This window comes from Blastococcus sp. TF02A-35 (assembly GCF_004571075.1).
GTDB lineage: Bacteria > Actinomycetota > Actinomycetes > Mycobacteriales > Geodermatophilaceae > Blastococcus.
Window position 1 is genome coordinate 1 of sequence record NZ_SPQP01000006.1, and the last position, 56,526, is coordinate 56,526.

A 56,526-nucleotide genomic window follows, 5' to 3' on the forward strand; every position below is an offset into this window, starting at 1 on the left:
TGCCGTCCTCGCCGCCGTGGGCGCGGCGGTCCTGGCGGCCGTCCCGGCTCTCGCCCGGTCCGCCGGGGGGCTGCTGCCGCCCGACCTTCCCGGGGTGCCGCCGTCCGCGGCCCTCGTCCTCCTGGCCGCAGCGGTGGTCCTCGTGCTCCTCGCCGACCGGGGTCTCGGCCGCATCGGCGCCGGGTCGCTGCGCTCGACCGGTGCGACGGCGTCCTACGCCTCGGCCTCCGCGGTGTCCATGGACTTCCGGGACCTCGGCCGGGCACTCGGTGGCCGGCCCCGGGCCCCGCGGCGCCCGCGCCGCTTCACCCGGGTCGTCGGCCCCTCGCAGGCCGTCGTCGCGGCCGACCTGCTGCTGCTCGCGCGCAGCCCCTGGCAGCTCGGCCAGCTCGTGGCGGCCGTCGCCCTCCCGGTCCTCGCGGTGCGCACGGAGGGGCTGGACCGGCTGCCGGTCGCCGGCGCCGTCGGCCTCCTGCTGGGGTGGCTGGCCGCGGCGGTGGCGGTCGGGCACCCGGCGCGGCAGGCGCAGGCCGCGCCCGCGCTCGACCGGCTCCTCCCGCTCTCCCCCGCGCGCGTGGTGGCCGCCCGGTGCGTCGTGCCGGCGCTCGCGCTGGCCGTCGTCTGCGGCTGCGGCGGCCTGCTCATCGGGCAGGGCAGCGGTGACGCCGCCGCCTGGGCGCTGCTGGCCCTCGGCACCGTCCCGGCCTGGACCGCGGCCTCGCTGCGCGGCGCCTACCGGCCCGAGCTGGACTGGGCCGGGCCGGTGGTCTCGACGCCCATGGGCATCATCCCGGCGGGCGCCGCCGCGACGACCGTGCAGGGCGTCGACGTGGGCCTGCTGGGCAGCCTGCCGCTCGTCGCCGCGCTGCTGCTCGGCGGGCACCCCGGACCGGGACTGCTCGCCGCGCAGTGGGGGTGGGCGGCCGCGCTGTGCGGGCTCGCGCTCACCGCGCTGGCGCGACGGCGGGCGAAGGCCTGGGACCGAGGTTCCGTTTGACACCGTGTCACCGCCCGGTGTCACATGGGTGGATGCCTGGCTACGACGTGCTCGCCATGGACGGCCTGAGCATCATCGGGACCGTCGGCTTCTTCGTGCCCGCGGCGATCCTCATCGCCGTCGTCGCCGGGGCGGTGGTCCGCGACCGGCGCCTCAGCGCGCGGGAGGCCGCCGAGGAGGCCACCCGTGAGGGCCTGGCGCGCGAGGCGCTGCCCGACGGAGACGCGCCTACTCCTCCTCGAGCTGACTGAGCGCGGTCTCGACCGCCGCCTCCACCTCGGTCGCCATCTCGGTGCGGAAGGCCGCGAGCATGGCCTGGGCCGCGACCGGCTGCAGCCGGGTGACCGTGGCCAGGATCTCGTCGAGCCGCTCCCGCGGGGCGCCGGCCTCGACGAACGCGCGCCACCCGGTGTCGACGAACATCTGCACGTAGGTGCGCGCGATCGCCCGCACGTGCTCGTTGACCTGCGCCTGGGCGGCGATGAGCGCCGCCGGCGGCACCCCCAGCCCGACCACCTGCAGCCCGGCCATCAGCAGCGCCGGGTCAAGCACCCGCAGCCGGCCGTCGTCCAGGCGCTGGACCAGCCCCAGCTCGACCAGCTGGTCGACCACCTCGGGCTGCTCCGGCACGCCCGCCCGGGCGGCGAGCTCGGCGCCCGTGGTGATCTCCGGCTCCGGTGGCAGCCACGGGGCCAGCAGCGCGCGGTGCAGCGCCAGGGTCGCGGAGCTGGCGGTCGGGGGCGCGCTGGCCAGCGTCCGCTCGATCATCGCCAGCGAGTAGCCCTCGGCCAGCATCTCGCGGACCAGCAGCAGGCGGGCGACGTGCTCCCGGCCGTAGTAGCCGGTGCGCCCGACCATGCGCGGCGGCGGGAGCAGCCCCCGGGCGGAGTAGGCGCGCACGTTGCGCACGGTGACGCCGACCCGGGCGGCGAGCTCGTCGACCGTCAGCTGCGGCTCGGACGTCTCTCGCGCCGGGTCGATCTGCGGTGCACTCACCCGCTCCTCCTTCCCGTCGTGACCACACGGTAAGCCGCTCGTTCTATGTATCAGTTGTCGATGTCACCGTGATGGGTGTTCCATAGCCCCATGCCTCGAGGGGATGCCATGCCACTGGCCGCAGAAACCCGACCCGCCGGCGGAGCCGCCATCGGCGAGGTCCTCCTCGCCACCGGGATCGGCCTCGGTCTCACCGCGGTCCTGCTCGCGCTGGTCTGGATGCACCGGACCCGCCGCTCGGCGGTGCTCACCCGGGTGGGTGACCGCCTCGGCTCCGCCACCGGCGTCCCGGCCTGGGTGGCGCTCCCGACCGTCCTCACGACGATCTCGCTGCTGGTGGCCCTGCTCGGGATGCTGTGGGACATCAGCCTGCACATCGGCGTGGGCCGCGACGAGGGGCCGCTGGCCAACCCGGCGCACTTCCTCATCCTCTTCGGGCTCTTCGGCGTCTTCGCCGGAGGCCTCCTGGCGTGCGCGATGCCGCTGGACGAGAAGCCCGGCCCGGCGGCGGTGCACTTCCTGCGCGGCTGGGACGTCCCCGTCGGCGGGGTCATCCTCACGGCGGCCGGCTTCTACGCCCTCCTCGGCTTCCCGCTCGACGACGTCTGGCACCGGCTGTTCGGCCAGGACGTCACGCTCTGGGGCCCGACCCACCTGATGCTCATCGGTGGCGCCGGCCTGTCGATCATCGGCCTGCTGCTCCTGGAGCAGGAGGGCCACGGCGGGCTCTCCACCGACGACGGTGACCGCAAGGTCGGCCAGACCGCGCGCTTCATCCGCCAGGCGTCGGCCATGGGCGGCCTGCTCCTGGGCCTGTCGGTGTTCCAGGGCGAGTACGACTTCGACGTCCCCCAGTTCCGGCTGGTGCTCGAGCCGCTGATGATCGCCGGCGCCGCCGGTCTCGCGCTGGTCGCCGCGCGGCTGTTCATGGGCCGCGGCGGGGCGCTGGCGGCCGTCGCCTTCTTCCTCGTGATCCGCGGCGGCATCTCGCTGATCGTCGGCGTCGGCTTCGGCGAGATCACGCCGTCGTTCCCGCTCTACCTGGGCTCGGCGATCATCGTGGAGCTGCTCGCCCTGTCGGTGTCGCTGGCCCGCCGCCCGCTGGTCTTCGGCGCCGTCGCCGGCGTCCTGGTCGGCACCGTCGGGCACGCGACCGAGGCCGGCTGGACCCAGTTCACCCAGACCCTCGGGTGGACCAGCGACATCCTGGTCGAGGGCACGCTGATGGCGGTCGTCGGCGGTGTCGTCGGCGGTCTGCTGGGCGCGCTGCTCGCCTCCGGCCTGCGCCGCCGCCTCCCCCGCCCCGCCGTCGCCCGCACCGTCGTCGTCGGCTCGCTGGTCGTGCTGGCGGCCGCCGTCGCCAACGGGCTGGTGGCCACGGTGCCCGACGACGTCGAGGCCACGTTCGGCATCGAGGACGTCGAGACCGACCCGCGGACGGCGAACGTCACCGTGGAGATCGACCCGGCCGACTTCGTCGACGACCCCGCGTGGGTGCAGATCACCGCGTGGCAGGGCAACGGCCTGGTCGTGACCCCGCTGGAGCGCACCGGCGAGGGCACGTACCGGACCACCGAGCCGGTCCCGCTGCACGGCACCTGGAAGACGCTGCTGCGCATCCACGACGGCCGCACCCTGACCGCGGTGCCGATCTACCTGCCGGCCGACGAGGCCATCGGCGAGGACGAGCTGCCGGCCGAGGACGGCATGACCCGCTCGGCCATCCCGGAGATCGAGATCCTGCAGCGCGAGCTGAAGGACGCCACGGGCAGCCTGTGGACGATCTCGAACCTGGTCGTGCTCGCCTGCACCCTCGCCCTCATCGCCGCCATCTCCTGGGGCGTCGGGCGCTACGCCCGCCGGGCCAGCGTGCGGGAGCCCTACGCCGACGCACCGGCCGACAGCCCTGCCGAGGGCACGACGCAGGGCAGCGTGGGCCGATGAGCCGGCGGTCCCTCGCCGTCCCGCTGCTCGCCCTCCCCCTGCTGCTCGCCGGCTGCGCCGGCACGGAGGCCCCCGAGGCCGCCGAGCCGAGCGCGGCCACGAGCAGCGCGCCGGAGAGCAGCGCGCCGGACAGCACCAGCGCGGCCCCCACCACCCCGGCCGAGGCCGCCGGGACGGCTCTGGAGGTCCAGGTCGCCGGTGGCCAGGTCACCGGCGACACCGGACGAGTGCCGGTCCCGCTCGGGGACCGGGTGACCGTCACGATCACCAGCGACGCCGCTGACGAGGCCCACCTGCACGGCTACGACGTGCTGGCCGACCTCGCCCCGGGCGCGCCGGCGGAGCTGGTCTTCGACGCCACGATCCCCGGGGTGTTCGAGCTGGAGCTGCACGACGCCGGGACGGTGCTGCTCACGCTGCAGGTCTCGTGACCCTGCTGGCACACGGGGTCGGGTCGCGCACCGATCTCCCGATCCCGCTCGGCCTGGCCCTGTACGGGGCCGGCGCCGCGATCCTGATCAGCTTCGCCGCGCTGCTCCTCTTCTGGCGCACGCCCAGGCTGGGCGGGCCGGACGGCGGGCGGCCGCTGCCGGGGGGCGTCCAGCGGTTCGTGGACAGCGCCGCCACCCGCCGCCTGCTGCAGGCGGTGGCGCTGGCCCTGCTGGTGCTGGTCGTGGCCGCGGCGGTCGCCGGGCCGGCGGAGACCCGGCGCAACCTCGCCCCGTGGGTTCTCTACGTGACCTTCTGGGTGGGGCTGGTGCCGGCCAGCCTCCTGCTGGGGCCGGTCTGGCGGGTGGTCAACCCCCTGCGCCTGCTGCACGCGGTCCTGCGCCCCGTCGTCCGCACCGCCCCGGGCGCCGACCGCCTCCCGGCCCTCGGGCTCTGGCCGGCCGCGGTGTCCCTGGTGGTCTTCCTGTGGTTCGAGCTGGTCTTCCCCGGCCGCGCGGAGCCCGGGACCGTCGCCGCCTTCCTGGTCGGCTACACGGTCGTGCACACCGCGCTGGCCCTGTGGTTCGGCGAGGGCTGGTTCGCCCGGGGCGACGGCTTCGAGGTCTACTCCGCGCTGGTCGCGCGGCTGTCCCCCTGGGCCCGGCGGGCCGACGGCCGGCTGGTGGCGCGCAACCCGCTGGCCAACGCCTCCGCGACGCCGGAGACGCCCGGGCTCGCCGCGGTGGTCGTCGTGCTCCTGGGGTCGACGGCGTTCGACGGCCTCTCCCGGACCGCGTGGTGGCAGAGCGGCCCCGGGGCGGCGAACGACTCGCTCTCCGGCACGGTCGGGCTGGCCGGGAGCATCGCCCTGGTCGCCGCCCTGTACCTCGTCGGCACCCGGCTCTCCGGCCGCCTCGCCGGCCAGCCGGTGGCCGTGCAGCCGGCCCGGTACGCGGCGAGCGTCATCCCCATCGCGCTGGGCTACACCGTCGCCCACTACTTCAGCCTGCTGCTCCTGGACGGCCAGACGACGTGGATCCTGGCCAGCAACCCCTTCGGCACGCCCGGGGTCGACCTCTTCGGCACCTACGGCAACGTCGTGGACCTGACCGCCGTCAGCCCCGACACCATCGCCTACGTGCAGGTGGGCGGGGTGGTCGCCGGCCACGTCGCGGGCGTGACCCTGGCGCACGAGCGCGCGCTGCTCTCGGAGCGGCACGCACGGGCCTCCGACCAGCTGCCCCTCGTGGTGGTCATGGTGCTCTTCACGGTGGGCGGTCTCGGCCTGCTGTTCGGTTTCTGACCTGCGGCGACGACCTCCCCGGACGGGTGATGCCGCTCGGCGGGGGCTACAGCCGCGCCGCCGGACGCCCGATGTCCTCGATGACCCACCGGCGTCCCGCCGGCCCTGCCCGTCGAGTCCAGAGGAGCGCTCCCGTGATCGCTGTCACCTGCCGCAACGGCGAGCACTTCTCCGTCGACCCGGACACCATCGAGCGCATCGAGAAGCGCGCCGACACCCTCGTCGTCCTCGTGGACGGCACCCACTTCGTGACCGAGACCGACTTCGACGAGCTGCTGCACACCATCAGCGCCCACCGCGCCGGGGCGCTGGTGACCCGGGCGCGGCTGGTCAACGGGTACGCCGCGATGCCGAACGCCAGCCGGCTGGCCCGGCGGCACGGCTCGGGCACCGCCGGCAGCTGAGGGCGCCGCGGCGCGCCCCGGGCAGCGCTGGGCCACGAACCGACCGGTCGGCCGGTAAGCTCCGCCGACCCCATCGGCGCTGCCTGGAGATGCCCGTTGATCGAGCCGCTGACGAAGGCCCCGCTCCCGCCCGCCCTGCTCGGCCCGGAGGAGGCCGTGGACCTCGCCGGCACGCTCACGACCTGGCGCACCGTCGACCGGCGCCTGGTGCACAAGACGGCGCTCACCGAGGTGCTGGTCACCGACCTGCGGCCGCTGGGCGAGGACCTGTTCGCCCTCGCCTCGCAGTGGCCGAGGCAGCACGCCCTCTTCCAGCCCTCGCCGGACGAGGCGCCGAACCCGCTGCTGTTCGTCGAGACCCTCCGGCAGGCCGGCATCTACCTCAGCCACGAGCGCCTCGGGGTCCCGCTGGACCACCAGTTCGTCTTCGAGTCGATCTCGGCCGAGTACCTGCGGCCCGGCCCGCGCCCCCGCACCGACCGCGAGACCGTCGTCGTGCTGGCCGTCCGCACCGACGTCCGGCGCCGGGCGGGCCGTGCCAGCGGTGCCCGCCTGGAGATCGAGGCCTGGGCCGGCCCGGAGCGCATCGCCACCGCCGTCGCGGCGTACCGCTGCCTCCCTCCGCAGGTCTACGGCCGGCTGAGGTGGTCGTCGCTCGCGACCACGCCTCCCCCGGCGCTCCCCGCCCCCCGGCGCTCCGCCGAGTCCGTCGCGCAGCCGCAGGCGACCTCCGCGCTGCTCGACGTCGACACCCGCCACCCGACGTTCTTCGACCACGGCGGTGACCACCTGCCCGGCATGCTGCTGATCGACGCAGCGCTGAGCGCGGCCCGGCCCGCCCACGTCGCCTCGGACCGGCCGTGGGGGTTCGACCTGCGCTTCGAGCGGTTCGCCGAGCTGGGCGTGCCCACCACGGTCACGACCCGCCCGACGCCTGCCGGTGTCGCGGTCGCGCTGACCCAGCCGGCCGGCGTGGTCGCCGCCGGGACGGTCTCCGGTGGCTACCCGGCGGCGGGAGAGCCGGCGTCGGCCGGTCCCGTGGCCGCCGTCGGGCGCAGCTGAGGCAGGACCAGCTTCCAGAAGTTCTCGAGCCGCGCGAGCAGGTCGCGCCGGTTGGTGAGCTCCCACGAGACCTGCTGCATGCCGAAGAAGCTGGCCACGATCGCCTGCGCGGTCCCCTCGGGGTCCACGGCCGGGTTGACCTGGCCGCGCCGCTGCCCCTCGGTGATCAGCGAGCAGAGGGCGCCCTGCCAGCCGACGTAGGGCTGCGGCAGCTTGGCCAGGGCGTCGGGCGGGAGCTCGGCGAGCAGCCGCTTCGCCGCCTGCGTGGTGAGGTCGGTGCTGAACTGCTCCGCCGCCTTGTAGGTGACGGCGACGAGCGCGTCGAGGGCGTCGTCGTGGGCGGCGATGACGGCACCGAGCATCGGCGGCCAGCTGGCGTACATCTGGCGCACGATGTCGAGGGCGATCTCCTCCTTGGAGGGGAAGTGCCAGTAGACCGCGCCCTTGGTCATCCCTGTGCCGGCGACGATGTCGGTCAGCGAGGCGCTGGCGTAGCCCCGCTCGCTGAAGAGCGCCGCGGCGGCGTCGACGATGAGGCGGCGGGTGGCGGCGCTGTCGCTCGCCCGCCCGCGGGGTCGACGCCGGGCGGTCGCAGCGCCGGGCTGCGACGTGTCCACCGGCTCGACCACCACCACATGCCTCCATCGGTACCGCATCCTCGCGATGGGCGAGCGTAGCGGTACGAGCTGTGAAAACCGGCCTCCTTCTCATCTCGCGGGGTGAGAAAGGCGACAGGCCCCGTCCCCTCGGCGCCGCGGGGACGGGGGCCGGTCGACCGGGGTGACCGGATCAGCGGCGGCGCGGCTTCTCCCCGAGCCCCAGCACCTCCATCGTCCGGGCCGCCATGCCGGCCTCGCCGAGGGCGTTGGGGTGCACGATCACCGGGTTGGTGCCCTGCAGCACCGGCTCGACCCAGCGGGTGCCGATCGGCTGGCAGGCGTCCCGGCCCTCGGAGACCTGCGACAGGTCCACGTAGACGGCGCCGGTCTCGGCCGCCGCCCGCCGCACGACGTCGTTCAGCGTGGCCTGCAGGTCGCGCAGGTAGGGCACGTCCCCCTCGGCCACCGGCATCTTGTCGAAGCAGCCCTTCTCCTTCGGGAGGATCCAGGGGTAGCCCAGGATCGCGACCTCGGCGTCCTCCGGGATCCGTGCGCGGACGTCCGTCAGGGCCTGGACGAGGGCGGGGTACGTGGTCGTCAGCACCGTGTTCTTGTACGAGTCCCCGTACTTGTCCTTGCACGGGCTGCCCTTGCCGAGGGTGGAGAGCCCGGCGACGCCGCAGGACAGGATCGAGTTGATGAAGACGCTGCTGTCGTTGCCGCCGATCGTCATGGTGACCAGCTGGGTGCCCTGGCCGAGCGCCTCGAGCTGCGGGGCGACGCCGGGGTACTGCGAGCCGGCGAAGTCGCCGGTGTCGGCGCCGCCGCAGGTGACGTCGGTCAGCGTGGCGCCGATCTGCGCCGCGATGACGTTCGGGTAGTTGCGGATCGAGCGCAGGCACTGCGGCGGGGCCGTCGGGTCGGGCGGGAGGACGCCGGAGGCCGCGCTGTAGGAGTCACCGAGGGCGACGTACTGCAGGGGCGCCGGCGGCGCCTTGGGCTTCGCCTGCGCCGCGGGGGCGACGAGCAGGCTCAGCAGGACCGCGGCGACGGCGAGAACACAAGCGGCGAGACGGCGCACGTCTCCTCCAGTCGAGTGGGGGGCACTGTGCGCGGAACAACGGCCGAGACGGTTGATGGTTACGCGCGTCACAGGTAGTTGCCGCCGGAAACGCAGCAGGCCGCCCTCCGGACGGAGGACGGCCTGCTCGATCGGGTGGAGCTGAGGGGACTCGAACCCCTGACCCCCACACTGCCAGGGCGGCTGAGTGGGGTCCAGGGCGGTACGCCAGAGTTCATTTGCGCAGGTCAGAAGGTTGCGTTGTCATCTGCGGACTCCTGCGGACGACCATGAATACCGTCGTCAGGCCACCATGGTGGCACCACACGGCAGCCGCCTGACCGACCGTTGAGCGCCGCCTGAGCAGCTGACGATCGGACGGCCTCCTCACCTCGGGGCTCGTGATGCGCTCACCTGGACGATGCACGGCTATTTGGTCATACTTCCGACCATGACGACTCTGTCGCTCGCGGACGCCAAGGCGCACCTGTCGGCCCTTGTGGCCCGGGTCAGCGGCCAGCACGAGCGGGTCTACGTGACGGTCCACGGCAAGCCGTCGGCCGTCCTGGTGGCGACGGAGGATCTCGAGTCGCTTGAGGAGACGATCGAGATCCTGGCCGATGCCGAGACGATGCGGCGATTGCACGCCTCGGATACCGAGCTGGCCCGTGGCGATGTGGAGACGCGCGAGGAGCTGGACGCGGCCATGCGTCGGCGCCTCGGCTCCGGTTCGTGACCGAGGAGCGGGCGGACTACGACCTAGCGATCACGCCGACCGCCCGCCGCCAGCTCGCCGAGAACCTGCCCGAGGCGGTCGCCGCGGCCGCATATAAGTTCATCACCGGCCCGCTGCTGGACAACCCCCATCGGGTCGGCAAGCGGCTTCGTCCCCCGCTCGAGGACCGGCACAGCGCGCGCCGCGGCACCTACCGGGTCATCTACCGCATTGACGAGGACATCCACACGGTGACCGTCGTCGATGTCGCCCATCGTCGAGATGCGTATCGCTCCGGCCATTGACCACCTGTCGCTACGTTACTGCCGAGGACAGAATCACCAACCGCCAGATTGCGAGTTCGCTGGTGTGCGGTTCGCGGTTGTCCGCCCCCGTACGGATGTGCAGGTCAACGAGGCAGGCCGGTCGGGGGCGAACGGTGCTGGATGACCGTGAACGCCATGCTGTGGCACACACGCTGGCACACAACACCACCAGTCGAGGCGATTGGCTGCCCTCCGCCCGGTCCGCGCCCTCGCCGTCTTTCCAGCCTGAGGCGGAAAAGCTCGTCAAGCCGATCGGCCAACCAGGCGAGCCGGGCCCGAATGGAGCGAGCCTGCAATCCCGCGCCGGCCGCGGTGAGGATCAGCGCGGTTCTTCGAGCGTCAAGCGTGGACGGAACACGCAGGAGACCGGTCGATTGGGCTCGGTCGACGAGCCGACTGGCCGTGGAGGGCGCCACGTCGGCCACGCGGGCGACGTCGCCGATGGTGACTTCCTGGCTGGCGGCGGCCCCCCGAGCGCATGCCTCGACCACGAGCAGGCTCGACATCTCGACCGGAGCGTCGTCCTCCGTGATGATTTTGTAACTGGGTGCGCTCCAGACCCACAGGTCCGGTGGACGGCCTTGCTCACCTAACAGTCAGACCACAGCGCCGTCCTCGCGACGCGGACTGGAGGTCCGCCGCCCGGCGGCGACCGGAGCCTCGGGCCGCGGCGGCCAGCGTCGGTCCAAAGCCACGGTGAGCGGGACGGCGACCGACACCGTGGAGATGGTGCCGGCGATGGTGCCGAGGATCAGAGCGAGGGCGAAGCCGGTCAACGAGTCGCCGCCGAGGGCGAGCAGGGCTGTGACGGTGGCCGCGAAGAGCGTGTGCGGGAGCGCGAGGTAGACGAGGACTGGCCCGTCGGCGCACCGCACGATCGGCCGCAGGTCCTCGGCGGAGGTGACGTCGGCGGCCACATACCGCAGCTGGCGGCACAACGCCGCCCGATGGGCGAAGTCGACCTCGGCGGCGTGCTCGGCGAGTGCAGCGGCAGCCTGCTGCCTGAAGGCGTCATCGTCCCCATCCTCACGGCCGACGCCGATGATGGTGAGGGCGTCGGGCAGTCGGCCCGCGCGCTGCAGATGCGCGAGGGCCGGCAGAAGGTAGCGCCTGCTCAGGTCACCGCCGGCACCGAGGAGCAACAGGGTCGAGGGCACCGGTCCTACCTCTCCGCGTCTTGGTCCGCTGCGCCGGGGCCGCTCAATTCTGGATGGCAGCAAACGCCAGGCAGGCCAGGGTCAACAGCAGGCCGGCGCCGAGGGTGATGCGAGCCATGTAGGCGTGGCGCATGGTCGTTCCTCCGTCGTAAGCGTTCAGACCCAGGCGAACCGTTCGGTGTGGATGCGGTCGGCGGGCACGCCGATCGTGGGAAGAGCGGCTTCCATCGCGTCGAGCATCGGGTTGGGGCCGCAGGCGAAAAACTGGAACCGCCGGTACCCGGAAGGCAGGTGGCGGCGCAGCACGTCGACGGTGACGTACCCGGTTTCCCCAGTCCAATCCGAAGGTGGCTGCTCGAGCACGTGCACGACCCGCAGGTTCATCCGGTCGGTCAGCTCGTCGAGTTCCGCACGGAACGGGATACTGTCCCAGTCCCTGTTGGCGGCGAAGAGCACCACGGGCCGGACGTCGCCGCGATCGGCCAGCGTCCGAACCATGCTCATCGCCGGGGCGAGACCGACGCCGCCGGCGATCAGGACGTACCCGGCACCCTCGTACTGGTCGATCGAGAACGCCCCATGCGGGCCATCGACGTAGACGGTGGTGCCCGGTGCCACCCCGCCCACGGTGGAGGTGAAGTCGCCGGCGGCCTTGATGGCGACGGCGATCGTGCCGCCGTCCTCGGCGCTGGAGGCCAGGGAGAAGGGGTGGGAGGTGACGGTGAACGGGGACCGGCCGACGGTGATCCAGGCGAACTGCCCCGGGGCGAACTGCAGTCCGTCGTGCCCCTCGGCGCGGAGGGCGAGGACGGTGGTGCCTCCGGGCTCGGGGACGACCCGGTCCACGGTCCAGGGCCGGCGGCGCAGCCGCAACGGCCGCAAGATCCGCACCCAGATCAGCAGCCCGACGAACGTCGCCGACATCAGGCCCCAGAGCACCTGCTTCCCAACGCTGTCGACGTAATAATTGACCAGCAACACATGAATCAGGGCGGCGAGGACCGCAACGACCGCCAGGACGGCGTGCGTCAGCTGCCAGGCCTCGTAGGACAGCCACAGCCGCCGGCGCCACACCGACGTCGCTACCAGGACGAGCAGGGCGAGCGCCGCCGCCACCCCGAACCGGACCCGCCACGGCGTGTCCGGAGAGAACAGGGCGGCGACCAGGCCCCAGTCCGCCGACAGCGCCACATGGACCATGACGAAGGTCAGTCCGATGTAGCCGATGTGCCGGTGGAACTGGACCACCGCGTCGGTGCCGAACGGCTCAGCCACCGCGCGGATGCGGGCGACGAGCGCGAACTCCACCCCCATCAGCGCCAGCCCGACAAAGCCGAGCGCGACGGAGAAGTCGGTCCAAAAGCCCTGTCCCGCCCGGTTGGTGCCCACCAGCGCGAACACCAGCGGAGCCAGGCAGATCCCGACGAACACCGCCAGCCAGACGATCCCGCGGGCGACCGGCCTCATGCCGCGCTCCCTGGCGTGCTACCGGCGAGCCCACCGGCCTTCCGGCGGGGTCCGTATCGGGAGCGGAAGAGCAGGTAGGCGACCGGCCCGGCGAGGATGGGCAGCCAGTAGGAGGCCAACCTATACATCAGCGTGGCCAGGACCGCCTGACCGGTGGCCACGCCGGCGAGCGTGAGGGTTCCGTACAGGCCGGCCTCGACGAAGCCGAGCCCGCCAGGGGTGATGGGGATCATCCCCAACAGCAGGGCGGAGGCGAAGACCAGCAGCACCAGCGAGGGGTGCGGACGGCTGCTGCTGGCGGCCAGGGCCGCCAGCAAGGACAGGTAGTCGAAGCCGAGCTTGCCGGCCACGGCCAGCAGCGCCTTCCACCAGCCGGCGCCGAGTACCGCGCGCACGGCGTTGCGCTCCTGCAGCAACCGCTGCGGCAGCCCCGTTGACGGCGGACGGCGGCGGACCAGCCGGTTGCGCAGGGACTGCACGGCTCCGGCCGCGGCGACCAGCGGCCGGTCGGCGACCAGCACGGCCGCGCTGAGAGCGGCGACCAGCACGAAGACGGCCCCACCGAGGATGGCTGACTGGAGCAGGGTGCGGGGTACGTAGACGCCGGTGAGCACCGCGGGCAGGGCCAGCACCGGCAGGAAGAGGACGCTGGCGGTCTGCAACACGGAGAAGGCGGTCAGCCCGGTGACCGCGGTGGCCGGTTCGATGCCGGCGCGGCCGAGCATGCGGAACTGCAGCGCCGCGCCGGCGGCCGCGCCGCCGGGCACGACCCGGCTGAACGCGTTACCCGACAGCTGGGCGGTCGCCACCGGGAACCAGGCGGTGGTGCGCAGCGCCATCCGCTGCAGCACGAGCAGGCAGCAGACGCTGGCGACCTGCCCGGTGACGACGGCGGCGAACCACCCTGGGGCGATGTCGGACAGCTTCGGCCAGGACGCGAAGACCTCGGTGACTTGCGGCGCGAACAGGTACAGCGCTACCCCCATCACCGTGAGCAGGAGCACCCGCCCGACGCGGATCCGCCCGACCGGCGTCCGGGTGATCCGCTCAGCTCGCGTAGCCCCCACCCCCCCAGTCGGCCGGCCCGCTCACGGGCGACCGCGCCGGCCAATGGGGCTGAAGCGGCCGGGGGCGGCCCCGCCGGCCCGGATCAGGTGCATGACGGCGTTGATCAGCGCCAGGTGAGAGAATGCCTGCGGGGTGTTGCCCAAATGCCGGCCGCTGTGCGCGTCCAGCTCCTCGGCGAGCAGCCCCAGGTCGTTGGCGTGGTGCAGCAGCAGCCGGCACAGGTCGTCGGCGCGGGCGGTCTCGCCGATCTCCACCAGCGCGGAGACCAGCCAGAACGAGCAGATGACGAAGGTGCCCTCCTCGCCGGACAGGCCGTCGTCGGTCTCCTCGACCCGGTAGCGCAGCACCATCTCGTCCTCGGTGAGCTCGTCGGCGATCGCCAGCACGGTGGCCCGCGCCCGCGGGTCCTCGGGCGGCAGGAAGCCCATCAGCGGAATTAGCAGCGCCGAGGCGTCCAGCGCGGTGCTGCCGTAGAACTGGGTGAACACGCCGCGTTCATCGACGCCGGAGGCGCAGACGTCGGCGTGGATCTCCTCGGCGGCCGCGCGCCAGCGCGCGGCCTGCTCAGTGGCGCCGCAGAGGTCAGCCAGCTTGGCGCCGCGGTCGGCGGCCACCCAGCAGAGCACCTTCGAGGAGGTGAAGTGCTGCAGCGCGCCGCGGACCTCCCAGATGCCGGAATCGGGATGCCGCCAGTGCACCAGCGCCTGCTCGACCTGCCGTTCCACCAGCGGCCACAGCCGGTCGGGCAGGGCGCCCACGGCGGTGGTGTGCAGGTAGATGGAGTCCAGCAGCATACCCCAAACGTCGTGCTGGGCCTGATCGTAGGCGCCGTTGCCGATCCGCACCGGACGGGAGCCGGCGTAGCCGGACAGGTGCTCGAGCTCGACCTCGGTCAGCGTCCGCTCGCCGCCGATGCCGTACATGATCTGCAGTCGGTCGGTCTCCCCGCCGGCGACCTCGGCGATGAAGTCGAAGAAGTCGCCCGCCTCCGCGGTGAACCCGAGCGTGTGCAGGCCCCACAGCGTGAAGGCGGCGTCGCGGATCCAGGTGTAGCGGTAGTCCCAGTTGCGCTGCCCGCCGAGCTCCTCGGGCAGGGAGGTGGTCGCTGCGGCGACCATCGCGCCGGTGGGCGCGTACACCAGCCCCTTAAGCGTCAGGGCGCTGCGCTGCATGTGCGCCCGCCAGGGATGGTCGGGAAAGGTGCCGCCGGCCAGCCAGTCTCGCCAGTACGTGCCCGTGTACTCAAGCCGCTCGTGTGCCTCGGCCACCGAGCCAGGTGGTGCGGCGCCGGCCCAGGACAGGGCAACGACGGCCTCCTCACCGGCGGTCAGGACGGTGCGCCAGCCCACGCGGGCGCCCTCCGCCAGTAGCGGCCGGTCACTGGTCAGACGCAGCGAGAGCCCTGAAACGGGGTCGCTCGCCGACGCCTGTCCTTGCGTGGCGGGATCCAGCTGCCAGGCCGGCGCATGGCGGCCGTAGTCGAAGGCGGGGGTGCAGTCCACGCTCAGCTCGACACTGCCATGTTCGCAGCGGGCGGTGCGCAGCAGGACGTGCGCGGCCCGCTGGCCTGAGGCCTCGCGGCGGTAGGGCGGCAGGTCGCCGCAGGCGTCGTCGTCCCAGGGGGCGACCAGCAGCGCGTCGGTCACCGTCAACCAGCCGGAGCTTGTCATGTACGTCGTCTCTAGCACGAGCGTGCCCGGCAGGTAGCGTCGGGTGACTGGTACCGAGGTCTCCGTGGGGGCCAGCGTGAAGGTGCCGGCGTCGCGGTCGAGGACTGCGGCGAACAGGCTCGGCGAGTCCATCCGCGGCGCGCACAGCCACTCCACCGCACCGCGGGAGGTCACCAGGGCGATGGTCTCCCCGTCGGCGAGAAGCGCGTAGTCCTCGATCGGCGGAAAGCCCTGGGTGCGGTCGACATGTGTGTCCCGGGGCGAAGAGTCCGGACGGCTCATGACGGGTCGGCCGGCGAGCTGGAGACCGCCGCCGGGTCGTAGGTCGCCACCGGCACCTGCAGCGTCACCGACCCGGCGCCGGTGAAGGTGAAGGTGATCTCCACGCTGGTCCCGCTGCGCAGCTCCTCTCTGAGCCCGGTCAGCTCCAGGTGCGGGCCGGCCACGTCCTGCAGGTCCGCCACCCCGCCGGCCGGCACCGGCACGTCGATCGACGACGTCGCGGCCTCCCCGCCCTGGCGGAGGACGACCTCGGCGGCCTCCTCGCTGCTGACAGCGGATAGCGTGTCGTCGGCGTCGCCGTCGTTGGCCACCGTCAGCAGCAGCTCCGCGCCGCCTTCGGGCGTGTGGGTGCTGCCCCGCTCACCCGGCGAGGCGATGTACACGTGCAGCAGCCGCAGGTCACCGACCTGCCCCTCGACGCTGTCGAGATCCGGACGGCCCACGCTCGGACTCAACGGCGAGCCGTGCTCGGCCTCGTCCTCGCCGCACCCTGCCCCCACCAGTCCGACGATCAGCAGCAGCAACAGCAGAGGAGCGGCGGTGGGAACCCAGCCCGTGCCGCGATCGACATGGAGCATTACGCCCCTCCCAACGCATCTCGCCTGACCGACGGACGAGCTCAAACGGTGCGGTCGGTTGCTCGACCCCGGAGCCTCTTACCCTGGTGACACCGTCGGAACCCTCGTTCGAACACCGTCCTCGTCGCCGGGTATGTCCACGTATTCGGCGGGTACCAGTCGCAGGGGCCGAGCAGACGGCGCTGCAGGACGGTCCCGGCAGAGCCGGTCGACGTGACTCGGATCCGCGCAGCGCGCCGGGCCCATGAGTTGTTCCACTGGGTGCCTGCGGGGTAGACGTCGTCGAGCGAAATGGGGGGAGACAGCGCGTGTCTCACTTTTGTGCTTAGCGTGTCGACGTCACGTCCGCGGACCCCACGGGGCACGTGCCCGCAGATGCAGCGATCAGTCCTTTACTCGGCTCGAACCCGCACGCCCTCGCCACGCATTGAATGAGTGAGAACGCCTCGACCAAGCGCGAAAGGCGTGTCAGGTCCCCTGCCTTCAGTTCCGGCCAACCCACGCCCGGAGGTACTGACAATGGCGGCACACGTGTTCGAGCAACTGAACAGACTCGTCGGTTCAGCGGTATCGGGATCGAGTCTCGCGGATCTGTCCAGATCGAAGCGGCAGGCCCTGCGGGACTCCTTCTTGATGCCCGACGCTCTCGACCTCGAGGCCGTGCACTCCAGCGAGGAATTGCAAGACATCAATGTCGTCGTCGTGGGCGGTGGGTTCGCCGGACTTTCCGCGGCCTGGTACCTGAACCGCTGTGGGGTGCTGGTCGCCGTACTCGAGGCCTCGGAGCGGCTCGGCGGTCGGGTGCGCACCGACCGGGACTTTGTTGCGAACAGGACTGTCGAGGCGGGCGCCGAGCTGATCGGGGCGAACCATCCCATGTGGAACGACCTGGCCGACACCTTCGGATTGCAGCTCATCGAGGTTAGCGAGTCCGACCCCCGAGTACGGATCGGAGACCACGACCTCACCCACGATGAAAAGAAGCAGGTGTACGACGAACTGTTGGACGTCATCGACGTGATCGGTCAGGACGCGAAGGACATCGACCCAGTACATCCGTGGCTCTCGCCAGGCGCCGCCGCCTTCGACGCGATGACCGTCGCCGAGCGGCTCGACGAGTTACTCGGGGCCGCCGGCTCGCTGACTCGCTCGGTCATTGACTTTCAACTAGGCAACGACAACTGCGCGCCACCCTCGCAGCAGAGCTACCTCGGGCTGCTCGCGCTCGTAAGCGCGGGCCGCGTCGATGATTGCGACGAGACGACGAGCTTGCGCGGCTACTGGGACTACACCGAAACTTTCCGCTGCAGCGGCGGCAACGATCAGCTGGCAGCCATGCTGGTCGGCGACATCGACGCGGACAACGTGACCCTGAACGATCCAGTCACCGACATCGCGGTCCGGGAGGACCGAGTCGACTTCACCACCGCATCGGGCACCGGGACGTGCGACTATCTCGTGCTTGCGGTGCCGCCGACGGCATGGCCGTCCATCACCTCCCACCTCGAGTGGGATCCCGCCGAACGCACTATGACCCACGGGCCGGCCGTGAAGTACCTCAACAGCTTCGTCACCGCGTTCTGGGACGACTCAGGACTCACACCCAATGCGCTCGTGGACGGCATCGGGTCAGTGTGGGAGGGCACTGATAGTCAGCCTGTTGCGCCTGACGCGGAGTTCGCGCTGTCGGTCTACTCCGGCGGCACATTTATCCGTGACCGAAGCAGCTACCCGACGCAGCTCGCCTCGATCTTTCCGGGCTACGCGCCGGTCGATGAACGATTCGTGGACTGGCCGAATACGCCGGGCGTGCTGACCGGGTACTCGGTGCCCGCTCCGGGCGAGGTCACCACGGTTGGGCAGGCCCTGGCTGAGCCGCACGGCCGCATGTACCTGGCGGGCGAGCAGACCTGGATGCCGTTCTTCGGGTACATGGAGGGCGCGCTGCAGTCCGGGGCCCGCGCCGCCCGGGAAATCATCCGGCTCGAATGTCCGGAGGCGATGCCGTGATCGGCGCTGAAGCGGACGGCGAAGACCCCGGCGATCACCTCCTTGCCGCCGCGCACGGCGATCGCCATGGCCAGCGCGGTCTACGCCAGCTGCGCGTCGTGGGCTCACCGGGGCGAACCCTGTTTGACCTCAGCTCCTTGGGCCTCCTGTGCGTTCAGCTTGCCGGTCTCGAACACCAGCCGGACCGCGCCGGACTTGAAGTCCTCGTCGAGCTTCTGGTACTGCCTCGTCATCGCTGCCCTCCTCACAGACGCGATGTCTTCACGCTATGGGGGGAAGCTCAGCGCTGTCTCCATCGATTTGAGGGAGGAGCGCTGAGGCTCGCTGTCGGTGCGGACGGAGCCGAAGGACTCATTGTCGGGTGAATGCTCTCCGTCGCGCCGGGTATGGCCCGTGGCGGTTGAGCAGTCAGCCTCAAGCATGTGGCGTCCTTGGCAAGACTTCCGCTGGAGAGTTCGGACGGCGCCCATGGAGGGCTCTGGCCTCGGAGCGGGGTCACGGGACGAGGAGAAGGCGCATGAGTCAGTTGCTCGTGTTTGGGGTGGACAGCCCGCAGACCGCTGAGAAGGTCTTCGAGCTCGCCGGGGAACTCGATCGGCAGCAGTTGCTGGAGCTGGCCGACGCCGCCTGGGTGGAGCGGACTCCCGACGGGAAGATCAAGCTGCACCAGTCGGTCAACCTGACCGCGGCTGGAGCCAGCTACGGAGCGGCCAGCGGCGCGCTGTGGGGGTCGCTGATCGGACTGCTGTTGCTCAACCCGCTCGCCGGCGCCCTGGTGGGGGCGGGGGTGGGTGCCGGGTCGGGAGCCCTGGGTGGGTCGCTGGCCGATGTCGGCATCCCCGATGACCTGATCCGTGAGATCGGGCAGACCCTGCAGCCCGGTGGGGCGGCAGTGTTCTTCCTGGCCCGCAACGCCACCGTCGACCGGGTCGTTGAGGCGATCCGGCCCTACAACCCGACGGTGATCCAGACCAACTTGAGCCGCGACTCCGAGCGTGAGCTGGTCGCGCTTCTACAGCAGAACCACCCCGTCGGTGCCTCGGCGGCAACCGGGTTGTGACCCCATGTCGTCCCCGCGTACCACTCGAGACGGGGCGCCGTCTGCGGGTGTGTGCCGCCACGTGGTGGCCCGACCGCGGTCAGCAGTTGCGGCAGGCGTAGTCGCGGCTGCACTGCTCACCGGCGGCTGTACCGGCTCCGACTCCTCGGCTGACCAGCAGGCGTCCAGCGCCACGACGACCGCTCAGCAGCCTGCCGAGGCGGCCGCCGGAGGCCTGGAACAGGTGCCGCAGGTCCTCGCGCGGGCGCAGCCCAGCGTGGTGACCGTGCTGGTTGCCGGCGGAAACGGCAGCGGGGTCGTCTACACCGCCGACGGGCTCATCCTCACCAACGAACACGTCGTGCGCGGCGCCTCGGACGTGGAGGTGGCCTTCGCCGACGGGCGGCGCGTCCCGGGCACCGTCACCGCCACCGACCCGGTCACCGACCTCGCCCTGGTGCAGCCCGACCGGCGCGACCTGCCACCGGCGGAGTTCCGCACCGACCTGCCCCAGGTGGGCACCCTCGCGGTCGTCGTGGGCAGCCCGCTGGGCTTTGCGAACACCGTCACCGCCGGCATCATCTCCGGCCTGCACCGGGAGATCCCTGGCAGCGCAGTGCAGTCCCAGGCGCTGGTCGACCTCATCCAGACCGACGCCCCCATCAGCCCGGGCAACTCCGGTGGCGCCCTGCTCAACGCTGCCGGTGAGGTGATCGGCATCAACGTCGCCTACATCCCACCCCAGGCCGGCGCGGTCGCCCTCGGCTTCGCCATCCCGGCGGCAACCGCCGTCGACATCGCCGACCAGCTGCAACGTTCCGGTCGCGCCCAGCACGCCTATGCCGGGCTCGTGCCCGTGCCGATCACCCCGGAGATCGCCGCGCAGCTGGGGCTCGGCGACCTGGAGGGGGTCATCGTCGCCGCTGTCGCCGCCAGCGGCCCGGCCGAGCAGGCGGGCTTGGCCCCCGGCGACGTCGTCACCGCAGTGGACGGGGAGCCGACGCCCACGCCTGAGGACTTCCTCGCCGCGCTGCGCCCGCACAGCCCCAGCGACGTCCTGACCCTGACGGTCACCCGCCCCGGTCAGAGAGAACGCGAGGTCGAACTCACGCTCGTGGACCGACCCGTCACCAGCAACCCCTGAGGGCACTGCCGCCCTCGGCACAGTCGCCGCCCGACGCAGTCTCGTTGGCCGGCGCGGGAGCCTCCGCCCACAGGTCGGGAGCGGAGCCGATCAAGGAGACAGCGTGACCGACATCAGTAGCCTGACCTGGACGCTGACCATCGTGCTCGTCCTCGCCCTGCTGGCCGTGGACCTCGTCCTGGCCGCGGTCCGTCCGCACCGGGTCGGCTTCCGCGAGGCCACCGCCTGGTCGATCTTCTACATCGCCGTCGCGATCGCCTTCGGGATCTGGTTCACCACGCAGTACGGCGGCGGACCGGGCACCGAGTACTTCGCCGGCTACATCGTCGAGAAGAGCCTGTCGGTCGACAACCTGTTCGTCTTCGTGATCATCATGACGACGTTCGCCGTCCCCGAGGAGCACCAGCACAAGGTGCTCACCTTCGGCATTGTGCTGGCGCTGGTCATGCGGGCCATCTTCATCGCGCTCGGCGCCACGCTGATCTCGCTGTTCTCCTTCATGTTCCTGCTGTTCGGCCTGCTGTTGATCTGGACCGCCGTCCAGCTGTTCCGGCACCGTGACGCGGACCCCGACATCGAGAGCAACGCGATGGTCAAGGCCGCCCGCCGCTTGCTGCCGGTGACCCCCGACTACGTCGGCGGCAAGCTGACCACCCGCGTCGACGGCCGGCGCATGGTCACCCCGCTGTTCATCGTGCTGATCGCGATCGGCAGCGTGGACCTGCTGTTCGCTCTCGACTCCATCCCCGCGGTGTTCGGGGTGACCGATGAGCCCTACATCGTCTTCACCGCCAACGCCTTCGCCCTGCTCGGCCTGCGCGCGCTGTTCTTCCTCGTCAAGGGACTGCTCGACCGGCTGGTCTACCTGTCCGCTGGGCTGGCGTTCATCCTGGCGTTCATCGGCGTGAAGCTGATCCTGCACTGGGCCCACGTCGACATCGACCCCAGCGTGCCCGAGATCCCCACCCCGCTCAGCCTCGGCGTGATCGTCGTGGTCCTGGCCGTCGTCACGGTGGCCAGCCTGCTCAAGACCCGCCGCGACCCCACCGCCAAGGCCCACCCCGGATCACTGCGCGCAACCGGAACCAAGGACCGGCACGCCCGTCCCGGGTCCACCGGCGAGGGAATCGGTGCCCACGGCTCCTGACGCACCAGCCCCCTGCGCGACCCTCCATGGGCGGTCCTGGTGGAGACCGGCGCCGATGCGCAGCCCTTGATCCATGCTGACGGGGACTCGTGAACGGTCTCGAGATCAGGTCTTACCTCGTCGGGCTGTACAGCGGCAGGTCGCCGATCAGAATCTCGGTGGACCGCAAGTCCGCAGGTGCGAGACGGATCAGCGAGCGGGACAAAATCCGGTTGATCGACGCGGAGAAAAGGCTCCCCACGAAGTAGCCCACCTCGTACGTGGTCTTCGGCTGTGACATCTCGGTCCTCCGTGACCATCGGGTGCTCCTACGGCCTTGACTGGCGTGTCCGGCTCTGCAAGGTGTGCGATGGGGAAGACACCGCCCCGTCGTCGACCGGCAGGAGCACGACGCCATGAGCACTCCGGGCACCGATCCGCAGTCCGGTTCCGGCCGCATCGTCGTGGGAGTGGACGGCTCGTCGCACTCGGAGGAGGCGTTGCGCTGGGCGCTCGGCCAAGCGCGGCTCACCGGCCAGCCGGTCGAGGCGGTCATCTCCTGGAGGATCCCGGCGGTCGGGGTCGATGGGGCCGGTGCCCTCATGGCCATCGACTGGGAAGGCGATGCGACCAGCATGCTGGAGAACACGGTCGCGAGGGCGGTGGACTCGTCGGATGCCGACCGGGTGTCCCAGCGCGCGGTCATGGGTCATCCGGGGCAGGTCCTGGTCGACGCGGCGGCAGATGCGGCTCTGCTCGTCGTCGGCAGTCGTGGCCGTGGCGGGTTCACGGGGATGCTGCTGGGCTCGGTCAGCCAGCACGTCATCGCCCGCGCCGCCTGCCCGGTCGTCGTCGTCCGCGGCCCCGTCGACCCACCGGAGTGACCGGACCGCGCGGGCGGACGGCCGGGTCGACGGCGACCTGGCCGTGCCGGTCTGCGGCCCGTTGGCCGATCGACGCCGACGTCAGACTGCTAAGGGCGTCCGCCAGTAGGGATGATCACCACGTTCGGCGTGGCTGGTCGTCGGGGGCAGGCACGAGGGCCACGCTCGCGAAGGTGCTGACGCTCCGTGAGCTGTGGACCGCTCGTGCCTGCCGTCCCATCGTGCATCCTTGACCCGCTGCGCGAGCAGTTCCTCGCGCTGCTGCCCACGCGTGTCGATGAGCACCCGCTGGGCTGTCACCGGCCGCGCATCGCCGACGCCGTGGTGTTCGACCACCTGGTCGCCGCGCTGGTGTTCGGCGCCGGCTACGACCGGATCGCCGACGCCGACTGCTCGGCCACCACCATGCGCCGCCGCCGGGACGAATGGATCAGGCTGGGCATCTTCGACCGGCTACGGCTGGCCTGCCTGGACGCCTACGACACGATGATCGGCCTGGACCTGGCCGACCTGGCCGTGGACGGCTGCACCACCAAGGCGCCCTGCGGTGGACAGTGCGCCGGTCGCAGCCCGGTAGACCGCGGCAAGGGCGGCATGAAGCGGTCCCAGCTGTGCGACGGCGCCGGCGTGCCGATGGCCACGGTGTCCGCGCCGGCCAACACCCGCGACGACGCTCTGCTCGGGGAGACCCTGGACGCGCTCAAGGACTTCCAACCCCTGCCAGCGGACGTGACCGTGCACCTGGACGCCGGCTATGACTACCGGCCCTGCCGGGAAGCCCTTGACGAGCGAGGCCTCGCCGGGCAGATCGCCGCGCGCGGTACACCCGCGCCGATCCAGGTCGGCCGGCGGTGGGTTGTCGAGCGGACCAACTCCTGGCTCAACGACTTCGGCCGGCTGCGTCGCTGCACCGAACGCCGCCAGGTCTGTGTTGACGCCTTCCTTGCCCTCGCTACCGCGATCGTCACAATCCGTGCGTTGCTGCGGGCCGCCTGGTACCGCTATCGATGGGACACCCGTCCAAGATCACCACGGATCCGCTGACCTAATGGCGGAGGCCCTAAGCGCAGTTCAGCGCTCGCGCTGATCGAACGGCCCGTCCGATCCGGCGGGGTACTCCTGGAGCGGAACCAGGTCCTTGGCCCATGCGTCGAGCACGGGTGTAACGACGCGCCAGGATTCCTCCGCTTCGTCACCGCGGATCGACAGGGCAGGGTCACGGTGGAACACGTCCAGCAACAGCCGACCGTAGGCGGGTAGTTCGGCCGGTTCGAGTTCAGCGGCGAGGGTCAGCGGGACCAGCGTGTGCGCGCGGGCGCCGACGCCGGACATCTCGACGACGACGCTCTCGGGCTGGAGCCCGAAGCGCAGCACGTTGGGTTGCGGGTCGCCGCGCATGCCACGGGGCAGGTGCGGCACCGGCCGGAAGTGCACCGCCACCTCCATCCGGTTCCGCCCGAGCGCCTTGCCGGTCCGGAGCCGGAACACGGTGCCGCGCCAGCGCCAGTTGTCCAACCGGAGTTCCAGCTCGGCGAACGTCTCCGTCCGGTGGGCCGGGTCGACGCCGTCCTCCTCCACGTACGCAGGAACGGATACGCCGTCGACGAGCCCGCTCGTGTAGCGGGCCCGACGTGTGTGACGGACGACGTCGTCGGCGCTCAGCGGGCGGATCGAGCGCAGCACGTCCACCTTGCGGTCCCGCAGGTCTCGGGCGTCGAGACTGATCGGCGGCTCCATCGCCACCAGGCAGAGCAACTGCAGCAGGTGGTTCTGCAGCATGTCCTTCAGCGCGCCGACGCCGTCGTAGTATCCGGCCCTACCCTCCAGGGCGAGCGTCTCGTCCCAGACGACGTCGATCTCCGCGATGTGCGCGCTGTTCCAGATTGGCTCCAGCACCCGGTTGGCCAACCTGGTGCCGAGGACGTTCTGCACGGTCGTCATGGCCAGGAAGTGGTCGACGCGGAACACCGATTCCTCAGGGACGACCCGGGCGAGCAGGGCGTTCAGCTCGACCGCCTGGGCGAGATCCTCACCGAACGGCTTCTCCAGCACGATCGAGCTCCCCTCCGGCAGCCCGGCACCGTGCAGCGCCGAGACGGTGGGGGCGAACAGGAACGGCGGAAGGGCGAGGTAGGCCGCGATCGGCTCGGCACCCCGGACTACGGCGCGCAGGGCGGCCGGGTCGGTGACGTCGGCCCGGTGGTACTCGGCCGCCGACACGATCGCGTCCCGGTCAGCGGCCGGGAACTGCCCCCCGTGCTGACCGAGCTGGGCACGCGCCCACCCGCGGAACTGCTCGTTCCCCCAGTCCTCCCGGCCCACGCCGATCAGCCGGAACCCGTCGCCGAGGTGCCCGCCGTTGCCCAGCGCCGCAAGCCCGGGCAGGAGGTATCGCGCCGTCAGGTCGCCGGTGGCCCCGAGGAGGACGAAGCGCTCGATCACCTCCCCCTCCTCATCGCCCTGGCCAGGTTCACCCCGCTGGCGATCACTCCGATGTGGCTGAACGCCTGGGGAAAGTTCCCGGTGAGTTCACCGCTCGACGGGTCGATCTGCTCCGACAGGAGGCCGAGCGGGCTCGCCCTGGCGCACAGCGACGCGTACAGCCCCTCGGCCTCATCCAGCTTCCCCTGGAGTACCAGGTTGTCGACGAGCCAGAAGCTGCACAGCAGGAACGCACCTTCGTCACCGGCGAGCCCGTCCGGGGACTCGTCGTGCCGGTAGCGGTAGAGCAGGCCGTCGCCGGCCGACAGTCGCTCGGCGATCGCGGCGGTCGTGGCGACCATCCTCGGGTGATCGGCCGGGATCACGCCGCGCAGCGGGAGCGCCAGCAGGCTGGCATCTAGGCTGTCGCCACCGTCGAGGTGCTCGGACAGGGTTTTCGCGTCCTCGTTCCACGCCCGCGTCAGGATGGTCTCCCGGAGATCGGCGGCCTCCCTCCGCCAGCGCGCGAGGGGTCCGGCGAGACCGAGTTGCTCACCTGTCGCCGCGGCCCGGTCCAGCGCCACCTGGCACATGGCGGCGGAGTAGGTGAACACCCGGCCGCTGCTGCGCACCTCCCAGATGCCCTGGTCCGGCTGCCGCCACGCCCGGCCGGCGGCGTCGGCGATGCCGCTCAGCCCACCCCACAGGGCGGGGTCGAGCCGGCCGCCCGCCTTGACCCACTGGTCCGCGCAGTCGAGGACCTCGCCGTAGACGTCGTGCTGGCGCTGGTCGGCCGCGCCGTTGCCCCAACGCACCGGCGCCGAGCCGCGATATCCCTCGAGCTCGACGTCCTCCCATTCGTCGGGGATCGGGTCGCCGGCGATGGTGTACATGATCCTCGGCTGCCGGCTCCGCTCGAACGCGTCGAGGACCCAGCCGAGGTAGGCATCGGCCTCGTTGACGAAACCGATCCGGCGCAGCGCGAAGACGGCGTAGGCGGCATCGCGGACCCACGTGTAGCGGTAGTCCCAGTTGCGGATCCCCCCGACGGGCGCCGGCAGGGACGACGTCGGCGCCGCGACGAGCGACCCGTGCGCCCAGTGGTCGCAGAGCTTGAGCGTGATCGCCGCCCGCCGGACCATGTCCGGCTGCGGGCCGTCGTAGGAGAAGCCGGTCATCCACCGCCGCCACCCGTCGGCCGTCTCGGCGAGCCTCGCCTCGGCGTCGAGCGGGTGGTGCCGATGCAAGCGGCCCCACGAGAGGACCAGGTCGAGCCGATCGCCCTGCTGCAGGTCGTGGGTGCTCAGCAACCCGGGAAGCGGGCGATTGGACCGCAGGTGCAGCCGCAGTCCCGGCTGGCGGGCGCACTCGACGGCCAGGCCGTTGAACGCCGGGCGGGGCTGCGCGCCGCCGCGCGGCTGCACGGCGACGCGGAGCCGGACGTACCCGGAGAGCACCACCGCTGAGCGGACGAGTTCACCGCGGTCGGCGGGGGCATCGTCGGTGAGATCGGCCCCGGAGCGCAACGCCAGGGCGTCCGTGAGTCGCACGAGCCCGGTGTCGCTGCGCAGCTCGGTGATCAGGACGCCGGTGTCCGGCTCGTATCGCTGCCGCGCCTCGACCAGCCGTTCCGGTACCACGATGAACGAGCCGCCGCGAGCAGAGTCCAGCAGTGAGCAGAACAGCGGTTCGGAGTCGAAGTCGGGGACGCACATCCACCGGATAACACCGTCGAGTCCGACCAACGCCGCGGTCGCTCCGTCGCCGATCAGGCCGAGGTCGGCCAGTGGCGGGTAGCCGTCGTGGAGCCGGATCGGCCGGAAGCCGGGATCGAGGTCGAGCACCGCGGACCCTCCTAGAACTTGATGAGCACCTTGACCACGTCGTCGAGTTTTGTCTTCCAGGGGTGACAGCCCGGTCAGCGGCCGACCGCGTCGGCGGGTTCCGTGAACCTGTCCGGCCGGACGTCGGTGTAAGTGCGGATCGGCACGGAGAGGGTTACCGAGCCGGCGTCGCGGAACTCGAAGGTGACCGGGACGCTGAAGCCGCTGCGCAGGGCCCCACGGAGCCCGGTCAGCTCCAGGTGGAGGCCGCTCACCTCGCGGAGGGCCGCGACCCCGCCGGCGGGCACGGGCACCTCCAGGCGCGGTTCCGCCTCCTGGTCGCCGTCCCGGAGGACGACCGCCTCGGCGACCTCGGCCGAGGCCCCGGTGAGTTCATCGTCGGCCTCGCCGCCGTTCGCGATCGTCAGCAGGAGAGCGGCGCCGTCCCCGGCGATGTGCAGGCTGCCGCGGGTCCCGGGGGACGCGACGGACACGCCGAGCAGCCGGAGGTCTCCTACCCGCCCGTCGACGCTGTCGAGCCCGATCCTGGCCCGGTCGAGGTTCGGCGGGTCGGCGCGCGCCGACGTGCAGCCGGCCAGCACCAGCAGGGTGAGCAGGGCCGCCACGGCGACTCCGGTGCGGTTCATGTCAGCTCCTCCGGGGCTCAGGTGGTGATGAAGCCGGTCCACAAGCCGACGACGCCGGTGATGCCGGCGGCCACGATCACGGCGCAGAGCACCATCTCGGTGGGGCTGAACAGCCGGCGGCTGTGCTCGCTGCGCGCCTTGACGTACAGTAGGGTGGCCGGGGCGAGAATCACCGTGGCCAGCAGCAGGAACTTCAGGCCGGCGGCCTCGAAGAGGAACAGCGTGTAGGCGGTGGCGATCCCCGCGATGATCGCCTCCTTCCGACGCGTCCTGGCGGTCACGTCCTCGTAGCCCTCCCCCGTGAGGCCGAGCTTCAGCGCGTACGCGGCGGTCAGGAAGTAGGGGATCAGCGCCAAACAGGTGGACAGATCGAGCATGAAGTTCAGCGCATCGGTCAGGACCAGCGTCGCGGCGAGGAGGCCCTGGACCGCCAGCGAGCTGACGACGAGTGCCGTGATCGGCGTGGCCTTGTCGTTCTCCCTACCCAGGAAGGCCGGGAGGTCCTCATTGCGGGCCGGGATGTACATCACCTCGGCCGCCATCAAGCTCCAGGCGAGGTAGGCGCCGAGGACGGAGACGATGACGGCCGCGCTGATGAACCAGCGGCCCCAGTCGCCGACGACGGACTCGAAGAGGCCGATCATCGACGGCTGGCGGGTCGCGGCAATCTCCGGCTGCGGCATCACCCCGTAGCTCGACAGCGTCACCAGGGCGAAGATCGACAGCACGCTCAGGAAGCCCAGGACGGTCGCCCTGCCGACGTCTTGGCGCCGCTTGGCGTAGCGCGAGTAGACGCTGGCGCCCTCGATGCCGATGAAGACGAACGTCGTGATGATCATGGTGTTGCGGATCTGCTCGTCGAGCGAGCCCAGGTCGCCGTAGCCGGTGGCGATCCAGTTGTCGGCGAAGACGCCGGCGTCGAACGCCACGAACAGCACGACGATGAAGGTGAGGATCGGCAGAATCTTGAACACCGTCACGATGCGGTTGACGATGGCGGCGTCACGAACGCCCCGCGCGATCAGGTAGTGGAAGAGCCAGACACCGACCGTGCCGAGCGCCACCGCGAGGACCGTGTCGCCGTCACCGAACACTGGGAAGAACGCGCCGATGGTCGCCGTGATGAAGATCCAGTAGAAGGCGTTGCCGGAGACCGTGCTGGCCCAGAAGCCGATCGCCGAGTTGAACCCGACGTAGTCGCCGAACCCGGCCTTGGCGTAGATGAAGACCCCGGAGTCCAGCTGGGGCTTGCGGATCGCGAGGTTCTGGAACACGAAGGCGAGCATCAGCATGCCCGTCCCCGCGATCGTCCAGGCGATCAGCGATCCGAGGACGCCGGTTGCCACGCCGAAGCGCGCCGGCAGCGAGAAGACGCCCGCGCCGACCATGCTGCCGACCACCATCGCGGTGAGGGTGGGCAGCGACATCTTTCCCGGCGTCGCGACCGGGGCGTCGGCAACCGCGCCGGCAGCCCGTGGGGCCGTGTCGACCATCGCAGTCACTCCTGTCCTGGGGCTCGGCCGAGCGCCACCGGCTCGACCTTTTCGATCTTGAAGCCGACGACTCCGTACAGAACGCATAGCGCCGCGATCGCGGCGCATCCCACCAGAGCCACCTGAAGTGGTCCGTCCAGCGCGTCGAAACCGAACAGCACGAGGGAACTTGCAATCAGGACCGCCAGGGCGACGAGGTCCAGCAGAGCATCGACGAGCAACGTCGGCCGTCGCGCCGTCAGGACATCTCGCTCTTCCATGGCGTCCCTCTCAATCGGGCAGCCGAGGCCCCGGACGCCAGGCTCGGTGACGGACTCACCGACTGGTCTGACCGGAGCTCTCCTCAGTAGCAGCCGGACGGTGCCCGGCTCGACGAGCGATCGGCTCAGACGTCGACGGGGTCGCGGATGATCGGGCAGGTCATGCAGTGCCCGCCGCCACGACCCCGGCCCAACTCCGCGCCGACGATTGTGATCACTTCGATGCCGGCCTTGCGCAGCACGGTGTTGGTGTAGGTGTTGCGGTCGTAGGCGAAGACCACCCCTGGGGCGACGGCGACGACGTTGTTGCCGCTGTCCCACTGCTGGCGCTCGTTGGCGTACTCGTCACCCCCGGTCTCCAGCACCCGCAGCTCGGACAGACCCAGCGCGTCGGCGACGACGTCGGGAAAGGTCCGCTTCTCCTCGGTGACCTCGACCGGTTCCTTGTCGCCGGGCCGGAGGCTGAAGGTATGGATGCCGTCGACGATCTCCCGGTAGGCGGTGGCGACGTCACGGTCGGCGAAGGTGAACACCGTGTCCAGGTGCATGGCGGCCCGCATCTTGGGCATGCCGGCGACGATCACTCGGGTGGCGGCGCCGTGCTCGAACAGCGCTGCAGCGAGCTGGGTGATGGCCTGCCGGGAAGTGCGCTCGCTCATGCCGATGGCCACCGCGCCGTTGCCGATCGGCATGACGTCGCCGCCCTCGATGGTGGCCAGGCCCCAGTCCCGCTCGGGATCGCCCCACCACACCGTGGCGCCGGCGAAGTCGGGGTGGAAGGTGTAGATGGCCTTGTAGAGCAGCGTCTCGTCGTGCCGGGCCGGCCAGTACAGCGGGTTGAGCGTGAGCCCGCCGTAGATCCAGCAGGTGGTGTCGCGGGTGTAGAGGGTGTTCGGCAACGGCGGCATCAGGTACTCGCGGACGCCGAGCTGCTCCCGGGCGAGCGCCAGGTACCCGGACCGGAAGTCGGCGGGCAGGTCGACCGTGGCCAGCCCACCGATGAGGAGCTCTGCCAGCCGGCGGTCGTCCAGGGACTCGAGGAATGCCCGCGTCCCGTCGACGAGCCCGAGGCCGACCTCGTTGGCCGTGACCTTGCGGTCCAGCAGCCACGCCTTCGCCCCGGGGATGGCCATCGTCTCGGTCAGCAGGTCGTGCAACTCCACGACCTCGACACCGCGACTGCGCAGCTTGGCGACGAAGTCGAAGTGGTCCCGGCGGGCATTGTCGACCCAAAGGACGTCGTCGAACAGCAGGTCGTCGCAGTTGCGTGGTGTGAGTCGGGAATGGGCCAGACCCGGTGCGCAGACTAGGACCTTGCGAAGCACGCCGACCTCGGAGTGCACGCCGTAGGCGGCGACCGGCACGTCTGCGCCCGTCCTGGGAATAGTCGTATCGGTCATCGTCCGCGCGCTCCTCGCTTGAGAGAGGACCGGTGGCCACCGGACCAAGGCGGGACGAGGTGCCCCCACGGGAGGAGAGCTAGTTCGACGAGTCGCTCGACAGCCGCGGCTGTCGGAGGTAGATCGCCCTCAATAGGCTCGGACGCGCCGGCCGCCTTCGGTATTAGCGGGAGATGAGGCGTGGGGTTGACCAGCCGTATTCGGCACGCACGCGTGGTGGCAAGCGTCTGTGCGCAGACGGAAACCCGCAGCCCTTCATCATCGCAGAACGAGATCGCGGAGCCGTCCACCGCGACGGTTGAATTGCCTGTGAGAGGCAGTACAGCCAGTGCATCAAACAGCCAACTGGCGCGACGGCGGTCGAGATCGCCAATGGGTCCGACCCACCCCGCGAGTGCATCCACCCACAAGACGCGGTGATCAAAGGTCTCGGCGGTGGGCGGCTGAGCAGTAACCAGACGCATGAACTTGCCTCCGGGTGCCGGAGGCCTAAGCCCTATCCGGGCGCTCCCGCACACAATGTATGTGCTGAACGGCCCGATGCTCGACCGATTTCACGGTAGAGCGGCAACCCCCGACGCGCAACTGGACGCGGCCAGCAGGTACCTGCCGCAACGCGTCCGATGATCAAGGCAGGACCGCGAGGGCAACCCCATACGTGCGATGACGTCGTGAACGCCAGCCCGCGACCGTGGACAGGATCACGACAGTGCCCGTGTGGCGGATCGACGGCAATCGCCTCCGCCTACACGCCACGCCACGCCATCAGCCATCAGTGGCGTCCGGTGAGCAAGGTCCCCTCACGTATGTCATCGGTTCCCATGCTCAGCCGCTGCCCGTAGGGGACGGCCGTCCTTCTCATTCATCACACGGTGAACCGCCCCGGGGCGGGACAGGCAGCGGGAATGCGGCTGCGGCGATCCAGCGGCAAGAGCCTCAACGACGACCTTGCCGAGGGGGGGCCACAGGCGGACACCCCTCCCAGGGGCTCCCACCGAGGCCTTCCACCGAACCGTCAGCAGCTCGCCATCCAACCCGTCACTCGCCCCCTACCCGACCGATCGACCAGCACTGGAGATCTCCCCTCCCAATCAAGATCACGAGCCGACACACCTCATGCACTTGCGGTCCTGGAACTCGTGGTGACGAGTTACTGCAGGGTCGTCTGCCGACTCTGTGCCATGGGAACCATCGGAACCCCCGAGCACCGGGCCCGCCGCCGAGCTCGTGAGCAGCAACGGCGGCAACACGTCGCCCAGGCACCGACCGTGTCCGCCGATGCAGAACAGACCGGCGCTTCGGCGGAAGGGCGCGAACGGCGCACCGCCGCGACGACCTGCGGATGGTGTGCTGGGCCGATCACGCCGCGCGGCCGGGGGCCGATCCCCAAGTGGTGCTCGGCCACCTGCCGACACCGAGCCTGGGAGCAGACCCGCGCGGCGGCCTCCGGCCGATCCGCGGTGCAGGTGGTCGAACGGCGGGTGCAAGTCGGCGTCCCCCTGGAGCCGACCCGGCGGGACTGGCCGGCACTGCTCGGCGAGCTGACCCGGCAGTTGGACGACGGCCGCATTTACGACCGTGACCTGCCCGGCCTCAGTCGGTCACTACAGCCCGTACTGGAGGCCTACCGCTGGCGGGCCGGCCGGACCGGCGCCCCCGACGTGCGCTGAGCCGCGAACCTCCAGTTTTTCTCCAGTAGTAGCAGAAGACGACTGCGCCGGAGCACGTGCCCTGGAGAGCCGGTGCACCGAACCGCGGACCGATCGCACCGGCGTCGTCCGAGGTCGACGACGCACACAGACGTCATCCCATCTCCTGCTCGCTCAGCGAACCGCCCGAACCCAGCGCAGTTCTCGTCACAACGGATTCGCTCGGCCTGGATGCACCAGGTGTGTCGGCTCGTGATCTGGCTGCGCGGCTCGGGCGGACGGGATAGGGGGAGGCAGCAGCACGGGCCTAGCAGAAGCGCTGCTCGGCCGGCGACCGTGGCGAGCGGCGCGGCCGGGAAAGCGAGCCAGCCTGCGGCACTGCAGTCCCATCCAGACGCCTGCACGGCCGCGTCCGTGGAGCCGGCCGCAGGCGAGGAGCCGAGCGGCCGGTGCGAAGCGCCCCGGGATAGCCGGTGCGCGAGCACGACCTGCACACGGTCTGGAGCGCCGATGCAGCTCTGCTCTTGCGACGCCCGGCCTGGGCGCTGTCGACAGACCTGCTCCGCGAGTTCGTCCGGACGCTTGGCGACCGGGGCGTCCGATGCCCGGCCACCGCAGCCCCCCGCAGGCGCGACGCCGTGCTGGCAAATAGCAGCCCATGGCGCCACGACCCCGCCCGAGCAGGCGCCGGTTCATGCCTTGGACGGGGTGACGCCCACCGCCCTCCGGGGTGACACCGGGCGGTCACCTGCGTTCTGCCATGTCACCCCGGGCCGTCCCGCTGTCGCGGCCGGCCTAGCGGCCGCACGGAGGCCGCGGCCCCTGGCACACGAAGAAAACCGGAGAAAATCAGGAGATTGCCGCGGCAGTGTCACCAATCGGCCGAAAATGGCGCCTTCTCCAGGTGGGTTGCCGCGCCGAATGCCGGCGCACGAGGCCAGCCGACGAGGAGGGCGACATGGGCCACGCGCAGCGACCTCGGGAGCCGGCGCCCAGCGAGCCGCTGCTGCTCACCCCCGAGGAGGCCGCTGAGCTGCTCCGCGTCGGCCGCACCACGATCTACACCCTCATGAAGGCCGGCGACCTGCGCCCGGTGCACATCGGACGCAGTTGCCGCCTCCCCCGGGCTGAGCTCGAGCGCTACGTCCGAGGGCTCGAGGCTCCCGCGCCGAGCGCGCCGGCTCACCCGCGCCGGCACCGGCGAACCAGCACGAGTCAGCGCGGCTTGTTCGAGCTCACCTCCGACCCGGTGGAACGAGCCTGACCTGTGGATTCCCAGCACCACAGGTCAGCGCGCACCACGACACTCGACGCCGAGTCTGAACCAGCGACGCAGGGAGCGACCGATGACGGACGCCAAGGAACCAGACAGCACGCCCGCGCGGCGTCGACGAACGTTGGAGCAGAGGAAGCGTGCCAGCGGCGAGTCCTCCATCTACCAGGACGAGGACGGCCGATGGCACGGCTTTGTCTCCATGGGGAAGAAGGAGAACGGCCGGCGCGACCGACGCCACGCCTCCGGCGCCAAGCGCGCCGACGTGGTGTCCAAGGTCCGTGCCCTCGAGGCCAAGCGGGACGCTGGGATGGTGGACGCGGCCGGCCGCGCACCCACGGTCGGTGAGTGGCTGGACCACTGGCTGGACAACATCGCGGCGCGGAAGGTCCGCGCGCGGACTCTAGAGAGCTACCGCAGCACCGTGCGGCTGCACCTGCGCCCGGGCATCGGGCACCACCGGCTGGACCGGCTGCAGCCAGAGCACCTGGAGCGTCTCTATGCCGCGCTCAGCGACAAGGGCCTGGGCCCGGCCTCGATCCTGCGCGCCCATCGGGTCCTGTCCCGCGCCCTGCGTATCGCCTCTCAGCGCGGCAAGGTCGCGCGCAACGTTGCCACCCTCGTCGATCCGCCTGCGGTCAGGCGACCCGAAACCGCCCTGCCGCTGACCGCGCCGGAGGTCAAGCAGGTCATGGCCGCCGCGCTGACCCACCGCAACGCGGCCCGGTGGACCGTGGCGCTGGCCGTCGGGTTGCGTCAGTCCGAAGCCCTCGCGCTGCGATGGAGCGACGTGGACCTGGACAACGGCACGCTGAGCGTCCGACGCGGACTGCACCGGGTCAGCGGGCGGGGGCTGATCTATGAGGAACCGAAGGCCGACCGCAGCCGCCGCAACCTGGCGCTGCCCACACCACTCGTGCAGGCGTTGAGGGCGCACCGGGCGGCCCAACTCGAGGAGCGGATCGCCGCCGGCTCGTTGTGGGAGGACCACGACCTTGTCTTCGGGCAGCCCAACGGCCGGCCAATCGAACGCAAATCGGACTGGCGAGCCTGGAAAGCCCTCCTCCAGGAGGCGGGCGTGCGCGAGGTCCGCCTGCACGACGGGCGGCACACGGCGGCGACCCTGCTGCTGTCCGAGGGCGTGCATCCGCGGGTCGTCATGGAGGTGCTTGGCCACGCACAGATGCGCACGACGACGGACACCTACAGCCACGTCATGCCGGCCCTCGGCCGGGACGCCGCGGACCGCATGGGCCAGGCGCTGTGGGACTGACGTGGTGCACTGCGTGTGCTCCGGTGGTTGCCACGCTGGCTTAGCGGCGGCGCTTCGCCTTGCCGATAAGCGCATCAGACTCGCGAATCAGGCATCTCGAGTGGGCGAGTTGGCGGCTCGACGGTCGTAGAGGGCGTTTTCGACTTGCGCCCCCGCGGCAACCCGGCACAGCGCGCGCTCACCCGACAAGGTTGGCCAAGTCCAATTCGATGTCTTGACCATCCACCGTCACGACGATGCGTGGATGGTCGCCAGCGGCCGTCAAGTACTGCGTCAGCGTGGATAGGAGCATGTCGTGCTGACGCTCCAGGCGACTGATGACCGTCTGGGCCACCCCCATCTGCGTAGCCAGTGCGACCTGCGTCAGATCGGCGGCCTTCCGGATCTCTGCGAGACCTGCTGCGTGGACTCGGTCAGTATCGACCATCTCGGCCCGGACCTGTGCGGAGCGCTCCGCCACACCGGGGATGGAACGGGCCCGCGCCATCTTCTCCGCAGCGCGCTCGGCCCCGACGAACGTGGCCTGTTCACTCATCACTGTCTCCCTCGGTACGGGTGCGAAGCAGGTAGCTCTCGATAGCGGCGTCGGCCCGCGGCCCAACGCTGTCGTAGAAGACATCGCCCATGCGGGCCTTGTCGGCGCCGAACAACACCAGGACGACCTCGCCGGGGCGATCGGGCGGAAACCAGACGATCAAGCGGATCGCGGTACCAGGGCTGAAGGGATGGGCCACCCGCCAGACCTGGTGGCGGCGCGACTGGTGAACCCGGCGCAGCGTCGGCGTGTCCGCATCCGGTACAGCTGTGAGTTCCTGCAGGACGCCGAGCTCGGCGTCGACGAGTGCGAGCTGCTCGAACGAACGTCGATCACCACCTTCGGCGCGCTCGATCAACTGGTCGTACCAGCGATCGAATTCGCCGGTCCAGTCGATCAACACGACATGAATATAACACAGGAGTACTAGTACTCCAGCATACTCAGCGGGCGCCCTGGACCCTCGCAGCCGACAAGCCGGCTAATGACGGCCGCCGTCTCACCCCACGACCGGGTTCCCTCCCGCGCGAGGTGGGCGGGCCGAGCGCCGGGTGCGCACGGCGGACCGGGTGGGACGCGCTGTCCGCCTGACCCTGGCACCGCATCTGCACCGGTGGCCACCACGCTGGCACCAAACACGACTCAGGCCGCCCCTCCGGAGGAGGAACGGCCTGGTCATCGGGGTGGAGCTGAGGGGACTCGAACCCCTGACCCCCACACTGCCAGTGTGGTGCGCTACCAGCTGCGCCACAGCCCCGATCCTGGCCCGGTCTGGTGCGTCCGAGCCGGGACAAACTGTACAGGAGGCGATCCGCACCCCTGCGCAGGGGTGGCCCGGGCGGGTCAGACCTCGACACCCCTGGCCGCCAGCCACGGCACCGGGTCGACCTTCTTCCCGTCAAGCCCGCCCTGGTGCACCTCGAAGTGCAGGTGCGGCCCGGTCGACTGCCCCCGGTTGCCGAGCAGGGCGATCGTCTCCCCCGCCTCCACGTACTGGCCCGGCTTCACCAGGATCTTGTCCATGTGGCCGTAGACGGTGACGTCGCCGTTCTCGTGGAGGATGTAGACGGCCAGGCCGAAGCCGCTGGCCGAGCCCGCCCGCAGCACGACGCCGTCCATCGCGGCGTACTCCGGCGTCCGCATGGGCGCGGCCAGGTCGATGCCGTAGTGGAAGGTGCCCCAGCGGCCGCCGTAGCCGCTGGTGAAGCGGGCGCCCGCCACCGGGAGGACGGCCTTGGGCCGTGCGGCCTCCGCCGCCGCGGCCGCCGCAGCGGCCTCCCGCTCGTCGCGGGCGGCACGGGAGGCGGCGACCTCCTGGAGGCGGGCCTGCGCCTCGGCGACGGTGATCGACGCCTGCGGCAGCATCTCGACGTCCTCGTCCGCCGCGAGCAGCGCGTCCTGCGCGGCCACGACGGAGGTGGCGTCGGCCGAGGCCGCGGGGGCGCCGGGCAGGCTCAGCAGGGACGCGGCGACACCGCCGGCGAGCAGCGCGCCGAGGAGGAGCGCCGGACGACGCCGCTCGTGCGGGACGGGGGCGCGCCGGGCACCCCGGGCACCGCGCCGCCCGGTAGCCGGGGCCGTGGCCTCGAGCAGCGCCGTGCCGAGCTTCGCGTCCATGCACCGTCCGTCTCGCGTGTCCCCGCGGCCCCCATCGGACCGCGCACATCGAAACATTCCGTGACCCGTTCGTGACCAGGCGTCCGGCGCGTCTCGCGAGACACGCCGAGGTGAGGTGCACCACAGGCCCCACGCGCCACAGGAGTGACTTGCACCGATGGGATTTGGAGTCCCGCCCGGGCATCGGTGATCATGGACACCCGACGGTCGCCGGCCTGCGGGTTTGCGGAGCGCACGGCTCGGGCACACCGGTTCTCCGGCGTGAAACATCCCGCGCCGCTCGGCGCATCACGTGTCTGCAACGTGACGCCGGACGTCATTGCGCGGCGCCCAGCGCACCCGTGTACTGCTGGTCCACCCGTACCCGGAACGGGTCGGATCGGATCCGCCGTGCGCCAGGAAACAAGAAGGAGGGATGCGATGACGCAGGCAGAGCTCCTGCCCCTCCCGGCAACGGCCGGACCCGCCGCAACCGTTCTTCCCCCCGGAGTCGCACCCACGGCTCCGCAGGCCGCCCCCGCCCCCAACGTGGTCGCGGCGGCCGAGGTCCTCCCCCTGAGCGACGCCACGCTGCCGCACCACGGCGGGCAGCTCGAGGTCCCGACGTACGACCGGTCCGCGCTCACTCCCGCGGTCGTGCACTTCAGCGTCGGCGGCTTCCACCGCGCTCACCAGCTCCTGTACTTCGACGAGCTCGCCGAGCGGCGCATCAGCACCGACTGGGGCGTCGTCGGGGTCGGGCTGCGCAGCCGCACGATGAAGGACGCCCTGGCGCCGCAGGACCACCTCTACACGGTCGTCGAGCGGAGCCCGGACGGCGAGCGGGCCCGCGTCGTGGGCGTCATGGTCGGCTACCACTTCGCCCCGGACGACCCCACCGCGGTCCTGGACCTGCTCACCGACGCCCGCACCCGCATGGTGTCGCTGACCATCACCGACAGCGGCTACCGCCTGGACGCCCGCACCGGCCTCTTCGACTCCGACGACCCCGACATCCGGTGGGACGTCCGCGAGCCGTCCCGGCCGCGCACGGTCTTCGGGTTCATCGTCGAGGCCCTCGACCGCCGTCGCCGGGCCGGGATCCCCCCGTTCTCGGTGGTCTCCTGCGACAACATGCACCGCAACGGGCAGGCCGCCCGGGCCGCCGTCGTCGGCTTCGCCCGCCTGCGCGACGAGGTGCTCGCCCGCTGGATCTCCGACCGCGTCGCCTTCCCGAGCAGCATGGTCGACCGGATCACGCCGCACACCTCGCCCGAGGAGCGCGAGGCCGTGGCCCAGCGCTACGGCGTCGACGACCGGTGGCCGGTGATCACCGAGCCGTTCTCGCAGTGGGTCATCGAGGACACCTTCTGCGACGGCCGCCCGCCGCTGGACGAGGTCGGCGTGCGGTTCGTGCCCGACGTCGGGCGCTACGAGCTGATGAAGACGCGGCTGCTGAACGCCAGCCACTGCGCCCTGGGCTACCTGGGCTCGCTGGCCGGCCACACCAGCCTCGACCAGGTCATGGCCGACCCGGTGTTCGCCGCCTACGTCACGCGACTCATGGACGTCGAGGTGACGCCGCTGCTGCCGCCGCCGGGCGGCATCGACCTCGCCGACTACAAGCGCTCGCTCCTGCAGCGCTTCGCGAACCCGGCGATCGCCGACGGCCTGGCCCGCCTGTGCCGCCGCGGCTCGACCAAGCTGCCGCACCACCTGCTGCCCTCGCTGCGCCAGGCGCTCGAGGAGGACCGGCCGCACGAGCTGCTCACCCTCGCCGTCGCCGGGTGGGTGCGGTACCTGCGCGGCACGGACGACGCCGGCCGGCCGCTCCCGCTCGAGGACGCGCTCGGCGACCGGCTGCGGGCCCTGGCCCGCAGCGGCGGCACCGACCCCCGGCCCCTGCTGGGCGAGACGTCCGTCTTCGGTGACCTGGGGGACCTCCCCGGCTTCGCCGACGAGCTCGAGCAGGCCCTCGTGGCCCTCGAGCGGGACGGCGCCCGGGCCACCGTCGCCACGCGTTCCCTGCTCCCGACAGCACTTCCGCGGTGAGCGCCACCCCGCCCACCCGACCGACCCCGAAGGGAGCCCACCCGGTGCCGACCGTTCCGCCGACGCTGATCGAGCGGGTCACGTACCTGCTCTGCGACGCCGACGGCAACCTCTTCCCGTCCGAGGAGCCGGCGTTCGACGCGTCGGCCGAGGTGACCAACACCTTCCTCGCCTCCGTCGGCATCGACCGCCGGTACACCGCCGACGAGCTCCGGCACGTCGCGACCGGCATGAACTTCCGGACGACGGCGCTGACCCTCGCCGCCGACGCCGGCGTCACCGACGTCGACATCGAGCCCTGGGTCGCCGAGGAGCGCCGGGCGGTGACCGCCCACCTGGGCGCCACCCTCACGCCCCACCAGCCGACCATCGACGCCCTCGCCGCGCTCTCCGGGGAGCTGGAGCTGGCCGTGGTCAGCTCCAGCGCGCTCTCCCGGCTCGCGGCGTGCTTCACCGCCACGGGCCTGGACGACCTGCTCCCGCCCGAGCGGCGGTACAGCGCCGAGGACTCGCTGCCGGTGCCGACCAGCAAGCCCGACCCGGCGGTCTACACGCACGCCTGCGCGGACCTGGGCATCGAGCCGGAGCAGGGGCTGGCCGTCGAGGACGCCGTCGCCGGCGTGCGCTCGGCCGTCGGTGCCGGGTGCCCGGTGGTCGGCAACCTGCTGTTCGTGCTGCCCGCCGAGCGGGCCGAGCGTCGCGAGGCCCTGCTGGCGGCCGGCGCGCTGGCCGTCGTCGAGTCCTGGCAGGAGCTGGCCGACCTGGTGCTGCCGGTCGTCTCCGGCCGTCCCGGCGCCGGCGAGGCGCTGGCGGGGGCCGCCCGGTGAACATCGTCTTCGTGGCCTTCCGCGGCCACTTCTCCGACAGCCCGCGGGCGATCTACGAGGCCCTGCTCGAGCGGGGCACCGACGCCACCTGCACCTGGCTGTCGGCTCCGCACACCCAGGCGACGTTCCCGGCCGGGGTGGACACCGTGACCTTCGGCTCCCCCGAGTGCATCGCCGCGCTCGAGGCCGCGGACCTGGTCGTCTCCAACGACCACATCCCGCTGGACTGGGAGAAGAAGGCGGGCGCGACCTACCTGCAGACCTGGCACGGCACGATGCTCAAGCGCATCCACAACGACGTGCTGTGGGCGCCGGAGGGCCGGCTGGCCTACCTGGACCAGGACATCGCCCGCTGGGACCTGCTCCTCTCCCCCAACGCGGTCACCACCGAGCGGCTGCGGAAGTCCTTCGGGTTCACCGGGCCGGTCCACGAGACGGGACTGCCGCGCAACGACCTGCTCTCCAGCCCGCGGCGCGACGAGGTGCGCGCCCAGGTGCGCGCCGACCTGGGCATCGGGCCCGGCCAGACGGCGGTGCTCTACACGCCGACCTGGCGCGACAAGCTGGTCTTCGAGAAGGCGGGCTCCCAGGACTTCGAGTTCGCCATCGACCTCGAGGACTTCTCCGCCCGGCTCGGTGACGACCACGTGCTCCTGCTGCGGCTGCACAACATGGTCATGGACCGGCTGGAGGTCGTCGACGGCTCTGCGGTGCGCGACGTGTGCAGCCACCCCGACATCCGGGACCTGTACCTGGCGGCGGACCTCATGGTGACCGACTACTCGTCGACGATGTTCGACTTCGCGATCACCGGCCGGCCGCTGCTCTTCTACACCTACGACCTGGAGAGCTATCGCGACGAGCAGCGCGGCTTCTACTTCGACCTGGAGGACGTCGCCCCCGGCCCGCTGGTGCGCGACAGCTCCGAGCTGGTGTCCGCGATCGCCGACGTCGACCGGCTCCGGTCGGAGTACGCGGAGCCCTACGCCCGCTTCCAGGAGACGTTCTGCCACCTCGAGGACGGCCACGCCACCGAGCGCGTCCTCGACCTGATCCTCCCGTCCGCATCCGCGTCCGGGCAGTCCACCAGCATTTCCGAGGGAGATGATGTCCGTGCGGACCGGTGACCACGTCCTCAACCCCATTCGTCGGGGTGGATCCCCCTCGTCGGCCCGCACGGCGAGCCGACGGACCCCGTCCCAGTCGGTCCAGGTCGTCATCCTGGCCGCCGGGATGGGCACCCGGCTGGGGCGCAAGGACCCCAAGCCGCTGACCCAGCTCAACGACGGCCGCAGCATCATGCAGCGCCAGCTGGACGGGCTGCGCTCCGTCTTCGGCGCCGAGGTCTGCGTGACCGCGGTGGTGGGCTACCGCAGCAAGCGGATCATGAAGGCCGCCCCCGAGCTGCTCTTCACGTACAACCCCGACTTCGCCGTGACCAACACGTCGAAGAGCCTGCTCCGGGGCCTCCGCACCACCCGCGAGGGCGGCGTCCTCTGGCTCAACGGCGACGTGGTCTTCGACCCGGCCGTGCTCGAGGTGGCCCAGCCCTACATCGCCGCCGACCAGAGCTTCGTCTGCGTCGACACCAGCACGGTCGCCGAGGAGGAGGTCAAGTACACCCTCGACGGCGACGGGTACATCCGCGAGCTGTCGAAGATCGTCCGCGGCGGGCTCGGCGAGGCGGTGGGCATCAACTACATCTCCTCCGCCGACAAGGCCACGCTCATCGAGCACCTCGAGCAGTGCTCCCACGAGGACTACTTCGAGCGCGGCATCGAGACCGCGATCGCCGAGCGAGGCCTGCGCGTGCTGCCGGTGGACATCTCGCAGTACTCCGCGGTCGAGGTCGACTTCGACGGCGACCTGCAGCGGGCCAACTCGCTGTTCGGCGGCGACGCCCCGAACATCGTGGCCGAGCTGAGCTGACCACCCGCCCCGACCGGCGAGGCGCGCGTCCCCCTCAGGGGCGCGCGCCTCGTGCGTTCAGGGGACGGGGACGGCGTGGCCCGCGGCCGGCTCGCCGGCCTCGCGGAAGCGGCGGGCCGCCGCGATCCCGCCGACCACCAGCCCCACGCCGAGCGCCGCGAGCAGCGTGACCGCCGCGCGGGCGAGCAGCTGCGGGCCGGCCGAGGCGACGTTGGCCGACCAGAGGACGTCGACGTCCGGCAGCCCCTGCACCAGCAGCAGCCAGCCGCCCACGACGGCGAGCAGCCCGGTCATCGCACCCCGGCCGCGCCAGGCCGCCCGGACGCCCAGGACCGCGCAGAGCAGCGCCGCCGAGGCCGGCATCAGCGCCGAGACCACCGCGCCGACGTGCGAGCCGGTCGTGACCGACGGCTCGGGGGTCGCCACGGCGTGCCAGAGCGCGGCGACCGCGCCGACGGCGAGCAGCGCGCCGAGCGGACGCGGGGAGCGGGCCACCAGCCCCGCCGCGGCGGCGGCCACCACGAGGGCGGCCACGAGCGGCCAGGACAGCCAGGGCGAGGGCGGCGGGCTCCAGGTGAGCACCCCGGCGACCTCGGCCTCCGTGCTCCCCTGGCGCAGCGGCACGACCCACTCCGAGACGACGTGCTCACGGGTGGGGTCCTCGGCCACCCGCGGCGGGAGGACGCCCTCGCTCATCCAGTGCGTGCGGTGGTCGTGCCAGACGTACTCCGACCGGGTGGAGACCTGCTCCCAGTCCGGCGCCGCGGCGGGGTCGGCGGAGCCGGGGATCGGCGTCCGGCCGTAGCGGTCCAGGTTGATCCAGGTCGCCGGGCTGTTCGCGTTGCGCCAGACGCCGTCGGGGCCGATGCGCAGGTAGGGCTCGTCCGAGTAGCCCGGCACCAGGACCTCGGTGCCCGAGTCGTTGACCAGCTCGAGCTCGTCGCCGAACTGCAGGATCCGCACGGTCACGCCGGGCAGCGCCGGCGTGACCGAGACGATCCGGCCGTCGAAGTCGCTGCCGGCCGCCTCTCCCCCGACGTGCGCCGACGCCGGCCCGGCCAGCGCCAGCAGCGCCAGGACCCCCGCCAGGACGACCAGCAGCCGAGCCGGCGCGCGGCTCACGCGCCCGCCACCCGCCGGAGGTCGTCGGCGATGTCGCGGGCGCTGTTCTCGCCGTCGAAGGCCACGCGCGCCTCGTCGTCCTCGCCGTACAGCAGCAGCAGCGTGGAGTGCAGCCGGCCCTCGTCCTCGGCCTGCGGCACCCCGGCGGCGAGCTGCGCCTGGTCGATGGCGTCCTGGTCGCCGGTGAGGCCGATGAACGAGGTCGGCAGGCCCGAGTCGAAGCGCCCCAGGTACTCGCCGAGGACCTCGGGGGTGTCGGTCGCGGGGTCGGTGGTCACGAACACCACCTGCACCTGCTCGGCCAGCTCCCGCTCCAGCCCGCTGAGGGCCACCATGACGTCGGCCATCGTGGTCGGGCAGATGTCGGGGCAGTCGGTGTAGCCGAAGAACAGCAGCGTCGGCCGGCCCGCCGTCTCGGCCGCGAAGTCGTACGTGGCACCGGTGGTGTCGGTGAGCGTGAACTTCGGCCGGCGGTAGGGCTCGTTGAGGTCGATCCCCGCGTAGACGTCGTCGGGCCCCTCGACCGTGGCCGGGGCGTTGCCCGAGTGGTCGTGCCCGCCGCTGCTGCCGCCGTCCTCCGACGTCCCGCACCCGGTGGCGAGCAGAGCCGCCGCGAGGAGGAACGCCGGGAGCGTTCGGGAGGGACGTCGGCGGACGGCGGAGCTCACGAGGACACGGTACGTCGGTTGGCCCGCACGCCGAGGACCACACCGGCGAGCGCCGTGAGGAACGCGAGGATGGCGAAGAACAGCGCGAGCGCGCCCGGGTCGTCGGTGTGACCGCCCTCGTGGGCGGCCTCCTCGGCAGTGGCGCCGTCGGTGGTGGCGTCGTCGGCGGCGGCGTCGCCGTGGCCCCCGGCCGCGGCGGTCAGCGTCAGCACCGGCGCGGGGCGCTCGGGCTCCTCCTGGCCCTCGACGGTCGGCTCGATCCAGGCCGACTCGCTACCGTCGCTGTAGGTCTGCACCGCCGGGAAGCTGAGCTGGTCGACGTCGGGGAACTGGCCGCCGGAGAGCGCGAACTCCTGGAACTGGCCCGGGGCGATGCCCACGCCGTCGGTCGCCCGGAACTCGACGACGGAGACGTAGGCGGTGATCTCCTGCCCGTGCACCTCCAGCGGCTCGTCCAGGTCGGCCGTGGTCATGGAGACCGTCCACCCGGGGACCGGCTGCGCGCGCAGCGAGCCCATGGCGGCGTCCTCGGGGATCTGGATGCGCAGCGCCACCGTGCTGGCCGTGTCGCTCTCGTTCGGCACCCGGAACGTCAGCTTCCCATAGCCGCCGGGGGCGGCGTCGGCGGAGGAGACGGTCACGTGGGCCGAGGCGGTGGCGGAGAGCACCACGGTGGCGGCGAGGGCGCTCACGACGGCCGTCAGGAGGACGGCGAGGCGGGTGAGCGGGCGGGGCAGGGACACAGGGCTCCTGTTCGTGGACGGGGACGTGCAGGTCGGGGTGGTGCGGACGGGGGTCACCGCACCGGGAAGTCGGTGGCTGCGGTGAGGGCGGTGAACTCGTCGAGCCGGACGGTGACCGTGAGGGTCCAGGTCCCGGCGCCGGGGATGGCCATGCCGTCGCCGACGAAGTGGCCGGGCCCCGCGGGCTCGAGGTCGACGTCGAGCGGTCCGATCTCCTGGCTCCGCTCGGTGAGCGTCACGCGGATCTCCGCGGGCTGGGTGAGCCGGCCGGCGTCGTCGAACAGGTAGACGTGCAGCGAGTTCTCCCCCGGGCGCGCCGGGTCGACCGACACCTGCACCGTCCCGGAGGCGGCAGCGGTCCCACCCTGCAGCGGCAGCACCGTGTCGACCGGCTGCGCGACCGACGACCGGGCCGGCGGCGTGCCGACGAGCACCGCGGTCAGCGCGAGCACGACGGCGGCCAGCCCGGCCTCCACCAGCAGCGAGCGCCGCAGCGAGGGCAGGTGCGCGACGGCGTTCTCCGCCTGCACCCGGTCCCGGTCGGCCGCGGCGGCGAGCTCCTGCGGGCCCGGCTCGGCCGAGGTCGTCGCGGAGAAGGCGTGCACGGTCAGCGTTCGGCGCCGGCGGGGCGGGCGGATGCCGAGCCGCTGCTGCACCCACACCCGCGAGACCCCCGCGGCCGCCAGGGCGACCACCACCAGCAGCAGCTTGCCCATGAGCAGCTGGCCGTAGCCGGTCGCGGCGAGGGCCGTGGGCGAGCCGACCTCGCGCACCGACTGGACGATGCCGGAGATGACCAGGACGCCGACGGCGCCGAAGGCCAGCCGCGAGAAGGCGGGCAGCGCCGTCGCCACCTCCGACGGCGGCGTGCCCGGCCGGACCAGGGCCAGCAGCAGGCCCGCCAGGCCGCCGAGCCAGACGCACATCGCCGCGGCGTGGACCGAGGCCATGAGGACCGCCAGCGCCGGCCACGGGCCGGCCACCGGGTGCCCCGTGGCGGCGGTCGCGACGACGAGCCCGACCGCGACGCCACCACCCACCGCCAGCAGGGCGCGCGGCGGCTGCTCGGCCCTCCGGGGCACGCGGCGCAGGACGAGCAGCAGCGCCACCGCGAGAACCGCGCGGGCCAGCGCGGCCCACCCGGCCTCCGAGCGCAGCGTGGCGCCCAGCAGCGACGGGTCGGCCACGGACGCCGGCCCGGAGCCGGCGGCGTAGGGGCCCTGCAGCACGAACGTGGCCAGCGCGCCGACCACGACGGCGACCGCACCCGCCGACGCCGCCCGCCGGAGCCGGGCCGACGCCCAGCCGGCCGGCCAGCAGGCCGCGGCCAGCACCGGCGCACCGACCGCGAGCGCCAGCCCGGCGAAGCCGAGCCACCGGGCGGCGGGCAGCACGGTGGCGACGACGGGGTCGGTGTCGTCCTCCACCGCTCCGCCACCGGCCGACAGCAGCTCGCCGTCGCCGACCGCGAAGGAGAACGCGCCGGCGACGGGGTGCGAGTCGGCCGAGATGACCCGGTAGGTCACGAGGTAGCCCCCGTCGGGCAGCTCCCCGCGCAGCGGGACGGTCAGCACCGCGCCGTCGACCTCGGGCGCCCCGGCGTCCACCCGCTGCTGGTCGCCGTCGAGCACCCGGGCGTACCCGGCCCCCAGCGACACGCCCTCGCTGAACGTCAGCGTGACCTGGTCGGGGGCGGCGTCGAGGCGCGCCCCCTCCCCCGGCTCGGTGGACACCAGCGTGGCGTGCGCGGACGCCGGCGCCGCGGTCACGATGCCGGCGCCGAGCCAGCCGGTGAGCAGCAGCGCGAGCAGGAGGGCGGCGCGCCTCACGCGGTCACCGGCTGCGCGGCCACGGCCGGGAGGTCGCGGCGGCGCCGTCCGCGCCAGGCCACGGCCGCCACGGCGGCCACCCCGACGAGCAGCACGAGGTGCGCCCCGGCCCGGTCGGCGTGCACGTGCCCGGCGCCGAGGTCGGCCACGGTGACCGAGACGAGCAGGGCGGTGAAGGAGAGGAGGAACGGCAGGGCGCCGGCGGCGAGCCGGGGAGCGGCGGCGACGGCGAGGAAGGAGGCGGCCAGGGCGACGTTCCAGGCCCCGGTCTCGTGCGCCAGGTGGACCGGCGCGCTCATCGCGCCGGCGCCGTGCACCAGGACCGGCCAGGCGAGCGCGGCCTGGGCGACGCCCACGACCAGGAGCAGCAGCCGCAGGCCGGTGCCGGTGAGGCGGGCACGCGCGGCGGCGCGCGCGCCGGGGAGCTCGCCGGGCAGCGCGCCCAGGACGGTCGCGGTGAGGTCGGGGACCGGCGGCGCAGCGGCCAGCCGCGCACGACGGGTCACCCGCTCGGCGTCCACGGCCCAGACGGAGCACGAGGCACACGCGCCGAGGTGGCCGTCGAGCTCGGCGACGGGCATGCCGAGGGGCTCTCCGTCGAGGCGCGCCGACAGCGCCTCGCGGTACATCTGGCAGGACATGGTTCATTGGTCGTCATCGGACGCCGTCCGGTTCCCGCCGTGCGGGACTTTCTTCCCGCACCGAGGGCGAGGGCATGGACGACCTGGCGCGCACCGCCGCGGGCGACCCGCTGGCCGCCGCCACCCTGGTCCGCGAGACGCAGTCCGACGTCTGGCGGCTGTGCGCGGCGCTCGGCGACCGCGACACCGCCGACGACCTGACGCAGGAGACCTACCTGCGGGCCTTCGCCGCGCTCCACCGGTTCGAGGGCCGCTCGTCCGTGCGCACCTGGCTGCTCTCGATCGCCCGCCGCGTGTGCGCCGACGCCGTGCGTTCCCGCCGCCGGCGGCGGCTCACCCTGGTCCGGGAGACGACGGACCTCGAGCTCCTGGCGACCGAGGCGACGGCGGACGACGTGGGCGAGGGCGCCGCCGTCTCCGACCTCCTGGCCCGCCTGGACACCGAGCGGCGGGAGGCGTTCGTGCTCACCCAGCTGCTGGGCCTGTCCTACGCCGAGGCCGCGGAGGTCGCCGGCTGCCCGGTGGGCACGATCCGCTCGCGGGTGGCGCGCGCCCGCGCCGACCTCGTGGCGTCCCTCGCCAGGGTGAGCGAGGACGCCGACCGGGGCGATGCGGCTCACAGCTGACGCCCCGGTGAACGACGGGTGACGGTTGGGCGACCTATGCTGCCCGACGGCCGTGCGTCCGCCCCCGGCGACCGCGGTCCGTGCCCTCACCCGAGACGGAGCCCACCCGCGTGCCCTTCAGCCTGTCGCCCAAGGACTCGAGCTTCTACCCGTTGTTCACCGCCTCCGCGGAGAACCTGGTGGCGGCCACCGACGTCCTGAGCGAGTTCATCCACGACCACGCGCGCCGCGAGGAGCTGGCCGGCCGCCTGCGCGACCTCGAGCACGCCGGTGACCAGACGACCCACGCGATCTTCCGCCAGCTCAACACCAGCTTCGTCACGCCGTTCGACCGCGAGGACATCTACTCGCTGGCCAGCAACCTCGACGACGTCATGGACTACGTCGAGGCCGCCGCCGACCTGGTCATCCTGACGGGGCTGGGCACCCTGCCCGCCGAGATGAGCCAGCAGGTCGCGCTGCTGCAGCGCTGCGCGCAGACGACCGCCGAGGCGATGCCGCGGCTGAGGACCCTGAAGGACCTCTCCGACTACTGGATCGAGGTCAACCGGATCGAGAACGAGGCCGACAAGCTCTACCGGCGGCTGCTGTCCCGGCTCTACAGCGGGGAGTTCGACGCGCTGGAGATCCTCAAGCTCAAGGAGGTGGCCGACCAGCTGGAGGAGGCCGCCGACGCCTTCGAGCACCTGGCCAACGTGGTCGAGACGATCGCCGTCAAGGAGTCCTGAGCCAGCATGGACAGCTTCTGATGGACGCGGCCTTCATCGGTCTGGTCATCATCGTCCTGGTCGCCCTGGCCTTCGACTACACCAACGGCTTCCACGACGCCGCCAACGCCATCGCGGTCGCGGTCTCCACCAAGGCGCTCACCCCCCGCGTGGCGCTCGCCCTCGCCGCGGTGATGAACCTGATCGGGGCACTGCTCTCCACCGAGGTCGCCAAGACCGTCGGCGCCGGGATCATCGACCCGCCCGAGGGCAGCGGCGGCCTGGAGATCGTCTTCGCGGCGCTCATCGGCGCGATCACCTGGAACATGATCACCTGGTGGTACGGGCTGCCCTCGTCGTCGTCCCACGCGCTGATCGGCGGCCTCGTCGGCGCAGCGCTGGCCGCCGCCCACTCGGTGCAGTGGATGGGCGTCCTCGAGAAGGTCATCATCCCGATGATCGTCTCGCCGCTCGTCGGGTTCGGCCTCGGCTACCTGTTCATGCTGGTCCTGCTGTGGACCTTCCGGCGGGCCAACGTGTCCCGCGCCAACCGCAACTTCCGGTACGCGCAGATCGTCAGCTCGGCGACCATGGCCCTGGGCCACGGCATGCAGGACGCGCAGAAGACGATGGGCATCATCACGCTGGCGCTCTTCACCGCGGGCGAGATCGACAGCTTCGAGGTCCCGTTCTGGGTGGTGCTCGCCGCGGCCGCGGCCATCAGCGCCGGTACCTACGCGGGCGGCTTCCGGATCATGCGGACGATGGGGCGCCGGATCATCCAGCTCACCCCGGCCGGCGGGTTCGCCGCCCAGACGGTGGCCTCCAGCGTCATGGTCACCACCGCCACCGTGTTCGCCGTCCCGGTCTCCACGACCCACATCACGACCACCTCGATCATGGGGGTCGGCTCCACGCGGCGGCTGTCCGCGGTGCGCTGGGGCGTCGCGGGCAACATCGTGGTCGCCTGGGTCGTCACCCTGCCGGCCGCCGCGGCGGTGGCCGCGGTGGCGTACTTCCTCACCGAGCTGGTCGTCTGACGCAGCCGGCTCCCCGACGGCCCCCCTCCGCAGCAGTGCGGAGGGGGGCCGTCGTCGTCTCGTGGGAAGCCTCGTCCCACTGGCTGGACGGCCGCATTGACGCATAAGTGCATCGATCTGGTAGACATTCACCCGTGACCGCGCGCCCGACGATGCTGCTCCTCGTGAGCCGCCTGCACGTCGACCTGCTGCGCGTCTGCACCGCCGCCTGTCGAGGCTGCTGATTCCCGCGCCCTCCGGCGCGCCCCCGTCTCACCCTCCCCCGCTGTTCTTCCGCGTGCGCCCGTGCGCGCCGCGTTCCTGAGACCCGGAGTCAGTACACGTGAAGACCCTCATCCTGATCGCCCTCGCCGGCCTGGGTGCCCAGCTCGTCGACGGCAGCCTCGGCATGGCGTACGGCGTCACCTCGACGACGCTGCTGCTGGCCCTGGGCACCAACCCCGCCGCCGCGTCGGCCACGATCCACCTCGCCGAGATCGGCACCACGCTGGCCTCGGGCCTGTCGCACTGGAAGTTCGGCAACGTCGACTGGAAGGTCGTCGCCAAGATCGGTGTGCCGGGCGCGGTCGGCGCCTTCGCCGGGGCCACGTTCCTGTCCAACCTGTCGACCGAGGTCGCCGCCCCGGTCATGTCGCTGATCCTGCTCACCCTGGGCGCGTACATCCTCGTCCGGTTCACCCTGCGCGGCATCGACCGGCGCAACCTGGGCAAGCCGGTCCGCAAGCGCTTCCTCAGCCCGCTCGGCCTGGTCGCCGGCTTCGTCGACGCCACCGGCGGTGGCGGCTGGGGCCCCGTGGGCACCCCGGCGCTCCTGGCCAGCGGCCGGATGGAGCCGCGCAAGGTCATCGGCTCGATCGACACCTCGGAGTTCCTCGTCGCGCTGGCGGCAAGCCTCGGCTTCCTCTTCGCGCTGGGCTCGCAGGGCATCAACATGCTCTGGGTGGTCGGCCTCCTCGGCGGCGGGCTGGTCGCGGCGCCGATCGCCGCCTGGCTGGTCCGGCACATCCCGCCGCGGCTGCTCGGCTCCCTGGTCGGTGGTCTCATCGTGGTCACCAACACCCGCACCATGCTCCGCAGCGACTGGATCGACGCGGGCGACGCCACCCGCTACACGGTCTACGCCGTCCTGTACGCCGTCTGGGCGCTGGCCGTCGTCCACTCCTTCCGCCAGTACCGCAAGGACAAGGCGCTGGAGTCGGCCGACGCCATCGCCGAGGTGGCCGAGCGCAACGTCGTCGCCGAGGCGGACGAGGCGCCGGTCACCGGCGGGGAGCCGGTCGGCGCCGGCCGCCCCAGCGACCCGCGCGACTGAAGCACTACCCCGTTCCCCTCACCCCTCGCGCGCTCGGGACGAGCCTCCGAACGGGGCGGCCCCGCCCGGCAGCTGCCGGGCGGGGCCTCTCTCCCTGTCACCGGCCGGCGGCGAGGAGCCGCTGCTCGAGCTCGTCGGGCAGCCCGGGCGCGGGACGGTGGGCCGGCACCGGCGGGCGCTCCGAGGACCGCATCCACGCCCAGGTGTCGGCGACCGTCGCCTCCAGCTCACGGCTGCCCAGGCCCAGCCGGCGGGCGCGGGTGGTGTCGACGTCCCAGGCGGTGCGCGCCTCCTCCTGCCGCAGCCAGAGCGGCAGGTGCACCCACTCCTGCACCCCGACGGCGAGGAGCTCCTCCTCGGGCACCGGGACCCACTCCGCGTCGCTGCCGGTGACCGCCCGGCACACCTCCAGCAACCCGCCGTAGGTGGTCATGCCCACGGGGCCCGTGGCGTTGACCGCGCCGCCCTGGCCGCGCTCGGCCATCCCCACCAGCCACCGGGCGAGGTCGCGCGCGTCGACGAGCGAGATCGGCTGGTCCAGCCCCTCGGCGGGAACGACGACGCGGCCGCCGCGGGCGATGCGGTCCAGCCACCAGCCGAGGCGGTACACCGGGTCGTGCGGGCCCACGATCAGCCCCGCCCGTGCGGTCACGAACGTCGGGCCCACGGCAGCGGACAGCACCCGCTCGGCGTGCGCCTTGTTCGGCCCGTAGTCGTCGTCCCCGGTGTCCCACGTCGGCTCGGCGTCCTCCTGCCCGACCGGTCCCGGTGGCCAGTTCCGGTAGGCGTTCAGGCTGGAGACGAAGGCGTAACCGTGCACGCCGGCCAGTACCGCGGCCGCATGCTCCGCTGCCGCCCGCGTCTGGCACGAGGTGTCGACGACGAGCTCGGGCTGCCAGCCGTCGAGCGCCTCGCCGAGCGCCGCCGGGTCGTCGCGGTCGCCGTGCAGCGCGCGGGCACCCTCGGGGGGCTGCCCGGTCAGCCCGCGCGTCAACGTGGCGACGTCGTGGCCGCGGTCGAGCGCCGCCGCTACCACGTGCCGGCCGAGGAAGTGGGTGCCGCCGAGGACGAGGAGTCTCATGGCGGCGACTCCAGCCGACCCGCTCCCCCGCCGTCCAGCGGGTTCGCCCACGGCAGGAACGCTCTGGGCTGAACGGCTACACGGCGCGGGAGGCGGGGACCTGCGGGAGCGGGGTCGACCGGGCGGCGGCGAGCACCATCTGCGGGGACGACGGCAGCCCGCGACGGGTGCACAGCCGCAGCGCCCGGGCGCCGGTGAGGACGTCGGTCTCCGGCGGGACCACCAGCAGGTCGGCGCGGCGCGTGCCGCCGCCCCAGGTCAGGCACACGACGCCGGGGTCCATGCTGCGGAAGCCCCCGGTGCGCACGGTGCGGCCCAGCACCTCCAGCTTGCGCGGGGCCGGCTGCCACGCCTCCAGGGCGTAGGTGAATCGCTCGACGCGCACACCGCGCCGCTCGAGCGCGGCGATCAGCTCCGGGAGCTCCACGGCCAGGTCACGGCTGCGCGGGAACCACGCGCCGTCGAAGGCGGAACGGCCGGCACCGGCGTCGTCCCGCAGGCTCACCCGGACGTCGATCCCGCCCCGGAAGCCCTCGCTCGCCGCAACCGCACGGGTGATCGTCGTCATCAGCCTTCGGCCGCCTCTCGTCGCTCGCCGCGGGGCACGGTGGTACACGGCCCCGAGACGAACGTAGGCCTCCCCGCAGGCCGCGCCCGGCGCGTGCCTCTCCGGCGCGGCGGGCGGTATCGGCAGGTCATCACGATTCGTGACCTCCCGACCACGACGACGCCCCCGCCCCGCACGATGCGGGACGGGGGCGTCGGAGCGAGCCGCTGGAACGGCCCGGCGGAAGCCGGGTCCGGTCAGGGCTTGGGCTTGCGGTTCTTCGCCTTGCCGCGCTCGGTCTGGTCCAGCACGACCTTGCGGATGCGGACGCTGCCCGGGGTGACCTCGACGCACTCGTCCTCGGCGCAGAACTCCAGCGCCTGCTCCAGGTTGAGGATCTTCGGCGGGATCAGCCGCTCCAGCTCCTCGGAGGTGGACTTGCGCATGTTGGTGAGCTTCTTCTCCTTGGTGATGTTCACGTCCATGTCGTCGGGACGCGAGTTCTCACCGACGATCATGCCCTCGTACACCTCGGTGCCCGGCTGGACCATGAGCTGGCCGCGCTCCTGCAGCGAGAACATCGAGTACGTCGTCGCCACGCCCTGGCGGTCGGCCACGAGGGAGCCGGTGGGACGGGCGCGCATCTCGCCCAGCCACGGCTCGTAGCCCTCGAGGTTGTGGTTCAGCACGCCGGTGCCGCGGGTCTCGGTGAGGAACTCGGTGCGGAAACCGATCAGGCCGCGGGAGGGGCAGATGTACTCCATCCGCGCCCAGCCGGTGTCGTGGTGCACCAGGTTCTCCAGGCGCGCCTTGCGGGTGGCCAGCGCCTGCGTGAGCGTGCCGACGTACTCGCCGGGCGTGTCGATCGTGACCCGCTCGACCGGCTCGTGGAGCTTGCCGTCGATCATCTTGGTGACGACGGTGGGCCGGCCGACGGTGAGCTCGAACTCCTCGCGGCGCAGCTGCTCGACGAGGATGGCCAGGGCCAGCTCGCCACGGCCCTGCATCTCCCAGGTGTCGGGACGGTCGGTGGGCAGCATGCGCACCGAGACGTTGCCGACGAGCTCCTGGTCGAGGCGGTTCTTGATCAGGCGCGCGGTGAGCTTCTTGCCCGACTTGCCCGACAGCGGCGAGGTGTTGATCCCGATGGTGATCGAGATCGACGGCTCGTCCACCGTCAGCGGCGGCAGCGGGCGGGGGTCGTTCGGGTCGGCGAGGGTGTCGCCGATCATGATGTCCTCGATGCCGGCGATGGCCACGAGGTCGCCGGGGCCGGCGCTCTCGGCCGGGGTGCGGGTGAGGCCCTCGGTGACCAGCAGCTCGGTGATCTTGACGTTCTTGATGGTGCCGTCGATCTTGCACCAGGCGACCTGCTGGCCGCGCTTCATCTCACCGGAGTGGATGCGCAGCAGGGCGAGACGGCCCAGGAACGGCGAGGCGTCGAGGTTGGTGACCTGCGCGCGCAGCGGCTCCTCGGCGTCGTAGGACGGCGCCGGGATGGTGTCCAGCAGCGTCTTCACCAGGGGCGCCAGGTCGGGGCTGTCCGGCACGGTGCCGTTCTCGGGCCGGTTGAGCGAGGCCTGGCCGGTGCGGCCGTTGCAGTAGACGATCGGGAACTCGAGGGCGTCGGCGTCCATGCCGGCGTCCTCCATGAGCTCCATGAACAGCTCGTAGCACTCGTCGACGACCTCTTCGATGCGGGCGTCGCCACGGTCGGTCTTGTTGACCGCGAGGATGACCGGCATCCCCTTGCCGAGCGCCTTGCGCAGCACGAAGCGGGTCTGCGGGAGCGGGCCCTCGGAGGCGTCCACCAGCAGGACGACGCCGTCGACCATCGACAGGCCGCGCTCGACCTCACCGCCGAAGTCGGCGTGGCCGGGGGTGTCGACGATGTTGACGACGACGGGGTTGCCGTGGTCGTCCGCCAGGCGGATCGCGGTGTTCTTCGCGAGGATGGTGATGCCGCGCTCGCGCTCGAGGTCCATCGAGTCCATCACGCGGTCCTGCGTGGAGTCGTTGTCCGTCCCCTCGCCCTTGGCGCGGCCGAGCGCGCCGGCCTGGCGGAGGAGGGCGTCGACCAGGGTCGTCTTGCCGTGGTCGACGTGGGCGACGATCGCCACGTTGCGCAGGTCGTTGCGGGTGGGCATGCGGAAGGGCACCTCGGGAGCTCGGGAACGCGCCGCGCGGACGCGCACGGGCATAGAGGCCAACAGCCGCCGGGGCCGTGACCTTCCCTCCACTCTAGGTGCTCAGCGCGCGGGGACCACCGTCTCCCGCCGGTCGACCACCCCGTAGGTCACCCCTGCGGCGGCAACAGTGACCAGACTCACCGCGAACCAGGCCGGGAACCCGGCGCCGAGCGCCAGGACGTGGGCGAGGACGAACGCCCCCACGTAGAGCGCGGCCAGCGCCGCGGTGACCGCGGGGCCGCGCCGGCGGGCGGCGACCCAGGCCGCGCCGACGCCGCACGCGGCGAACACCGCGCCGCCGAGCGCGCGGATGCCGGTGCCCTGGGCGATGCCGAAGCCGGCGGCCAGCCCGACGGCGACGAGCAGCGAGGCGGGGATCCGGGCGAGCGCAGAGGTCGACATGCGCTCAGTCTCCCTCCGCCCGTTCCGACGGCGGCGCCCACGGGGCGACGGCCCACGTGCCGCCGTCGGCGATGTCGAACGGCGCCGGCCCGGAGCCCGGGACGATGGGCACGTCCACCGGGTCCCAGGACGGGTCGACGGCGACCGTCACCGCCTGCGGCGTGCCGGCGTCCGCCCAGCCGGCGTAGGTGCGCCAGGTGAGCAGGGCCAGGGCCGAGCCGCCGGGCGCGACCCCGACCCGCTGCGCCACCGCCGGGCCGCCGGTCGGCGCGCTGCCCGGCTCGACGGCGAGCCGCAGCGGACGCCCGCCCTGCCAGAGCGTCACCACGGGCACGCCCTCGAGCCAGCAGGGAGCCGCCCCGACGTTGGTCGCCTGCACGCTCGCGGCACGGGCACCCATGGCCGCGTCGAAGCCCCCCACCTCCAGCCGCAGGTCCGCCGGGGCGCACGGCACGTCGGCGGTCACCGGCGCCGGCGGGGTGGTGGAGGGGACGGGCGCGGACGGGACCGGCGCGGCCGTCGGAGGTGGGAGCGAGGGCACCTCCGGGGCCACCGGGACGGGACGCGACGGGGGGCGGGCCAGGACGAGGTCCGGCCGTTGGGAGGCGACCAGCCCGACGAGGACCCCGGCGAGGACGGCGAGGACCGCGGCGGCACCGCCCGCACGCACCGGTGCCGCAGGCCGGCGGCCCGTCCAGGGACCGCCGGCGATACGGACCACCAGCACCGCGCCGGCGACCACCGCCCCGTCCGCCAGCATCACCGGTCCCCAGGAGCCCCAGAGGGAGGGGGCGGCGAACAGGAGCACTGCCACGGCCGCGGTCCCCGCCGCGCTCACGCCGAGCCCGACCAGCCAGCTGCGGCGCGGGGCGGCCGCAGCTCCCCACGCGTGCAGGGCGGCGACGAGCAGCCCCTGGCCCAGCCACGCCGCCAGCACGAGGCCGGGGAGCAGGTGCTCGCCGAGGAGCACCAGGAACAGCGCCGGCAGGAGGGCCACGCCGGTGGCCACCGCGGTCGCCAGGCCCGTCACGGCCGCGTGCAGTGCGCCCGGCAGCACCCGGAAGGACGGCGGCTCCTCGGGCGACAGGGCGACGGCGACCAGGACGACGCCCAGCAGCACCACCACACCCCCGGCGCCGACCCACCACCAGAGCCCGCGCAGGGCCGCCTCGAGGTCGGCGGGGCACCCCTGCGGGGTGAAGGCGCACGGAGGGCCGTCGTCCGGGTCGAACCAGCCGGGTCGGTAGCGGCCGGCCCGCATGCCGGCGGCCAGCATCCACAGGAGGCCCAGGACCACGAGGGCGGTGCCCCAGCCGAGCGCCACCCGTCCTCGCACCGCGCACCCCCTCCGGAACCGGTCGGTCCGACACGCATGGTGCGGTATCGCGGCCGTCGGCCGTGACGCGGCCCGCCGGCAGGGGCGGGGGGACGGCGCCCGGATGCGCGCGAGGCCGGTACCCGCGGTGCGGGGTACCGGCCTCGTGCCGAGCCCGGGGCGCGAGCCCCGGCGTCGTGGGTCAGGCGGCGCGGAGCACGGCCTCGATCTCGAGCTCGACGGCGATCTTGTCGCCGACGACGACGCCGCCGCCGTCCATCGGCATCTGGATGTCGACGCCGAACTCCGAGCGGGCGATCTCGGTGCGGGCCGAGAAGCCGGCGCGGGTGCCGCCGTAGGCGTCGGGGCCGAAGCCGTTGAGCTCCAGGGCCAGGGTGACCGGCTTGGTGTTGCCCTTGATGGTCAGCTCACCGTCGACCAGCCAGTCGGCGCCCTCGGCGCGGACGGCGGTGGAGCGGAAGGTCATCTGCGGGTGGTTCTCGCTGTCGAAGAAGTCGGCGGAGCGGATGTGGGCGTCCCGCTGCTCCTGGCGGGTGTCGATCGAGCCGAGGTCCACGGTGGCGGTCACGGTCGAGTCGGCCGGGTTCGCGGCGGTGACGATCTCGCCGGAGAACTCGCGGAAGTAGCCGCGGACCTTGCTGACCATCATGTGGCGGACCGAGAAGCCGACGGTGGAGTGGCTGGCGTCGATGTCCCAGGTGCCGGCGATGTAGCCGGGGATCTGAACGGTGCTGGTCATGGGAGGGCTCCCTGGTGCTCGGGGGTGTGTCGTCGGGTGCAAGCGTAGTTGAGCGTTGAACTATTCCGCCAGTATTGTGACCGCATGACGTCGTCCGTGTCGCCCG

At 72.3% G+C, this 56,526-nt stretch carries 56 protein-coding genes and 1 tRNA gene (1 of these 57 only partly in view); 27 read left to right on the top strand and 30 right to left on the bottom strand.

Annotation, left to right across the window (positions count from 1 at the left end):
* On the top strand, positions 1-997 hold a 997-nt coding region (locus E4P43_RS19770; RefSeq protein WP_209313719.1), incomplete at its 5' end, for a DUF6297 family protein.
* Positions 998-1,029: 32 nt separating this feature from the next.
* Positions 1,030-1,248 carry a hypothetical protein gene (locus E4P43_RS04050; RefSeq protein WP_135144156.1) on the top strand — a complete coding sequence of 73 codons (219 nt, stop codon included), beginning with the start codon at positions 1,030-1,032 and terminating at the stop codon, positions 1,246-1,248.
* Here the strand turns inward: E4P43_RS04050 and E4P43_RS04055 are convergent.
* Positions 1,226-1,993, bottom strand: a complete 768-nt coding sequence (locus E4P43_RS04055) for a MerR family transcriptional regulator (RefSeq protein WP_209313720.1) — start codon at positions 1,991-1,993, stop codon at positions 1,226-1,228. The two genes, E4P43_RS04050 and E4P43_RS04055, sit on opposite strands and share 23 nt — an antisense overlap.
* 108 nt (positions 1,994-2,101) lie before the next feature.
* Between E4P43_RS04055 and E4P43_RS04060 the strand changes: the two genes are divergently transcribed.
* The 5 genes from E4P43_RS04060 (at position 2,102) to E4P43_RS04080 (ending at position 7,135) form a co-directional block, all read left to right on the top strand.
* Entirely contained in the window at positions 2,102-3,937 is a 1,836-nt protein-coding gene (locus E4P43_RS04060; protein ID WP_135144157.1) for a hypothetical protein, read from the top strand.
* On the top strand, positions 3,934-4,368 hold the full coding sequence (locus tag E4P43_RS04065) for a hypothetical protein (protein ID WP_135144158.1): 435 nt from the start codon (positions 3,934-3,936) through the stop codon (positions 4,366-4,368). Before E4P43_RS04060 ends, E4P43_RS04065 begins: the two co-directional genes overlap by 4 nt.
* Positions 4,365-5,669 (top strand): hypothetical protein, encoded by a 1,305-nt coding sequence (locus E4P43_RS04070; protein WP_135144159.1) that lies wholly within the window; start codon positions 4,365-4,367, stop codon positions 5,667-5,669. Before E4P43_RS04065 ends, E4P43_RS04070 begins: the two co-directional genes overlap by 4 nt.
* Before the next feature lie 134 nt (positions 5,670-5,803).
* Positions 5,804-6,073: a flagellar FlbD family protein gene (locus E4P43_RS04075; RefSeq protein ID WP_167759057.1), complete on the top strand. Its 270-nt coding sequence runs from the start codon at positions 5,804-5,806 to the stop codon at positions 6,071-6,073.
* Between the two features lie 96 nt (positions 6,074-6,169).
* Entirely contained in the window at positions 6,170-7,135 is a 966-nt protein-coding gene (locus E4P43_RS04080; RefSeq protein WP_135144161.1) for a ScbA/BarX family gamma-butyrolactone biosynthesis protein, read from the top strand.
* On the opposite strand, the gene E4P43_RS04085 is transcribed toward E4P43_RS04080, so the two are convergent.
* Positions 7,075-7,752 carry a ScbR family autoregulator-binding transcription factor gene (locus E4P43_RS04085; RefSeq protein WP_167759058.1) on the bottom strand — a complete coding sequence of 226 codons (678 nt, stop codon included), beginning with the start codon at positions 7,750-7,752 and terminating at the stop codon, positions 7,075-7,077. The genes E4P43_RS04080 and E4P43_RS04085 overlap by 61 nt on opposite strands.
* A gap of 172 nt (positions 7,753-7,924) precedes the next feature.
* Complete coding sequence (locus E4P43_RS04090) at positions 7,925-8,815, bottom strand: SGNH/GDSL hydrolase family protein (RefSeq protein ID WP_135144163.1); 891 nt, start codon at positions 8,813-8,815, stop codon at positions 7,925-7,927.
* Positions 8,816-9,245: 430 nt separating this feature from the next.
* On the opposite strand from E4P43_RS04090, the gene E4P43_RS04095 reads away from it, so the two are divergent.
* Together E4P43_RS04095 and E4P43_RS04100 are read left to right on the top strand one after the other, a co-directional pair.
* Positions 9,246-9,530, top strand: a complete 285-nt coding sequence (locus E4P43_RS04095) for a type II toxin-antitoxin system Phd/YefM family antitoxin (protein ID WP_135144164.1) — start codon at positions 9,246-9,248, stop codon at positions 9,528-9,530.
* Positions 9,527-9,814, top strand: coding sequence for a type II toxin-antitoxin system RelE/ParE family toxin (locus tag E4P43_RS04100; protein ID WP_091382421.1), 288 nt, complete (start codon positions 9,527-9,529; stop codon positions 9,812-9,814). Before E4P43_RS04095 ends, E4P43_RS04100 begins: the two co-directional genes overlap by 4 nt.
* A gap of 617 nt (positions 9,815-10,431) precedes the next feature.
* On the opposite strand, the gene E4P43_RS04110 is transcribed toward E4P43_RS04100, so the two are convergent.
* The 5 genes from E4P43_RS04110 to E4P43_RS04130 all read right to left on the bottom strand — a co-directional run bounded on the left by E4P43_RS04110 (position 10,432) and on the right by E4P43_RS04130 (position 15,922).
* Entirely contained in the window at positions 10,432-10,992 is a 561-nt protein-coding gene (locus E4P43_RS04110; protein ID WP_209313721.1) for a hypothetical protein, read from the bottom strand.
* Positions 10,993-11,148: 156 nt separating this feature from the next.
* Positions 11,149-12,459 carry a ferredoxin reductase family protein gene (locus tag E4P43_RS04115; protein WP_091382417.1) on the bottom strand — a complete coding sequence of 437 codons (1,311 nt, stop codon included), beginning with the start codon at positions 12,457-12,459 and terminating at the stop codon, positions 11,149-11,151.
* Positions 12,456-13,526 (bottom strand): flippase-like domain-containing protein, encoded by a 1,071-nt coding sequence (locus tag E4P43_RS04120; RefSeq protein ID WP_135144166.1) that lies wholly within the window; start codon positions 13,524-13,526, stop codon positions 12,456-12,458. The genes E4P43_RS04115 and E4P43_RS04120 overlap by 4 nt, the downstream gene beginning before the upstream one ends.
* Before the next feature lie 21 nt (positions 13,527-13,547).
* Positions 13,548-15,479, bottom strand: coding sequence for a glycoside hydrolase family 15 protein (locus E4P43_RS04125; RefSeq protein ID WP_135144167.1), 1,932 nt, complete (start codon positions 15,477-15,479; stop codon positions 13,548-13,550).
* Positions 15,476-15,922 (bottom strand): copper chaperone PCu(A)C, encoded by a 447-nt coding sequence (locus E4P43_RS04130; protein WP_167759059.1) that lies wholly within the window; start codon positions 15,920-15,922, stop codon positions 15,476-15,478. Before E4P43_RS04130 ends, E4P43_RS04125 begins: the two co-directional genes overlap by 4 nt.
* A gap of 666 nt (positions 15,923-16,588) precedes the next feature.
* Between E4P43_RS04130 and E4P43_RS04135 the strand changes: the two genes are divergently transcribed.
* Positions 16,589-18,067, top strand: coding sequence for an NAD(P)/FAD-dependent oxidoreductase (locus E4P43_RS04135; protein WP_158548616.1), 1,479 nt, complete (start codon positions 16,589-16,591; stop codon positions 18,065-18,067).
* 104 nt (positions 18,068-18,171) lie between these two features.
* Here the strand turns inward: E4P43_RS04135 and E4P43_RS20760 are convergent, their stop codons facing one another.
* On the bottom strand, positions 18,172-18,300 hold the full coding sequence (locus E4P43_RS20760; RefSeq protein ID WP_255363698.1) for a hypothetical protein: 129 nt from the start codon (positions 18,298-18,300) through the stop codon (positions 18,172-18,174).
* Positions 18,301-18,584: 284 nt separating this feature from the next.
* On the opposite strand from E4P43_RS20760, the gene E4P43_RS04140 reads away from it, so the two are divergent.
* The 5 genes from E4P43_RS04140 (at position 18,585) to E4P43_RS04165 (ending at position 23,304) form a co-directional block, all read left to right on the top strand.
* A complete protein-coding gene (locus E4P43_RS04140; RefSeq protein ID WP_091382410.1) occupies positions 18,585-19,127 on the top strand; it encodes a DUF1269 domain-containing protein in 543 nt (180 codons plus the stop codon).
* Between the two features lie 223 nt (positions 19,128-19,350).
* A complete protein-coding gene (locus E4P43_RS04145; protein WP_209313722.1) occupies positions 19,351-20,250 on the top strand; it encodes a trypsin-like peptidase domain-containing protein in 900 nt (299 codons plus the stop codon).
* 103 nt (positions 20,251-20,353) lie between these two features.
* Positions 20,354-21,397, top strand: a complete 1,044-nt coding sequence (locus E4P43_RS04150; protein WP_135144170.1) for a TerC family protein — start codon at positions 20,354-20,356, stop codon at positions 21,395-21,397.
* A gap of 395 nt (positions 21,398-21,792) precedes the next feature.
* Positions 21,793-22,260: a universal stress protein gene (locus E4P43_RS04160; protein WP_091382406.1), complete on the top strand. Its 468-nt coding sequence runs from the start codon at positions 21,793-21,795 to the stop codon at positions 22,258-22,260.
* 204 nt (positions 22,261-22,464) lie between these two features.
* A complete protein-coding gene (locus E4P43_RS04165) occupies positions 22,465-23,304 on the top strand; it encodes an IS5 family transposase (RefSeq protein ID WP_091382404.1) in 840 nt (279 codons plus the stop codon).
* Positions 23,305-23,331: 27 nt separating this feature from the next.
* Here E4P43_RS04165 and E4P43_RS04170 read toward each other — a convergent pair whose 3' ends face one another.
* The 6 genes from E4P43_RS04170 to arcA form a co-directional block, all read right to left on the bottom strand.
* Positions 23,332-24,702, bottom strand: a complete 1,371-nt coding sequence (locus E4P43_RS04170) for a glucose-6-phosphate dehydrogenase (protein ID WP_091382403.1) — start codon at positions 24,700-24,702, stop codon at positions 23,332-23,334.
* Positions 24,699-26,525 (bottom strand): glycoside hydrolase family 15 protein, encoded by a 1,827-nt coding sequence (locus tag E4P43_RS04175; protein ID WP_091382401.1) that lies wholly within the window; start codon positions 26,523-26,525, stop codon positions 24,699-24,701. The genes E4P43_RS04170 and E4P43_RS04175 overlap by 4 nt, the downstream gene beginning before the upstream one ends.
* A gap of 74 nt (positions 26,526-26,599) precedes the next feature.
* Positions 26,600-27,151 (bottom strand): copper chaperone PCu(A)C, encoded by a 552-nt coding sequence (locus tag E4P43_RS04180; protein WP_091382400.1) that lies wholly within the window; start codon positions 27,149-27,151, stop codon positions 26,600-26,602.
* Between the two features lie 17 nt (positions 27,152-27,168).
* Complete coding sequence (locus E4P43_RS04185; protein ID WP_199589202.1) at positions 27,169-28,644, bottom strand: basic amino acid/polyamine antiporter; 1,476 nt, start codon at positions 28,642-28,644, stop codon at positions 27,169-27,171.
* Between the two features lie 5 nt (positions 28,645-28,649).
* Positions 28,650-28,904, bottom strand: coding sequence for a hypothetical protein (locus E4P43_RS04190; protein ID WP_091382398.1), 255 nt, complete (start codon positions 28,902-28,904; stop codon positions 28,650-28,652).
* A gap of 125 nt (positions 28,905-29,029) precedes the next feature.
* A complete protein-coding gene (arcA, locus tag E4P43_RS04195) occupies positions 29,030-30,268 on the bottom strand; it encodes an arginine deiminase (protein WP_199589204.1) in 1,239 nt (412 codons plus the stop codon).
* Positions 30,269-31,485: 1,217 nt separating this feature from the next.
* Between arcA and E4P43_RS20410 the strand changes: the two genes are divergently transcribed.
* The 3 genes from E4P43_RS20410 to E4P43_RS04215 all read left to right on the top strand — a co-directional run bounded on the left by E4P43_RS20410 (position 31,486) and on the right by E4P43_RS04215 (position 34,499).
* Positions 31,486-31,974, top strand: a complete 489-nt coding sequence (locus E4P43_RS20410; protein ID WP_245158928.1) for a hypothetical protein — start codon at positions 31,486-31,488, stop codon at positions 31,972-31,974.
* Positions 31,975-32,911: 937 nt separating this feature from the next.
* Entirely contained in the window at positions 32,912-33,217 is a 306-nt protein-coding gene (locus E4P43_RS04210) for a helix-turn-helix domain-containing protein (protein ID WP_091382393.1), read from the top strand.
* 82 nt (positions 33,218-33,299) lie between these two features.
* Positions 33,300-34,499, top strand: a complete 1,200-nt coding sequence (locus tag E4P43_RS04215; RefSeq protein WP_135144171.1) for a tyrosine-type recombinase/integrase — start codon at positions 33,300-33,302, stop codon at positions 34,497-34,499.
* 178 nt (positions 34,500-34,677) lie between these two features.
* Here the strand turns inward: E4P43_RS04215 and E4P43_RS04220 are convergent, their stop codons facing one another.
* The 4 genes from E4P43_RS04220 to E4P43_RS04235 form a co-directional block, all read right to left on the bottom strand.
* Entirely contained in the window at positions 34,678-35,034 is a 357-nt protein-coding gene (locus E4P43_RS04220; RefSeq protein ID WP_167759060.1) for a helix-turn-helix transcriptional regulator, read from the bottom strand.
* Positions 35,027-35,437 carry a hypothetical protein gene (locus tag E4P43_RS04225; RefSeq protein ID WP_135144172.1) on the bottom strand — a complete coding sequence of 137 codons (411 nt, stop codon included), beginning with the start codon at positions 35,435-35,437 and terminating at the stop codon, positions 35,027-35,029. Before E4P43_RS04225 ends, E4P43_RS04220 begins: the two co-directional genes overlap by 8 nt.
* 281 nt (positions 35,438-35,718) lie before the next feature.
* Positions 35,719-35,791 (bottom strand) — tRNA-Ala (locus E4P43_RS04230).
* Between the two features lie 86 nt (positions 35,792-35,877).
* Positions 35,878-36,651, bottom strand: a complete 774-nt coding sequence (locus E4P43_RS04235; protein ID WP_135144173.1) for a M23 family metallopeptidase — start codon at positions 36,649-36,651, stop codon at positions 35,878-35,880.
* Positions 36,652-37,071: 420 nt separating this feature from the next.
* Here E4P43_RS04235 and E4P43_RS04240 point away from each other — a divergent pair, with 420 nt between their 5' ends.
* From E4P43_RS04240 to E4P43_RS04255, 4 genes are read left to right on the top strand one after another with little or no spacing between them, the layout of a single operon-like run.
* Complete coding sequence (locus tag E4P43_RS04240; RefSeq protein ID WP_135144174.1) at positions 37,072-38,682, top strand: mannitol dehydrogenase family protein; 1,611 nt, start codon at positions 37,072-37,074, stop codon at positions 38,680-38,682.
* Positions 38,683-38,726: 44 nt separating this feature from the next.
* Positions 38,727-39,509 carry an HAD family phosphatase gene (locus E4P43_RS04245; protein ID WP_135144175.1) on the top strand — a complete coding sequence of 261 codons (783 nt, stop codon included), beginning with the start codon at positions 38,727-38,729 and terminating at the stop codon, positions 39,507-39,509.
* Positions 39,506-40,636 (top strand): CDP-glycerol glycerophosphotransferase family protein, encoded by a 1,131-nt coding sequence (locus E4P43_RS04250; protein ID WP_135144176.1) that lies wholly within the window; start codon positions 39,506-39,508, stop codon positions 40,634-40,636. The genes E4P43_RS04245 and E4P43_RS04250 overlap by 4 nt, the downstream gene beginning before the upstream one ends.
* The gene (locus tag E4P43_RS04255) at positions 40,617-41,438 is read left to right on the top strand and encodes a phosphocholine cytidylyltransferase family protein (RefSeq protein ID WP_135144177.1); all 822 of its coding nucleotides are present in this window, start codon (positions 40,617-40,619) and stop codon (positions 41,436-41,438) included. The genes E4P43_RS04250 and E4P43_RS04255 overlap by 20 nt, the downstream gene beginning before the upstream one ends.
* Before the next feature lie 57 nt (positions 41,439-41,495).
* Here E4P43_RS04255 and E4P43_RS04260 read toward each other — a convergent pair whose 3' ends face one another.
* Genes E4P43_RS04260 through E4P43_RS04280 form a run of 5 tightly spaced genes read right to left on the bottom strand, consistent with a single transcriptional unit; the run spans position 41,496 to position 46,441 of the window.
* Complete coding sequence (locus E4P43_RS04260; RefSeq protein WP_135144178.1) at positions 41,496-42,560, bottom strand: hypothetical protein; 1,065 nt, start codon at positions 42,558-42,560, stop codon at positions 41,496-41,498.
* Positions 42,557-43,228: an SCO family protein gene (locus tag E4P43_RS04265; protein WP_135144179.1), complete on the bottom strand. Its 672-nt coding sequence runs from the start codon at positions 43,226-43,228 to the stop codon at positions 42,557-42,559. The genes E4P43_RS04260 and E4P43_RS04265 overlap by 4 nt, the downstream gene beginning before the upstream one ends.
* Positions 43,225-43,971 (bottom strand): YcnI family protein, encoded by a 747-nt coding sequence (locus tag E4P43_RS04270; protein WP_135144180.1) that lies wholly within the window; start codon positions 43,969-43,971, stop codon positions 43,225-43,227. The genes E4P43_RS04265 and E4P43_RS04270 overlap by 4 nt, the downstream gene beginning before the upstream one ends.
* A 53-nt stretch (positions 43,972-44,024) precedes the next feature.
* A complete protein-coding gene (locus E4P43_RS04275) occupies positions 44,025-45,800 on the bottom strand; it encodes a copper resistance protein CopC (RefSeq protein ID WP_135144181.1) in 1,776 nt (591 codons plus the stop codon).
* Positions 45,797-46,441: a zf-HC2 domain-containing protein gene (locus E4P43_RS04280; RefSeq protein ID WP_135144182.1), complete on the bottom strand. Its 645-nt coding sequence runs from the start codon at positions 46,439-46,441 to the stop codon at positions 45,797-45,799. Before E4P43_RS04280 ends, E4P43_RS04275 begins: the two co-directional genes overlap by 4 nt.
* 74 nt (positions 46,442-46,515) lie before the next feature.
* Between E4P43_RS04280 and E4P43_RS04285 the strand changes: the two genes are divergently transcribed.
* From E4P43_RS04285 to E4P43_RS04300, 4 genes are all read left to right on the top strand, one after another.
* A complete protein-coding gene (locus E4P43_RS04285) occupies positions 46,516-47,067 on the top strand; it encodes a sigma-70 family RNA polymerase sigma factor (protein ID WP_135144183.1) in 552 nt (183 codons plus the stop codon).
* Positions 47,068-47,177: 110 nt separating this feature from the next.
* On the top strand, positions 47,178-47,795 hold the full coding sequence (locus tag E4P43_RS04290) for a DUF47 family protein (RefSeq protein ID WP_135144184.1): 618 nt from the start codon (positions 47,178-47,180) through the stop codon (positions 47,793-47,795).
* A 20-nt stretch (positions 47,796-47,815) separates the two neighbouring features.
* Positions 47,816-48,814, top strand: a complete 999-nt coding sequence (locus E4P43_RS04295; RefSeq protein WP_135144185.1) for an inorganic phosphate transporter — start codon at positions 47,816-47,818, stop codon at positions 48,812-48,814.
* 322 nt (positions 48,815-49,136) lie between these two features.
* Positions 49,137-50,126 carry a sulfite exporter TauE/SafE family protein gene (locus E4P43_RS04300; protein WP_135144186.1) on the top strand — a complete coding sequence of 330 codons (990 nt, stop codon included), beginning with the start codon at positions 49,137-49,139 and terminating at the stop codon, positions 50,124-50,126.
* A gap of 97 nt (positions 50,127-50,223) precedes the next feature.
* Here E4P43_RS04300 and E4P43_RS04305 read toward each other — a convergent pair whose 3' ends face one another.
* The 6 genes from E4P43_RS04305 to E4P43_RS04330 form a co-directional block, all read right to left on the bottom strand.
* The gene (locus E4P43_RS04305; protein ID WP_135144187.1) at positions 50,224-51,207 is read right to left on the bottom strand and encodes an NAD-dependent epimerase/dehydratase family protein; all 984 of its coding nucleotides are present in this window, start codon (positions 51,205-51,207) and stop codon (positions 50,224-50,226) included.
* 76 nt (positions 51,208-51,283) lie between these two features.
* The gene (locus tag E4P43_RS04310) at positions 51,284-51,775 is read right to left on the bottom strand and encodes a DUF5994 family protein (protein WP_135144188.1); all 492 of its coding nucleotides are present in this window, start codon (positions 51,773-51,775) and stop codon (positions 51,284-51,286) included.
* Between the two features lie 236 nt (positions 51,776-52,011).
* Positions 52,012-53,901 (bottom strand): translational GTPase TypA, encoded by a 1,890-nt coding sequence (typA, locus tag E4P43_RS04315; protein ID WP_135144189.1) that lies wholly within the window; start codon positions 53,899-53,901, stop codon positions 52,012-52,014.
* A 102-nt stretch (positions 53,902-54,003) separates the two neighbouring features.
* On the bottom strand, positions 54,004-54,345 hold the full coding sequence (locus E4P43_RS04320; protein WP_135144190.1) for a hypothetical protein: 342 nt from the start codon (positions 54,343-54,345) through the stop codon (positions 54,004-54,006).
* A 4-nt stretch (positions 54,346-54,349) separates the two neighbouring features.
* Positions 54,350-55,681: a DUF4232 domain-containing protein gene (locus tag E4P43_RS04325; protein ID WP_135144191.1), complete on the bottom strand. Its 1,332-nt coding sequence runs from the start codon at positions 55,679-55,681 to the stop codon at positions 54,350-54,352.
* A gap of 181 nt (positions 55,682-55,862) precedes the next feature.
* Positions 55,863-56,420 carry a YceI family protein gene (locus E4P43_RS04330; protein WP_135144192.1) on the bottom strand — a complete coding sequence of 186 codons (558 nt, stop codon included), beginning with the start codon at positions 56,418-56,420 and terminating at the stop codon, positions 55,863-55,865.
* A gap of 84 nt (positions 56,421-56,504) precedes the next feature.
* On the opposite strand from E4P43_RS04330, the gene E4P43_RS04335 reads away from it, so the two are divergent.
* Positions 56,505-56,526, top strand: the 5' portion of a protein-coding gene (locus tag E4P43_RS04335) for a MarR family transcriptional regulator (RefSeq protein WP_209313724.1). The gene runs 479 nt beyond the window's last position; only the first 22 of its 501 coding nucleotides appear in the window; its start codon is at positions 56,505-56,507; its stop codon lies off the right edge, out of view.

Coding starts and splice junctions, on each gene's coding strand:
- E4P43_RS04190 (WP_091382398.1), bottom strand. CDS start 28,904: ATGGAAGAGCGAGATGTCCTGACGGCGCGACGGCCGACGTTGCTCGTC.
- E4P43_RS04280 (WP_135144182.1), bottom strand. CDS start 46,441: ATGTCCTGCCAGATGTACCGCGAGGCGCTGTCGGCGCGCCTCGACGGA.
- E4P43_RS04115 (WP_091382417.1), bottom strand. CDS start 12,459: ATGAGGCCGGTCGCCCGCGGGATCGTCTGGCTGGCGGTGTTCGTCGGG.
- E4P43_RS04235 (WP_135144173.1), bottom strand. CDS start 36,651: ATGGACGCGAAGCTCGGCACGGCGCTGCTCGAGGCCACGGCCCCGGCT.
- E4P43_RS20760 (WP_255363698.1), bottom strand. CDS start 18,300: ATGACGAGGCAGTACCAGAAGCTCGACGAGGACTTCAAGTCCGGCGCG.
- E4P43_RS04065 (WP_135144158.1), top strand. CDS start 3,934: ATGAGCCGGCGGTCCCTCGCCGTCCCGCTGCTCGCCCTCCCCCTGCTG.
- E4P43_RS04140 (WP_091382410.1), top strand. CDS start 18,585: ATGAGTCAGTTGCTCGTGTTTGGGGTGGACAGCCCGCAGACCGCTGAG.
- E4P43_RS20410 (WP_245158928.1), top strand. CDS start 31,486: ATGGGAACCATCGGAACCCCCGAGCACCGGGCCCGCCGCCGAGCTCGT.
- E4P43_RS04310 (WP_135144188.1), bottom strand. CDS start 51,775: ATGACGACGATCACCCGTGCGGTTGCGGCGAGCGAGGGCTTCCGGGGC.
- E4P43_RS04320 (WP_135144190.1), bottom strand. CDS start 54,345: ATGTCGACCTCTGCGCTCGCCCGGATCCCCGCCTCGCTGCTCGTCGCC.
- E4P43_RS04305 (WP_135144187.1), bottom strand. CDS start 51,207: ATGAGACTCCTCGTCCTCGGCGGCACCCACTTCCTCGGCCGGCACGTG.
- E4P43_RS04285 (WP_135144183.1), top strand. CDS start 46,516: ATGGACGACCTGGCGCGCACCGCCGCGGGCGACCCGCTGGCCGCCGCC.
- E4P43_RS04295 (WP_135144185.1), top strand. CDS start 47,816: ATGGACGCGGCCTTCATCGGTCTGGTCATCATCGTCCTGGTCGCCCTG.
- E4P43_RS04180 (WP_091382400.1), bottom strand. CDS start 27,151: ATGAACCGCACCGGAGTCGCCGTGGCGGCCCTGCTCACCCTGCTGGTG.
- typA (WP_135144189.1), bottom strand. CDS start 53,901: ATGCCCACCCGCAACGACCTGCGCAACGTGGCGATCGTCGCCCACGTC.
- E4P43_RS04050 (WP_135144156.1), top strand. CDS start 1,030: ATGCCTGGCTACGACGTGCTCGCCATGGACGGCCTGAGCATCATCGGG.
- E4P43_RS04210 (WP_091382393.1), top strand. CDS start 32,912: ATGGGCCACGCGCAGCGACCTCGGGAGCCGGCGCCCAGCGAGCCGCTG.
- E4P43_RS04330 (WP_135144192.1), bottom strand. CDS start 56,420: ATGACCAGCACCGTTCAGATCCCCGGCTACATCGCCGGCACCTGGGAC.
- E4P43_RS04255 (WP_135144177.1), top strand. CDS start 40,617: ATGTCCGTGCGGACCGGTGACCACGTCCTCAACCCCATTCGTCGGGGT.
- E4P43_RS04215 (WP_135144171.1), top strand. CDS start 33,300: ATGACGGACGCCAAGGAACCAGACAGCACGCCCGCGCGGCGTCGACGA.
- E4P43_RS04185 (WP_199589202.1), bottom strand. CDS start 28,644: ATGGTCGACACGGCCCCACGGGCTGCCGGCGCGGTTGCCGACGCCCCG.
- E4P43_RS04240 (WP_135144174.1), top strand. CDS start 37,072: ATGACGCAGGCAGAGCTCCTGCCCCTCCCGGCAACGGCCGGACCCGCC.
- E4P43_RS04095 (WP_135144164.1), top strand. CDS start 9,246: ATGACGACTCTGTCGCTCGCGGACGCCAAGGCGCACCTGTCGGCCCTT.
- E4P43_RS04125 (WP_135144167.1), bottom strand. CDS start 15,479: ATGAGCCGTCCGGACTCTTCGCCCCGGGACACACATGTCGACCGCACC.
- E4P43_RS04160 (WP_091382406.1), top strand. CDS start 21,793: ATGAGCACTCCGGGCACCGATCCGCAGTCCGGTTCCGGCCGCATCGTC.
- E4P43_RS04060 (WP_135144157.1), top strand. CDS start 2,102: ATGCCACTGGCCGCAGAAACCCGACCCGCCGGCGGAGCCGCCATCGGC.
- E4P43_RS04220 (WP_167759060.1), bottom strand. CDS start 35,034: ATGAGTGAACAGGCCACGTTCGTCGGGGCCGAGCGCGCTGCGGAGAAG.